This window comes from Salinivibrio sp. HTSP, assembly GCF_003390965.1.
GTDB classification, from domain to species: domain Bacteria; phylum Pseudomonadota; class Gammaproteobacteria; order Enterobacterales; family Vibrionaceae; genus Salinivibrio; species Salinivibrio kushneri.
In genome coordinates this window covers 1-56,192 of sequence record NZ_PXUD01000031.1, presented here as the reverse complement: position 1 = coordinate 56,192, position 56,192 = coordinate 1, and the positions used below count along the sequence as shown (strand labels likewise).

Below are 56,192 nucleotides of genomic sequence, written 5' to 3'. Positions count from 1 at the left end.
CTCTGGCTCTGGCTCTGGCTCTGGCTCTGGCTCTGGCTCTGGCACGGTATTGGCTTCGCTTTCGCTATCAGATGCAAGGGTTTCTTGCGATTGTTGCGGGCTCGCCTCATCAATCGGTGTTTCTACCGATGTGGTTGACTCTGCCGTCTCTTCCGCCCCGTCTGACGCAGTCGTTGGCGACGCTTGTTCTGGTTCAGGCTGTGTCTGGTCTTTTTTCCGACCCAAACCCAACCATGACATAAATCCACGTTTCTTTTTTTCTGCCATTGGCAAATCCTAAAGCATGCTTGATACAATCAGCGACTCAATACCGAATCGACATAGTCTATCACCTTCTTTACGGTCAAAAAATCTATGGTTAAACGCGCCAACCGCAAATCTTCATCGGCTCACGCCTCTCGGGGAGCTGGGTCTGTTCGTATTATTGCTGGCCGCTGGCGTGGCCGTAAGCTTGTGGTGCAAGATGCGCAAGGGTTACGCCCGACGACCGACCGGGTAAAAGAAACCGTGTTTAATTGGCTGGCACCCTATTTACCGGGGGCACGCTGTCTGGATGTGTTTGCTGGCAGTGGCGGATTGGGCTTTGAGTCCCTCTCTCGCGGCGCCGCTTGGACGCAGTTTTGCGAAAAAAACCCCGCGGCAGCCAAGCAACTGCGAGATAACCTCGCGCAGCTTGGCGCAGAGAATGCGCAAGTAGACAGCACCGATGCCCTAGCGCTTCTCGCGACCCCGCCGAAAAACGGCCCATTCGATGTGGTCTTCGTCGATCCCCCGTTTCATCAAGGGTTGCTTAACGACACCTTGGCTGCGCTAGAAAACAACGGATGGCTCGCACCTGGGGCATGTATTTACGTTGAAGCGGAGAGTGAGCTGGATGACTATCACGTCCCAGGAAGCTGGCACTGCCACCGTGAAAAGCGTGCTGGACAAGTCAACTTCCGTCTCTATTTCAACGACAAGGCATAAGAGAAACGCAATGAAAGGATTAATTTTACTCGCCAAAGCCGCCATCGCCTTTGTGTGGCTCGTATTGATTGCCAATATTGTCCATCCGTTTCCGGGTGTGGCCGCCATGGCACTTTATATTATGACGGGTTTTTTGCTGGTCATGCACGGGCTACAAATGCTGATTTTTTTGGGGGCGTTTGGCGATAAAATTGCCATGAGCCGCTGGGAAAAGTGGTCAATCCTAATTTTTGGGATTTTTGCGCTGCTCGATATTCGCCGCAAGCATATGATGTAGCCCTCACTCACGACTATGCTGGCATTGCCAGCATAGTTCAAAACTGCCGGCGTTCTCTTCCCCACAGTGCTCGCATACCCAGTGCGTCTCGCTTTGCGCTTCATACGCCTGCAGTAGTTGCCTTGCTTGAGCGACGTTTTCTGGGGCAACCCATAAGGTCACACCTTGCACATCGGCGGGTAACTCGCCCACTGCTGCACTTAACGCTTCGCCTTTCAATACACAATCAATATGGTGGCTGGCTAACAGGCCTTTTAGGCTATGGGCCTCCAGTGTATTCATCGCTTGATAGACTTTTTCCATCCTCACCCTCCTTGAGCGATCACCACCGAGGCACTGATCAGTGCTTGCGCGAAAAAGTAACTCGACATCACCATCGCTTGTGCAGGGCGAAATTCACCTTTAAATCGGACAAACGCCAGCACCGTATCTGACACCATAAAACAGATAGCGCCAGCCAGTGCGAGCGCCGCCGCGGGCGAGTGGGTATTCAGCCAATATTCACCCGCCGCCCATACCATCTGGGTGATCACGGCAATATACACGGCCACAGGCAGCGCGAGCTGGCCTAAGTTTGGGAGCAGTAAAAGAAAGACGATAATGCCCAGTCCCGATAGCATAGCGGGCAACCACCACACCATATGGCCATCAAACTGTGCCCAAAACGCGAAGATATAGACAAGATGGGCGAGCAAAAAGCTGGTTAACCCCTGCACAAATCTGTCTTTAGGGAGCATTAAAAAGACATCACCCACCACGGAAAACAACAACGCGACGAACACCCATTGCGCATAATGAGAGGCGCTAATGTGAGTGCCCACTATCGCCATTAGCATCACAATAGTCAGCGGTTTAAACAGATAAAACTGCCAACGCGGGCCCCGGTAGGCTGCGGAGATATGCAGCAGTCCAGAACAACAGACAGCGAACCAGCTCCACATGAGTATCATTCCTTTCAAGACAAGGACGCCAAGTCTAGGCAGGCTGGCGGAGATGTCCAGCGTCCCTTGATGAGAACAAGATCCAGTTTAAAAAAATCGTAACGTTAACCGTGAGGTGACAACCGATCATTATGGTTAGCTAACCACTCCACTGCGGCCACACTTGCGCGTAAAAACCAATTGCCCCCGCGGTAAACAGCAGGATAAGCCCCGCGGCAAGCCGCCAAATCAATCGGTTGCTTCGCGGCACTAATTCTGACTCACAATATTTGCTCACCGATATAAATTCACGTATATCGTCCACTTCGTAACCCTCTTCATGAACGACCTTATTACGAATCGTCGCCACAAAGCGCAATTTCTTGATCACCTCATGCGGCAGGCGTTTTTGGCTACTGTCGATAAGCTGATGAAGCCCTTTCCCTTCGGCGTGATAGTGCTCACGCAGCAAGCTTTCTAGGCGCTTACTGTGCTTAATTACCACTGCGACGTCATCCATGGTCTCTCTCCTTACCGGCTCCCACCTTATAAGTATGGTGGTTTTTATACCATTTAGGGGCTTCAGGCTTCATGATTGCGATCTGATCCTGTCATCCTATATTCAATCAGTTATGACCGCCCTTGTCGTCAAAAGTGTCATCATTTATGGCACCAACCACGCGGTGGCGCGATAACGCTGGAGTACAGCAGTGGTCAACGCCGCCCCCGCAAAGGCATACAGCGTCAGTAAGGGGATCCAAACCAGTGCGGGCGATAAGGTGGGCCAATAAGCACGCACGGGCCAGAGAAACACTGGGTGAATCAGGTAGATCCCGAGACTATAACGACTTAAGGTCGCCAACCACGATGGGGTTGCTTTCCCCGCTCGCCATTGCCTCACCGCCAGAAACAAGGCAGCACTGATCAGTACCGTATTAACCGTGGTATACGACAGCCACCCCTCGGTAATATATTGTTGATGCGTAACACTGGTGGTCAACACGTGATACTCGGTCATCCCCAACGCCAACAGGCCCAGCCCCCACCACAGTGACAACGCACGTGGCGCTTGGTGCAGCCAATAGCCGAGCCATAAGTAACCGCCGTACAGGATAAAATCATTCCGCCACCAGCCATGCGCGCCGGTTAAATACCAAGCGGTGACGCCTATCCACGCCATGCCAACCAACGCCACTGACCATGGCGGTAAGCGTGGCACTAACGGACGCAGCAAGGGCACCCAAAGTAGCAGCGGAATGTAATAGTAAAAAAAACCGAGGTGATAATAGGTTTCATGATCAGGCGCCGCCTCGAGTGTTTGAACGACGGTCTGCCACGAAAAACCATCCGGCGTCAGTCCAGACAGGCACGCAAAAGCCAACGACCACACCAAAAAGGGCACCACCACCTTAACCACGCGGCGGCGGATAAAATGGCGCAAACTGAAAGGGCGCGTCGACGAGAGCAACAGTAAGCCCGAGATCATGATAAAAATCGGCACTGCCCAGCGACTCGCACTGTTTAGCCCCACCGCGATGGCCCAATCACTCAGCGCGATATCACCGATTTGAAACCGATACGGACCGAGTACATGAATCGCCACCACGAAAAAAGCGGCGAGGACACGCAATATGTCGAGGTAATCAATATGTGTCTGTGTTTTAGTCTGTTGCATTTGTTAACACTTTTAACCCGTTACCGATTCGAGCACCCATCCATCATACGCCAACTTCCCGTCAAATGATGTCCGTTAAAGTCATTATCCAGTCAAATATGTTATTTTTTAAGTTAATCAGCAGCACACAGATCGCGTTTTAACCTTAATAACCAGCTTTTAATCTTGCTATTTAAGTTAAAAAACAATTAACATTCGGCCTCCTTTTCCCATAGACGGGAAATGCAGTACAACCAAGGAGACCAATCCCATGCACTCAAGTACCACTGAGCAACAAGGTGGGCCGCACAAGCGCACACTGTTTACGCGCTTTCTCGATACCGTCGAGTGGCTCGGTAACCTGCTCCCTCATCCAGTGACTTTATTCGCGCTTTTCTGTGTCGCTATCCTGCTCGCCTCGGGTATTGCTGGCTACTTTGATGTGTCTGTCGCCGACCCCCGCCCAGAGGGTGCCAAAGGGCGCGCGGCCGATGGCATGATTTATGTGCAAAGCCTGCTCAACGCCGAAGGCTTGCAAATGATCGTCACCAATTTGGTGAAAAACTTTACCGGCTTTGCCCCACTCGGCACCGTGCTAGTCGCCATGCTCGGTGTGTCAGTCGCAGAGCACTCCGGGCTGCTTTCCGCTTCGATGCGCGGTCTGGTGATGGGCGCGTCGCGTCGCACCGTGACCTTTACCATCGTGTTCGCCGGTATTATCTCGAATACGGCTTCAGAGCTTGGTTATGTGGTGTTAATCCCGCTTGCGGCGATGATTTTCCACTCATTAGGCCGCCATCCATTAGCCGGGCTTGCCGCCGCGTTTGCGGGTGTATCCGGCGGCTATTCAGCCAATTTATTGTTGGGAACTGTCGACCCTTTGCTCTCAGGGATCACCGAGTCAGCCGCGCAGATGATTGACCCGGATTACAGCGTTGGGCCTGAAATGAACTGGTACTTTATGTTCATTTCTACCTTCTTCATTGCCATTGTGGGCGCGTGGATCACCGATAAGATTGTTGAGCCTAAGCTGGGCCATTATGACCACAGCCAAGCCTCTGAAGATGTCGCCGCCGCCTCCGCGAGCAAGCTGAATGATGACGAGAAACGCGGCTTGCGCAATGCCGGGATTGCGGTGCTGATTGTCAGCGGTATTTTAGCGCTTACCATCGTCCCTGAGTGGGGGCCACTGCGTCACCCCGAGACTAATGAAGTGGCAGGCTCGCCGTTTTTGAAAGGCATTGTGGCCTTTATCATGGTGTTCTTTGCCGTCCCAGGTATCGTGTTTGGCCGCACCGTCGGCACCATCAATAACGATCGCGACGTGATTGATTCGATGTCTAAGTCGATGAGCGCCATGGGCATGTATATCGTGCTGGTGTTCTTCGCCGCGCAATTTGTGGCCTTCTTTAAATGGACTAATTTTGGCCAAGTGATTGCCGTCGGCGGTGCTGACTTCCTGCAAACCATCGGTTTAACAGGGCCAGCGTTGTTCTTTGCATTCATCTTGATGTGTGGCCTGATTAACCTCTCGGTCGGCTCAGCATCCGCGCAGTGGGCCATCACTGCCCCGATCTTTGTGCCGATGTTAATGCTGGTCGGGTATGCCCCAGAGACGATTCAATCGGCCTACCGGATTGGCGATTCAGTGACCAACATCATTACCCCGATGATGAGTTACTTCGGGCTGATTTTGGCGGTGGCGTGTCGCTATGTGAAAAATCTGGGGATTGGTACCTTGATTGCCACCATGTTGCCTTATTCGATGATATTTATGGTCGGATGGAGCATCCTATTCTACGTATGGGTGTTCGTGCTCGGTCTACCCGTTGGCCCTGGCGCAGAAACCTACTACAACTTCAACCAGTAACTTATCGTTATTCGGTGTTAAGGCAAGCGCTCGCGCTTGCCTTTTCTTTTTGCCGCGGCGCTTTTCCCACAAGTGTCATTTTCATCCATCCCTCAAGACGGTTATAGTAAGTCTATCTCAGTGATGGTAAACCAAGATGACAGATCTCGCCGACAGTCAGGATCAGCCGGCTTTTGATGCGCACTCTCTCGCCCGTGAAGCAGTGCTGAGCGATGCATTTAAACACCAGATAACACCTTTTTGGCAACAGCGTGAACAAGGCTACTTCCACGGTGAGGGCGGGTTGCGTTTGCACTGGTGCAGCTTTACCCATCCGCAGAACACGCGGGCAGTCGTGGTGGTCAATGGCCGCATAGAAAGCGTGATGAAGTATCAAGAGATCTTTTATGACCTCTTTCAGATGGGCTATGACGTCTACAGCTTTGATCACCGCGGCCAAGGGTTGTCCGAGCGGCTCGTGATCAAACCGCGCGATCTGGGTCATGTCGAACGCTTTGACGACTATGTCACTGATCTAGCGACTTTTATGCAATTTATTGCCGCGCATCGGCAATACGACCAAACATTGATGCTCGCCCACTCCATGGGCGGGGCCATCGCCACACTCTATGCGCACCAATTTCCCCATGCCATAGACGGGCTTGCGATGACCGCACCGATGTTTGGCGTGCAAGTGAATCCTTGGCTTGGGCGTATCGCGCCTTGGCTATGCCGCTCGTTAGCGCGCTATCAGCATCCACCTCGCTTTGGGCCCGGCCAAGTGGGTTATCGCCATGTGCCGTTTGAGCAAAACCGCTTAACCCATTCTCGAGCACGCTACGCCTGGTTTCGTCAGCTCTACATCAATCAGCCCCAGTTGCAAATCGGCGGGCCAAGTGCGCGCTGGATTGCCGAGGGCATGGGAGCGGCCCAGCACTGCTTAGTCATCGCCCCCCAATTGGCGACCCCGATACTTATTTGCCAAGCCGGCGGCGAACAGATTGTGTCTAATCCCGCCATGGCCGAGTTCCATTTTTTACGCCGGCAAGCCAATCAGCCGAGTCAATGGCAGTTTTTCCAAGGTGCGCGGCACGAAATCTTGTTTGAAACCGATACACATCGCCAAGCAGCATTCACGGCCATCGATGGTTTTTTTCAAACTCAGTGCCAACGTTAAAAGCGGAAATCGAACAGTGAGAAGGTTCCCTTTTTCGCCGTCGTCAGTTGCAGTAGACTCAAACATACTGTGATTGTGATCGCCTAACTAATGAGGACATGATGTACAAACTCGTCGCTTCTGATCTCGATGGTACCCTGCTCACCCCAGAGCACAGTATCGCACCCTATACCAAACAGGTGTTGGAACAACTGCATCAGCAAGGCATCCACTTTGTATTTGCCACCGGGCGTCATCATGTTGACGTGGCTAGCATTCGTGAGACCGTCGGCATTCCTGCATACATGATCACCTCCAATGGCGCACGCGTGCATGACAGCGATGACAATTTGGTATTCCAACACAATGTTGACCCTGAGATTGTTGCCAACCTCATCAATGAGGTGAAACAAGATCCGACCGTCACTATTCATCTGTATCGCGATAATGACTGGCTGCTGAGCAAAATGGATGAAGAGCTCGCCCGCTATCATAAAGACTCTGGCTTTAACGCCCAGGAGTTTGATGTCGACAACCCACCGGTCGATAACATCGCGAAGATTTTCTTTATTCGCCACGATCACGACCACTTACTCAAATACGAACACCAGTTTTTGTCCCAGTATGGCGAGAGCATCAGCGTGGCATTTTCGACGCCATTCTGCTTGGAAGTCATGGGTAATGGCGTGTCCAAAGGCGCGGCGTTAGAGGAAGTGGCACGTCGTCATCAGCTCAACTTGGCCGACTGTATCGCCTTTGGTGATGGCATGAACGATGTGGAAATGTTGCGCGCCGCTGGGCAAGGCTTGGTGATGGCCACCGCCCAAGCACGTGTCAAATCCACCCTCTCAGATAAAGCCATTATTGGTAGTCACGCTGATGAAGCGGTAGCGCGCTATTTGAAAGCGCACCTATTAGACTCCCTTTTATAAGCGACCTGGCTCTCACCGTGAGCCAACAGGCGTCTGATAGCGATGCACTATTCCCCCGCCATCGCCAAGATTGCCTGCCATTGCGCTGTGGTAACCGGCATCACACTCAGTCGGTTACCTTTTTTCACCAACGGCATCTCAGACAGTGCCGGGTTTTGCTTCATTTCAGCCAACTTAATCAGTGGCAGATGACGCTGATATGCCACATCCACCATAAACCAACGCGGTGTCTCAGGCGTGGCTTTCGGATCAAAGTAGCCGCTTTGTGGCTCAAACTGAGTATGATCGGGGTAACACGCGCGCACGACGGTGGCGATCCCCACCACACCAACGTGTTTGCATGAGGAGTGATAAATCAACACTTCATCGCCAACGCTTACCTCATCACGCAACATATTGCGTGCCTGGTAATTGCGCACGCCCTCCCAACATGAAACCTTTTGCTACTTTAGTGTGTCTATCGAAAAGGTATCTGGCTCTGTTTTAAATAACCAATAACTCATGCTAGCTTGCTCTTAACCGGATGATGGCGGCAATCTTGCCCTGCCCGTAATCCAGGCGCAAGCCTCTCTTTTTCGCTCAGTACAAGGAGTTTTTCGTGCCATCTTTTCGCCCTCTTATTATCGCGTCGGTCAGTATGCTGACCCTCGCAGCTTGCAGCAGCAGTCCTTCGGGCCCCGTAGAGCTTGGGCATCGTAGCGATAAAGTTGACACGGGTCTGGTTCATACGCCGCAGCCTTTTATGCAAACCGGCCAAATCGCTGTCAGTCCCGAAACAGCCAGCTTCACGCCGTGCGGCAGTCAAAAGCAATATTGGCTGGATTTAACTGCCGATCAACGCGCAACCTTATCCCAGCAGGCCGGGCCGGTATACAGTGAATTTGAGGGCTACTTTACGCCGGTGTCACGCCGCGGATACAGTGCTGATTACCCCGCTGCGGTGACCATGACACGCTTAAATATGCTCACCAGCGAACTAGAGGGATGCGCGCAACCGCGTAATACCTTGTTGGCGGAAGGACAGACCCCGACCACCTGGTCGGCGGCCGTCGGTCAAGGACACCTCGCTTGGGAAAGCGAGCAAGACTCACAAGAGCGCCCGCTCAGCGGACAAAGCATGAGCCAAGAGCAAGCACAATTCCGAGCCCAACAAGCCGCTTTAACGCTTAGCGCGCAAGGCTGCCAACAAAGCGCTAACACCCTCTATGGCTGGCAAGCACGTTTAAAAACAGCGAAAGGCACTTACCAAGGGTGTGCGATCTTGCCGTCAGTGGATACCAGTCAGCATTGGGCGGGCGAATACCAAGGTACCAGCCAGTCGCCCGGCCAACCGACACTGACCACACAACTGACCTTGCTGCCCGATCATAGCGCCATCACCAGCTACCACCCACAAGGGGAAGCGGTGACCAAAGAAACCGGGATTTGGCAGCCGATCGGGGACAATCAAGTGCAAGTGCTCACTACTCGCAGTGGTGAGCAAATGGTGGTGTCTGAGCGCATATATACACGTAACGGGTTTACCCTCACCGCCTCCGAGGAAACCTTTAATGGCAATACCTACTCATTAGGTCATGACGGCTTAACGCTGAGGCTCAAAGTCGGGGATGCCGTGAACGTATCAAACCAAACCGGCATTAAAGGCAGCGCCGAGAAAAACCCGCGCGTTGAGCAAGCACTCAAAGACTACCTCAGCGATAACGGCCAAACCGGCCCACTCACCTATCGCTGGCTCACCCACGATCTCAATCAAGACGGGCAGCCTGAGCTGTTGGTCTTGACCGACAGCTGTGGCAGTGGCGGCTGCACCTTATTGGTGTTTAAAGGCGACGCGCAAGGCTGGCAGTTTAATAGCCGCATGACACTGGTGCATGTGCCGCTTTTATTAGCACGCAACCAAAGCCAGGGTTGGCATGATCTAATCGTGCCGGTCGGTGGCGGTGGTGCGCCGGCAGGCCACCATGTGATGCGATTTGATGGGCAGCGTTATCCACTTAACCCCAGCACTGCGCCTCGCGCGCCCAAACCGGATGGCTCAGACACCGCCTTATTTGCCGATGGCATCTATGCCACCCAGCAAGGGGCGGTATTGGGAGAAGAATAACGTAGACGCGCGCGACCGTGGCACGTGAGCTCGCATTCCTTGTCGGACTTGCGCACAATAGCAACCTGACACCTTGAGGAGAGTCTGATGGCCCGTTCGCCCTGCCGCCAATGCGGTTTTACCTATCACTGTATCTGTCACTGCTATTGGCCGCTGGAAAGCCAATTGCAATGCGTGCTGGTGATGCACGAAAACGAAGCGGCGCGCCAATCCAACACCGGCAAACTGGTTAAAGCGGCGCTGCCCGACACGAAAATCGAAATTTGGCAACGCAAGCAACCACCGCAAGCCTTGCTCGACAGCTGGGCGCGCGGTGATGTGTCACCTTGGTTGTTGTTTCCCAGTGATGATGCTATCCCGGCAGATAGGCTATTTGCTGACGCGGTTCGGTCTGTCTCTTGCGCGGATGGGTCAGTCTCTTGCGCGGAGGCGTTAGCCGCCACCAAAGCGCCTCGCGCGCCGTTACAGTTTGTGGTGCTGGATGCGACTTGGCAGCAGGCGCAAAAAATGCTCAATAAAAGCCCGTGGCTCCATCGTCTGCCGCGGGTCAGTTTGCCGTCGACTGCGGCCTCACAATATACACTCAGGCGCAACCAACCACCGGGACACTTGTGTACCAGTGAAGCGGTGAGTGCATTACTACGAAGCCAAGGCGACGTGAACGCCGCCACGCAGCTGGACCATTTTCTGGTCCACTTTATGAAGAGCTACGAGGCCGATCGCCACCATCACACCACACCGCTCGCCGCCCCAAAGATGCTGCCCCCAAAAGAATGAACAAAAAACGCCGAGCACAGCGCACTGCCATGCTCGGCGTTTAAGTCGTTTATGGGCTACAGCTTAAAGCGGCTGATCTCTTGCTCAAGGCTATGAGAAAGCTCGGATAACGTCGCGGCTTGACGCGCGGCTTCATCCGCTTCGGTCGATAGCTCATTGGACACATCGCGAATGCCTTCTGAATTACGGGTGATCTCCGCGGTGACGCTCGATTGCTCTTCCGCTGCCGAAGCAATTTGGGTGGCCATGTCGCTAATCTGGCTCACCGCTGCGACAATCTGGCTCAAGCTTTCGTTCGCCGCGCTGGCATCGTCCACACTGGCATGCGCACGTTGCTGGCTATCTTGCATCATGGTCACCGCGCGACCGGTTGCCTGCTGCAAGGTATCAATCATCTGCTGAATTTCGGTGGTTGAAGCATGAGTACGCTGGCTCAATATCCGTACCTCATCAGCCACTACCGCAAAACCACGGCCATGCTCACCGGCGCGTGCTGCTTCAATCGCGGCATTCAACGCCAGCAGGTTAGTTTGTTCGGCCACTTCTTGAATGGTCGACAAGATGCTAGTGATGCTGTGCGCATGCTGATCCAGCTCACCAATCACACCGGTCGCCGCTTCCACTTCACGGGCAAGCTCGGTGATCGAGTCCTTACTTTGCTCCACTTGCTGGCCGCCATCGTTGGCGACGCTTTCGGTCTCTTGGGCGGTGCGCGCGGTGTTATCGGCATTGCCGGCAATATCTTGGGTCGCCGAGGCCATTTCATGGATAGCGGTCGCCACCATATTGATTTCATCTTGCTGATGACCAATCCGAGTGGAGCGCTCTTCGGCTTGTGCCGCGGTCAGCTCGGCTTGTTGCTTGAGCGAGCCAGACAGCTGACGTAAGTGTGACACCATGGTGTGCATGTTACCGACAAAGCGGTTGAAATTGTTGGCAAGTTTGCCAATTTCATCATTGCTGTGTGGCTCAAGGCGCTGGGTTAAGTCCCCTTCACCGGAGGCAATTTCTTCTAACGCGGCGGACACATTGAGCAAATCACGGAACAACACGTGCATCAACCACGTCACGGCACCGGCCACCAGCAAGGTGATAACGAGGGCTGTCAGTATAAGATCGAACAAGGCATCACCCTGGCTAGCGTATTCAGTGCGCTTATCCAGCTCAATCGCCAATACCCAATCGGTGTTAGGAACCGAGGCAAAATAAAACAGCTTATCAACGCCATCGACAGGCAATTCTACTAGCGATTGCTGTGCCAACGCCTGACGCACGCGGTTTTCATTCAGCTCAGGAGACAGGCTGCGATACGGTTTTAGCAGGCGCGCTTTGTCTTTGTGGGCAAGGAAGGTGCCATCGGCGCCTAACAACATCGCGTTCGCATTTTTGCCCACGTTTAATTGAGTCACGTCACGGATCAGCTGGTCAATCAACACATCTGCGCCCACTACACCGATCAATTCGCCATTACGACGCACCGGCTCGGCCAAGGTCACCAGCATCGCACCGGTAATCGCATCACTGTAGGCGGTGGTAATAATCGGGCTACCTGCACTCACCGCTTGCTTGTACCACGGACGGACGCGAGGGTCATAGTCATCGCGGTTACGCTCTGGGCGCGAGCGATACATGGCACCTTTTGGGGTACCAAAGTAGATATCGTCAAACCCACCGGCCTCGCGCGCTTGCTGCAAATAACTCACACGACGGCTACTGCTGGTGTAATCGGTAAAGGCACTGGTGATATCAGCACGGATTTGCACCCAACCGCTGATCGATTCAGTCGCCGCATCGGCGATACCACTGACGCGGCTATAGATGCTCGACTGGGTTTGGGCTTGAATTTGGCTTACCGCAAGCCAGGTGAGAAAGGCGGCCATCAGCAATACAGCAGATAAGCATGCCCCAATTAATTTTTGTTTTAGTGATAACTGCATGGGAACGGCTCTCAAAGCAACGACAGGTTAATTCCAAACTCCCCGATAACCGAGGTAGCAATAGTGAACAGCCGTCACCCCGTCCCTAGGGTACCGCGAGCCCATCCAGTGCATCGCGGGTTCACAGCGCCGGATAGTTTTTATCCGACATGGCAAGCGCGCGCTAATGTAACAGCGCGCAAGAAAGATTGCTATTTTTTAGACAAAAAACAGTCAACTAGAGAATATTTAGAATCAAGATCACACATACTGCCCGGCGACCCAGCCGGAGCTCCAGGCCCATTGGAAGTTATAGCCGCCGAGCCAGCCGGTGACATCAAGCACTTCACCGATAAAATACAGGCCGGGGATATCTCGCGCTTCAAGGGTTTTCGAGGAAATTGCGTGGGTATCTACCCCGCCAAGCGTCACTTCTGCGGTGCGGTAACCTTCGGTGCCGTTTGGCGCAATAGACCACTGGTGAAAGTAGTGATGAAGCCTATCAAGCTGCTTGTCATCGAGCTGCTTGAGCGGTTTATCCGGCAAGCTATCTCGCGCAATCAAGACCTCGACCAAGCGTTTGGGGAATAGGCGAGACAGTGCGGTTTTTAAGGTTTGGTTAGGGTGCTTATCACGCATCGCCACCAGCACCTCTTTTAGCGACTCACTGGGGAGTAAATCGATGGTGACCGCTTCACCCGGCTGCCAAAACGAGGAGGTTTGCAAGACCGCCGGCCCTGATAAGCCGCGATGGGTAAAGAGCAGGTTCTCGCTAAAGCACACCCCAGACTCGGTGGTGATCGAACACGGCACCGACACCCCGGAAATATCGGCAAAGCGGGTTTTGTCTTCTTGGTGCAAGGTATACGGCACCAAGGCAGCGCGGGTGGGCAGTACCTTTAAACCAAATTGTTCGGCAAGCTGGTAACCAAAGGGCGTGGCACCGAGCTTGGGCATCGACAGGCCGCCCGTGGCGACCACCAACGACTGGCAGCGCACCGGCTCGCCATTGAGTTTAAGGCGAAAGCCGGCTTCTTCTTGTTCGATATCATGCACTTCGCAGCGATAGCGTTGACTGATGCTGGCTTGGTCGCATTCAGCCAAGAGCAGGTTAACGATATCTTTAGCGCTGTCATCACAAAATAGCTGGCCGTGGTCACGCTCGTGATAGGCCACGCCATGGGTGGCCACCAGACCAATAAAGTCCCATTGGCTGTATTGCGCCAATGCGGATTTGACGAAGTGCGGATTTTCACACAAGAAGTTATTGGCGGTGACGTCATAGTTGGTGAAATTGCAGCGTCCGCCGCCTGAGATCAGGATCTTGCGGCCCGGCTTTTTGGCATGGTCCACCACCAAAACGCGGCGGCCACGTTGGCCGGCTTGTGCCGCACACATCAATCCTGCCGCACCGGCGCCAATCACAATTACATCATACTCAGTCACACGCTTACCTGTTTATTCTCTGCTCACCCTGTGGGAGCGGCATTGTAGCAGCCCGCACGTGAGCGGCAAGCGCGATTTAACGCGTCTGCGCGTCAGGCGGTGCCATCATGGCACCTGCGTTTTGCTCAATCATACTAGGGTCCATATGCAACGTACGGGTTGGGAAGGCAATATCCGCACCGTGCTGATGAATAATTTCAATCACATTTAATAACACGTCTTGTTTTACCTGATGGTAACGCTGCCAGTTGACCGTTTTGGTGAAGGTGTAAATAAAGAAATCGAGCGAGTGTGGGCCAAAGCTGTTGAAATTCACTATCAGGGTTTGTCGCGTTTCAATGTCTGGGTGAGACTCAAGCATGGCATACACATCATCAATCACCGCGCTCATTTTATCGGCGTCTTGATAACGCAGCCCAATGTTTTCGTAAATCCGACGGTTCAACATCCGCGAGGGGTTTTCCACCACCACGTTGCTAAATACCGAGTTGGGCACGTATAAAGGGCGCAAATCAAAGGTGCGAACCACTGTCATGCGAATACCAATTTTCTCCACCGTGCCCTCAATGTTGCGATCAGGGGAGCGCACCCAGTCACCGACTTTAAATGGGCGATCAAAGTAGATCATCACCCCGCCGAAGAAGTTGGAAAGCAAATCTTTGGCGGCAAGACCGACAATTAAGCCCCCCACACCACCAACCGTGAGTAACCCGGAGACACTGACACCCAGGCTTTGTAGCAGCGTAATCACGCCAATGCAGACGGCGAGTGCGCGTAAGACGTTGCCAATGGCATTAATCGTGGTGTGATCACGGCGCCCTTCGTCAAATAGCAGCTGCTCTCCACTGTTGACCAATCGGAGCAAAAACCAGATCAATAAGAACACGACCAGCAGTTCTTTGATCACACTCACCCAGCTTAAATTCAAGTGACCCGCGGTATTATCAAGAAAAATTTCTAGCGCATGAAACGCAGGCCAGCCCCAGATTAAGAGGGAAAATGGCGTATCAATCGCGGGCCACAGCACATCATCCCAACGTGTTTGCGTGCGCTCTGCCAGTGCCTTTAAGCGCCCCATCAACACACGCCATAGCGCCCAGGCGACGGCTCCAAGCCCCATCAAAATGACAATATCTGAGATCCAGTCCCACGCGGCGGCTTGATAGAGTGATTGCCACCATTGGATTAGGCTTTGCATGCTTCCCTCACGATTACGGTGTCTAGGCGTTTATGCTTGTCAGACTAACAAAAAAAATGCTGACCTCGGTCAGCATTTTGTCGAAATTATTGGCGTCCGCTTACCAGCCCGCAAAAGCGACGAGAAAAAAGGTCGCGAGCAAGGCACCAGACAACGCAGCGTTAAGGATGAACAAGTGGCGTACTTTGTTGCATTTTCCCACGAATACTTCATCGTGATGATGCAGATACTCCTGACTACGAATGTACTGGTACAAGCGTTTTTGCCGAGAGATATCGCCTTGGGGTGAGAGTGAGAAAAAGTTGTTATCGCCACGACAGATTTGCTGATAAAGCAGCGGATTGGCGTCGCGTAACATCACAACCAGTGCACGCAATGAAGATAGGTAGCGCGCGAAATTGACTAACATGACAGTAAATACCGCCATGATCAGGATATCACCGTTCATAGACCTCTCCCTCCGCTACGCCGGATAGCGCTCAGAGGGAGAGGTAAGTCGATTACTGCCCTGCTGAGCCATCCATCACTGACGTAGACTCTTCAACTGCCATCGATGCCAAGTCTTTGTCGATAAAGAACAGCGCCTTGCCATCTTCGCCGACTAACTCGATCTTATCGAGTATGCCTTTAAACAGCTTCTCTTCTTCATGCTGCTCCGCTACATACCACTGCAAGAAGTTAAAAGTTGAATAATCTTGCGTGGTAAACGCAACGTGCGCCAAGCTGTTAATCTTTTCCGTAATCAAGCGCTCGTGCTGATAGGTTTCACGAAACACTTCGCCCAGTGATGCAAATTCGTGACGCGGTGCATCAATCGAACCCAAAATAGGCATTGCCCCTGTCTCACTGACGTAAGTAAACAGGCGCTGCATATGCTGCATCTCTTCTTGTGCGTGCTTATGCAGGAATCGCGCGGCTCCTTCGAAGCCTTGATCCTCACACCAAGCGCTCATTTGTAAGTATAGATTTGATGAGAAAAACTCCAAATTGATCTGCTCATTGAGCCTGTCAACCATGGCAGGTGCTAGCATATAAAACATCCTCTTTATTTGGGGTTAGCTGCCATTCTGACCAGCAGCACGTTGGTTTTCAAGCGGATCACGCCGACTAACGGCATCGATACCGAGTCTTGTATCGAATTTATGACTCGTGTCATCGTCGAATTGTTGATCGGAATGCGATCACAGTGACTGTTTTTTATACGCAAGCTCGCTAAACTGCGATGACAGCCTCGTATAAAAAGGATAACTCTATGTCATACAAGCATATTTTGGTTGCGGTTGATTTATCAGATGATAGTGAACGCCTGCTCAAGAAAGCCGATGTCTTAGCCTGTGCCCTCGACGCTCAGCTCTCTTTGGTACACATCGACGTCAATTACGCCGAGCTTTACACCGGGCTCATCGACATCAACTTGGTCGAATCGCGTAATCGTGTGATTGAAGAGGCGCAGCAAAAACTGAATCAACTGGCCAGTGATGCGCAAAGCTCGGTGACACATACCTTGGTCAGCAGTGGCGATCTTGCCGAAGAAATCACGGAGTCGATTCAAAACATGGGCATTGATCTGGTCGTGGTCGGCCACCACCAAGACTTTTGGAGCTCGCTGCTGTCCTCCACCAAGCAATTACTCAATAAAACACCGGTCGATTTGTTGATGGTGCCTATCCGCGACTAGCTGCACCGCCTCTCTTACTTGTGAAGGCGGTGATGCCGCCTTCTTGCTGTCATCATTGCTTTCTCTCTTATCCCCACCAAGACGAACCGATTGCGTCCCCGCGATGAAACGGTACACTGCCTTTTTATTTACGATATCGAAGGAACCGAAGTCATGGGGTATCTTAGCGGCGTCACACTGCTGTGGGCCTTTTCATTTAGCCTGATTGGCGTGTATCTCGCCGGCCAAGTGGACAGTTATTTTTCTGTGTTGATGCGTATTGTATTGGCTGGATTGGTGTTTTTGCCCTTTTTACGCCCTCGCCAAGTAAAACCAGCGTTTGCCGCCAAGCTGATGCTGGTCGGCGCCTTTCAACTCGGCATTATGTACTGCTTTTTCTATCAGTCCTTTTTATTTTTGTCGGTGCCAGAGGTGCTGCTGTTTACCGTCTTTACCCCGCTTTACGTCACCTTGATTTACGATGCCTTAAAACGCCAGTTTAGCGCTTGGTATCTGCTCACCGCCGCGATGGCGGTGCTCGGTGCCGTGGTGATCCGCTATGCCACCGTCAATCCTGACTTTTTAATCGGCTTTTTGGTGGTACAAGGGGCGAACCTTTGCTTTGCGATTGGCCAAGTCGGTTACAAGTACCTGCTTGAGAAAGAGCAAACTCAGCTGCCTCAACATGCAGTATTCGGTTGGTTCTATCTTGGCGCTTTAGTGGTGGGCGTGCTGGCTTTCGCCTTGCTCGGCAACAGTGACAAGCTACCCACGACACCCACCCAGTGGGGCGTATTAATTTATCTAGGCACCATCGCCTCAGGGCTGGGCTATTTCTTTTGGAATAAAGGCGCGACGCTGGTCAATGCGGGGGCGCTCGCGGTGATGAACAACGCTTTAATTCCAGCCGGGATTGTGGTCAATGTATTGATCTGGAACCGCGATGCGGATCTGCTGCCCTTACTCAGTGGCGGGGTACTGATTTTAGCCGCGCTGTGGTTTAACCAAACCTGGGTCAAGCGCCGTGTCGAGACCCAGCGGAATGCCGCCCAACGGGGTGCCGCCCAGCGGTAGGCCGCCCCGCGGAATGCCGCCCAGCGGGGTGTCGCCAAGCGATAGCCCGCTCCACGGTAGGCCGTCCCACGGTGGGCCGTCCCAAAGCCTTAGTCACCCAAATGCAAAACAGGCAGGGAAGTCCCTGCCTGTTTACTTTCCCGAGAGCGAAGACTCACTCAGATAAAGGCAAACGCGTCTGAGTAAAGGTGATCGCGGCTCACGCCCCGTTCTTTGCAGAACATGTCGCGTGCAACACCGGCCATTTCAAAACGGCCCGCGATGTAGATGTCATAAGCGCCGAGGCTAACAAAATCTTCCATCACCGCTTCTAACACATTGCCTACTTTGCCGCGCCACTCACCTTCGGCCTGCTCTACCACGGGCATGAAGGTAATATTATTGTGTGACTCAGCCAGAGCTTGCAGCTCGTCATGAGCATAGAGCTGACAAGGGGTACGGGCGCCCCAATAAATAAAGATTGGAGACTGTATTCCTTGGCTAATACAGTGATCGACCATGCTGCGCACGTAAGAAAACCCGGTACCGCCGGCAATCAACAATAAGGGGCGATGACTCTCACGCAACCAGGCATCACCGGCCGGTTCAGTGATTTCAAAGCTCGCTTCACCGCTTTCAAGCACGGCTTTGGCTTTTTCTACCACTTCCAAGGCAAACGGATTTTCGTCCGCCGCACCGACATGTAGCTCGAGTTCGGCACCATCTTCACGACATGGGCTACTCGCCAGCGAAAACGGGCGTTTATCTTTTTCGCCCATCACCGCCATCACGTATTGCCCTGGCTGGTAGCTTACCGCCTGCTGTGGCTTCAGGACAATGCGGTAGGTGTGACATGCCAACGGCTCAACGGCTGTCACTTCACATAGTATCGACATTCTGTTCCTCTGTTCGTTTTGCTACAGCCGATGAGGTTATAAGAGGCGGCATCACTACCGCCTTGGCTGTGTTTTATCGTTAACGGTGAATGCTAGCGCATTCCAATAGGATTAGTCTAAGATCCCTAATTCGTCCCAAATCGCGTCGACACGTGCGACGATCTCTGGGTCTTTCGCAATCGGTGTGCCCCACTCGCGGTCGGTTTCTCCTTGCCATTTATTGGTGGCATCGAGGCCCATTTTCGAGCCCAGCCCCACTACAGGCGAGGCAAAGTCGAGTGAGTCGATAGGGGTATTGTCCACCATCACGGTATCGCGCGACGGATCCATACGCGTAGTAATCGCCCAGATCACGTCATTCCAATCACGCGCGTTGACGTCGTCGTCACACACTATCACAAACTTGGTGTACATGAACTGACGCAAGAAGGACCACACTCCCATCATCACCCGCTTGGCGTGACCGGGGTATTGTTTTTTCATGGTCACCACCGCCATGCGGTACGAGCAGCCCTCAGGCGGCAGATAAAAGTCGACAATCTCTGGGAACTGCTTTTGCAAAATCGGCACAAAGACTTCGTTCAGCGCCACGCCCAGTACCGCGGGCTCATCCGGTGGACGCCCCGTGTAAGTGCTATGATAAATCGGCTTTTTGCGCATGGTCAGATGCGTCACAGTGAACACATGGTGACGCTCAACCTCATTATAATAGCCGGTATGGTCGCCATAAGGGCCTTCGTCCGCGTACTCATTGGGGTCGATATAGCCTTCCATCACGATTTCCGCACTGGCCGGTACATCCAAGTCGTTGCTGATACATTTAGCCACTTCGGTTTTACTGCCCCGCAATAAGCCAGCAAACGCGTATTCCGACAAGGTATCCGGCACGGGAGTCACCGCGCCTAGAATGGTGGCAGGATCAGCGCCATAAGCCACGGTCACCGGAAAAGGCTCATTGGGATGCGTTTGCATCCAATCATGCAAATCTAACGCGCCACCGCGATGAGCCAACCAGCGCATAATCACTTTGTTTTTGCCGATTTTTTGCTGACGATAAATGCCGAGGTTTTGCCGCTTTTTATTGGGTCCGCGGGTAATCGTCAGCCCCCAGGTCAGCAAGGGGGCGACATCCCCGGGCCAGCAGCGCATCACTGGAATCTTATCCAGATCGACCTCATCGCCGCTCAGTACCACCTCTTGGCAACGCGGACGACGCACGGTTTTGGCCGGCATATTAAGCACTTGCCGAAACACGGGCAGTTTATCGAGGGCATCACGAAAGCCTTTGGGTGGCTCTGGCTCTTTGAGGTAAGCAAGCAATTTGCCCACGTCACGCAGCTCGAGCACGTCTTCTCGGCCCATGCCTAGGGCAACACGCTTAGGCGTACCAAATAGATTCGCCAGCACCGGAATGTCATAACCCACTGGGTTTTCGAATAACAGCGCCGGCCCGCCCGCTCGTAGGGTGCGGTCGCAAATCTCGGTCATCTCAAGATCGGGGTCAACCGGCTGGGTAATGCGTTTTAGCTCACCTTGCGCTTCAAGGTAGTCAATAAAATCGCGCAGATCGGAAAGTTTCATATCAGGCTCAACGGGTTAATGGTCGCCTCTATGATACCAAGTTAAGCGGTATCCGGATCGGTAAAGGCTCGACATTAGCGCGACGACAACGCAGATGCAATGTGCTGCTGCCCAAGTGGTCCTAACTGGTCTTGCAAGCTACTCAACCAATCACCTTTACCCGCCTCCACCAGCAGCTGCGCCACTTGGTTGCCTTGTCGTAGCGACAGTTGTGTCTGCAGAAAATCGGCAACCGGCGCAGGCAGTGGCGATAAGTTGGCCAGCTGGCGAATCGCAGGTCCACGCAACGAGGGGTTATCGGCCGCCGCCATCATCTGCTGCAGTGCAAAGGGTTCTGTACCGCGCGCGCGCAGCGCGTGCAAGGCCGCGAGGCTATACGAGTCCGTGCCTCGACGCCATAACCTTTCATACAGCGCGGGACGCTCAGTGGCTTGCGCCAATGCGGCTAAAATCGCATTGTCTGGCATCCACATTAAGGTCGGATCATTTAGGTACTGATCGGCTAAGTACGCTAAACCATCACCGTCATAGTCGGCGATCATGGTTACCAAGGCATCACGACGTTGGCGATAATCGGGTTGGTCGGGGTGAACCCAATCAGCAATGACTAGCTGGCGATAGCTTAATAGCATGCCTAGCTCTTGGGTTAATTGCTGCTGACGATAGCGATTAAGCTGCTTGCGCGCCGCGGCGGCGTAGTGGAATGCGGGCGTGGTCACCCAATAGCCGTCTTGTTGGTGACGTAACAGAAAGTGTGGCTGCTGCTGACTTAAGGTCACGAGATACTCGCGCCACTTGTCGTTATCAAGCCGCAATGGTGAGGAGAGCAGCCGATACAAGGTTGCCTCACGCGTCAGAGGAGGAAGCTGGCGAATGTGTGACTCAAGCGCATTGATATCGCCCTTGGCTTGGAGGGTAAAGGCAGTACGCATCGCATCCGCCGTACTCGCTTTATCTAACACTTGCTCAATAAAAGGCTGCGCCACGATTTGCCCATCGGCCGCTGGCGCATTGGATGCCAAAACAGTGGGGGAAGCAAAGCCCACTATCCCCAGGCATATCCCGACTAGCTTGATGCGAAAACGTCTTGCCATCCGTTGCAATCCTATCTTCGGTGCCACGCGTCCTGCGCCACCTTTCCTTGATGACAATGATTGTGCGAGCTCAGTATCAACTGGGCAATAAAAAAGCACTGCGAATGCGCAGTGCTTAACATTATTACGTCATACGTTACGAGTTTTGCCGACGCATCGCATCAAAGAACTCATTATTGGTCTTGGACATCGCCAACTTACCAATCAAGAATTCCATGCCTTCCAGCTCACCCATTGGATGCACTATTTTGCGCAGAATCCACATTTTTTGTAGCTCATCGGGCTTGGTCAGTAACTCTTCACGGCGGGTACCAGAGCGGGTGAAATCAATGGCAGGGAAAACACGTTTTTCAGCAATCTTACGGGATAGGTGCAGTTCCATATTACCCGTGCCTTTAAACTCTTCGTAGATCACTTCATCCATCTTCGAGCCCGTGTCTACCAGCGCCGTGGCAATGATGGTCAGGCTGCCGCCTTCTTCTACATTCCGCGCTGCACCAAAGAAACGCTTGGGTCGGTGCAAGGCGTTGGCATCAACACCACCAGTCAATACTTTGCCTGATGATGGCACAACCGTGTTGTAAGCACGCGCCAGACGCGTGATCGAGTCGAGCAAGATAACCACGTCTTTTTTGTGCTCCACCAAACGCTTGGCTTTTTCAATCACCATTTCGGCGACTTGCACGTGGCGGTTCGCCGGCTCGTCAAAGGTTGAGGCAACCACTTCGCCTTGTACTAGGCGCTGCATTTCGGTCACTTCTTCCGGACGCTCGTCAATCAACAGCACCATCAATTCACAATCTGGCTGGTTAAACGCGATGCTTTGCGCAATGTTTTGCAGCAGCATGGTTTTACCCGCTTTGGGCGGTGCCACAATCAAGCCGCGCTGGCCTTTACCAATCGGCGAAGCTAAATCCAGTACACGGGCAGTGATGTCTTCGGTAGAGCCGTTTCCGCGCTCCATCACCATACGTTCGCTGGCGTGCAAAGGCGTTAAGTTTTCGAAGAGGATTTTACTGCGGGCGTTGTCTGGTTTGTCGCTGTTAACTTGGTTAACTTTCAATAGCGCGAAGTAGCGCTCGCCGTCTTTCGGGGGACGAATTTTACCCGCGATGGTATCGCCTGTGCGCAGGTTAAAGCGGCGAATTTGGCTTGGCGACACATAGATGTCATCTGGGCCGGCCAAATACGAGCTGTCTGCGCTGCGCAAGAAGCCAAACCCGTCTTGAAGAATTTCCAGTACGCCATTGCCGAAAATATCTTCACCGCTTTTTGCGTGCTGTTTGAGGATCGAGAAAATGATGTCCTGCTTACGCAAGCGAGCCAGGTTTTCAAGTCCCATGCTTTCGCCAAGCGCAACCAGCGTCGAGACGGGTTGAGTCTTCAGTTCGGTAAGATTCATAGTGGTGAGTGTCTTGTTTGTCAAAATTGAGGTCTGAAATTAGTTAGCGTGTCGAGACCAGTGGTATGTTCGAGAGATGAACAGAAGTACAAATTCCGTGCAATAAGGTAGCACCTAAATGGGGTATCGTCTAGTTAGCAGAAAAACAACCGCCGCTGAGAGGCAGCGGCGATTACTTTAGCATTACAGGTTGGCGTCAAGAAACTCTTTCAACTGAGTTTTTGACACTGCACCAACCTTCGTTGCTGCTACACTGCCATCTTTAAACAATAGCAGAGTTGGGATACCACGGATGCCGAACTTAGGCGGTGTACCTGCGTTCTGGTCGATGTTCAGTTTTCCGATGGTGACTTTACCTGCGTATTCTTCAGCAATTTCGTCCAGAATTGGCGCGATCATTTTGCAAGGTCCACACCATTCTGCCCAAAAATCTACCAACACAGGCCCTGCAGCTTTAAGAACGTCTGCTTCAAAGCTGTCGTCGGTTAGCTGCATAATTTTGTCGCTCATCTTCTACTCCAATACATGTTTTTGTTACTGGCTAAATTGCGACCAGTAAATTATGGGACTATTTGACTGGATTCGCTTCCGTATTGCAAGCCTAAGCTGATATTCTATCCGGATGAAAATGACGCATATCACAGAGCAGAAATTTGCCGAGCTCGGCTTGCACGCCGATGTTCTTAAAAGCTTGGAGGCCAAAGGGTTTACTCAATGTACCCCTATCCAAGCCTTGGCATTGCCGGTCCTGCTCACCGGCCAAGACATTGCAGGGCAGGCGCAAACGGGGACAGGCAAAACCCTGGCGTTCCTGGCTGCGACATTTCATCATCTCCTTACCACCGATGCCCCTGCATCGCGTAAAAAGAATCAACCGCGCGCCATCATATTAGCCCCTACGCGTGAATTAGCGATTCAGATCTATAACGATGCTGAGCCGCTGCTAGCCAATACGTCGATCAGCGCAGGCCTCGCCTATGGTGGCGAAGGTTATGACAAACAGCAACAGACCCTTGAGCAAGGCGTTGATATTTTAATCGGAACTTGCGGTCGAATCATTGATTTTTACAAAAAGAAAGTGATTGATTTGCATGGCATTCAAGCCGTGGTCCTCGATGAAGCTGATCGTATGTTTGATCTCGGTTTTATCAAAGACATTCGCTTTTTGTTTAACCGCATGCCCGCCCCCGCTCAACGCTTGAACATGCTGTTTTCGGCGACCTTGTCGTATCGTGTTCAAGAGCTGGCCTTCGAGCATATGACCAACCCAGAGCATGTGGTGGTGGAGCCAGAGCAAATTACTGGCCATCGCATCAAAGAAGAGTTGTTCCAGCCATCAAACAAAGAAAAGATGCCGCTGCTGCAAACCTTGATTGAAGAAGACTGGCCTGAACGCGCGATCATTTTTGCCAACACCAAGCATCGCTGCGAGTCAATTTGGGCCCATTTAGCCGCCGATAACCATCGTGTGGGTTTGCTCACCGGGGACGTGCCTCAGAAAAAACGGGTGAAAATCCTCGAGCAATTTACTAATGGCGAGTTGGATCTGCTAGTAGCGACCGATGTCGCGGCGCGCGGGCTGCATATTCCGCAAGTGACCCATGTGTTTAATTATGATCTGCCAGACGACGCGCAAGACTATGTCCATCGTATTGGCCGTACTGGGCGCGCGGGTGCCAGTGGCAGCTCCATTAGCTTTGCCTGTGAAGACTATGCGGTAAACCTGCCCGCGATCGAAGAGTACATCGAACACAGCATCCCGGTTAGCGAGTTCGACCGCAGTGCACTGCTAAAAGATTTGCCACCGCCTAAGAAAATGGCGAAGCGTCCCAATACGCAGCGTCGCAGTAACAACAATAAAGGGGGCGGAAACAACCGTAACCGCCAACGTCGTCGTCCACAAAAGTCGGCATAAGGTTTCACGACAGATAGGTCAGAGCGCATCATGAGTGGTCACGGACATCCCACATCGACCCCGTCGCTGTACGCCGCGATTGATTTAGGCTCCAACAGCTTTCATATGCTGGTGGTGCGCCAAGTGGCGGGTAGCGTGCAAACGCTCGCGAAAATTAAGCGAAAAGTTCGTCTTGCCGCTGGCATGGACAACCAACAACAGCTGAGCGACGAAGCCATGCAGCGTGGCTGGGATTGCTTAGCTTTGTTCGCCGAGCGTTTACAAGACTTCAACGCAGACAACATTCGTGTCGTCGCCACCGCGGCCCTGCGCCGCGCCAGTAACGCCGACGCGTTTTTAGCGAAAGCCAACACCCTGCTTGGCCATCCGATTGAAATCATCTCCGGGGAAGAAGAGGCGCGGACTATTTATCAAGGGGTGGCGCATACCTCTGGCGGAGCAGGCAAGCGCTTGGTGGTCGACATCGGTGGTGCCAGCACCGAGCTTATCATCGGTGAGCAGTTTGAGCCGACCGTGCTACAAAGCCTCAACATGGGCTGTGTCACCTTTTTAGAAGACTATTTTGCCGATCGGGTGCTCAATCAATCCGCCTTCGATACTGCGATTGCTGGCGCCAAAGCCGAATTAGCCCCGCTGATAGAGCAATATGGTGCGCTCGGTTGGGATTGCTGCGTCGGTGCCAGCGGTACCGTGCAAGCACTGCAAGAGATCATGGTCACCCAAGGCATGGATGAAGTGATCACGCTAGAGAAACTTCACCGGCTACGCGATCAAGCCATTGCCTGTGGGCAAATGGACGCGCTGGACATCGAAGGCTTGACCTTAGAGCGTGCACTGGTCTTTCCCAGCGGTTTATCAATACTGATCGCTATTTTCGAGTGTTTAGAGGTGACACGCATGACCTTAGCAGGTGGGGCTCTGCGCGAGGGGTTGGTTTATGAAATGATGACCGCGATGCGCCACAGTGATATTCGCGCCCGTACCATCGCCAGCATTCAATCCCGCTATCAGCTGGATGAAGCCCACGGTATTAATGTCGCCGATACCGCTCTCGAGCTGCTCAGCCAGTGTCCTACATCCTGGGTACCAGAGTCCGAAGCAAAAAGCTTGCTTCATGCTGCCGCCTGCGTGCATGAGATTGGCTTAAGCATTGGCTTTAAGCAAGATGGTGATCATGCCGCGTATTTAATCACCCATCTCGACCTGCCCGGCTTCACCCGAGCACAGAAGCAATTAGTCGCCACCTTGCTCCGCTACTACCGAGAGCAATTGGTGTTGATTGATGGCCAGCACGCGCTATCCACCACTAGCGCCAATCGTCTGTTGCGCCTACTGCGAATTGCGGTGATCTTATGCCATCGCCGTGATAGCCGCGTCCGACCGATGATAGCGCTCACCGCCGAGGAGGATGCCCTGACCCTCCACTTGGATACCACGCTGCTCGAGGCCAGCCCCTTGCTCCGCGCAGAGCTAGAGCAAGAAGCCCTGCGCCAATCAAGCCTTGGATTACCCCTGGTCGTGCTCACTGACGAGCGTCGCGTCTAATCCTATCGGTGAATAAAAAGCCCGCACCAGTGATGATGCGGGCTTTTTTATGGAAGCGCTGACAACACTACGCTGTGGTGATCCCGCTATGACGCAGTAAGGCGTCAGGGCTTGGTTCACGCCCTCTAAAGCGTACAAACAAGTCTTTCGGTGCTTCACTGCCACCACGACTAAGAATATGATTCAGGAAGTCCTCGCCGGTGTCGCGGTTAAAGATCCCTTCTTCTTCAAAGCGCGAGTAAGCATCGCTCGACAACACCTCAGCCCATTTATAGCTGTAGTAGCCTGCGCTGTAGCCACCAGCAAAAATATGCCCAAAGGCGTGTGGGAAACGGTTCCACTCCGGGGTTGGCACGACAGAGACCTTCTCACGCACCGCACTGAGCGTTTCCATAATCCGAGGGCCCACCTCTGGGTCAAACTCGCTGAATAAACGGAAGTCGAATAAACTAAATTCGAGCTGGCGCAACATCCCCATCGCCGAGTTAAAGTTTTTAGCCGCCAGCATTTTTTCCAACATATCTTCCGGTAGGGCTTCCCCGGTTTGATAATGCCCCGAGATAAAGCTCAGTGCGTCTTGCTCCCAGCACCAGTTTTCTAAAAACTGGCTTGGTAGCTCAACCGCATCCCAAGGGACGCCATTGATCCCCGACACATCCGCCACATCGACTTGCGTCAGCATGTGGTGAATGCCATGGCCAAATTCGTGGAACAAAGTGACCACTTCGTCATGGGTAAACAGCGCCGGATCATCGCCCACTGGCGGGTTAAAGTTACAGGTTAGATATGCGACTGGCGTTTGAAGCTCGCCGTTCGCTTTGCGGCGACGGACACGACATTCATCCATCCATGCGCCACCACGTTTGTTTTCACGTGCGTACAGGTCAAGGTAGAAGCTGCCGCGCAGGGTGCCTTGGCTATCATGAATATCATAAAAGCGCACACTGTCATGCCAGGTTTCAACACCTTTGCGCTCGGTGATGGTCATACCAAACACACGATGCATGACTTCGAACAAGCCGGAGAGTACGCGTGCTTCGGGGAAATAAGGACGCAGCACTTCATCAGAGATGGTGTAACGGGCTTGCTTGAGTTTTTCACTGTAGTAAGGGATATCCCAAGGCTCGAGCACATCAACACCAAACTCTTCTTTGGCATAGGCTTTCACTTCCGCAAACTCTCGCTCACCTTGCGGACGCGCTTTATCAACCAGATCGTTTAAAAAGCCCATCACTTGGTCTGGGGTTTCCGCCATTTTGGTGGCCAGTGACAGCTCACTATAGTGATTAAAGCCGAGCAAACGCGCTAACTCATGCTTGAGGCGCAGCGACTCATTCATCAACTCTGTATTGTCCCACTGCCCCGCCTGCGGCCCACGATCAGAGGCGCGTGTGGTAAAGGCTTCATACATTTGTTGACGCAGCGCTCGGTTATCACAGTACATCATGACTGGCAGATACGAGGGGATATCCAACGTAAATAAGTAACCTGATTGCGACTTGCTCTCGGCTTGGGCTTTCGCCGCGTTGCGCGCCGACTCGGGTAACCCCGCTAATTCACTTTCATCGTTAATCAGCTTGCTCCACCCCATGGTGGCATCGAGCACATTGTTGCTAAACGATGATGACAGCTCCGACAGCCGCTTTTGAATGTCACCAAAACGGTGTTGCTGGTCGGCTGGCAGGGCAATCCCGGACAGCTCAAAGTCTTGCAACGCATCGTTAATCGCTTTTTGCTGCGCCACATCGAGAGCGGCAAACTCAGCACTGTCTTTCATCGCTTTGTATGCTTGGTACAAGCCTTTATGCTGACCACGCCAGGTAGAATATTCCGACAGCAACGCCAGGCAGCTCTCATACGCCTCGCGCAGTGGCTGACTATTGACCACCGCGTTCATATGGCTGACCGGTGACCAGATGCGGCCAAGACGATCTTCCGCCTCGGTGACGGGCACACTCACCGTATCCCAGCTTGGTTGTTCGGCGGCCGCCGCGGTATCCACCGCTTGACGACAGTCAGCAATCGCGGCTTCCACTGCCGGCTTAACATGCTCAGGCTTAATCGCCGAAAACGGAGGTAAATCCTCAAATTGAAGTAGCGGGTTGGACATAATGCCTTCCTTTTTGCTACCAGACGCTCACCCTATGAGGCCTGGAATATGAATGACAATCTGTATATGCCGTCTCTCTTTGCGCTTTTCAATCCCTCCCCATTTGCCTGGGTGTATTACGAGCGTTACAAAATGATTCTGAGACTGCTGCCTCAGTGCCGGTTTGGTATGCTATGGCGCAATGGGTCAGAGATGGTGGCTTTACAAGCGACGCCAAACACGACAAGCTGACCTCGATATCAATGCCAGAGGCACCCAGTGCCTATAAGATGGAGAAAGACATGGCAAAGCATTTCGACTACATCTGTATCGGTGGCGGCAGCGGCGGTATTGCCTCAGCCAACCGTGCTGCGATGCACGGTGCTAACGTCGCCCTTATTGAAGCAAAACACCTTGGCGGCACCTGCGTAAACGTAGGTTGTGTGCCTAAAAAAGTCATGTGGCATGGCGCCCAAGTCGCTGAAGCGCTTAACCTCTATGCATCAGACTACGGCTTTGATGTGGATGTAAAAGGCTTTAATTGGTCAACCTTAGTGGATAACCGTGAAGCCTACATCGGCCGTATTCACAACGCCTACGACAACGTACTGGGCAAAAATAATATCGATGTCATCCGTGGCTTTGCCCGCTTTGTCGACAACCACACGGTGGAAGTGGATGGCGAGCACTATACCGCCGATCATTTTTTGATCGCAGTCGGCGGCACGCCCACGATTCCAAATATTCCGGGGGCAGAATTAGGGATCGACTCCGATGGCTTCTTTGCCCTCCCCGAGCAGCCTAAACGCGTGGCCGTAGTCGGTGCCGGTTACATCGCGGTCGAAATCGCCGGTGTACTGCATGCCTTGGGCTCTGATACCCACTTGTTTGTGCGTAAAGATCGCCCACTGCGCACCTTCGACCCCATGGTGACCGACACCTTGGTCGAAGTGATGGAAAAAGAAGGCCCTACCCTTCACACCCAACATGTGCCCGTGTCGGTCACAGAGGAAAGTGATGGTAGCCTGACTCTGGCCTTTGAAAACGGCACCACCCACAATACGGACACCCTGATTTGGGCGATTGGCCGCCATCCGACCACGGATAAAATTAACCTCGGCGCGACCGACGTGCAGACTACGGCCGATGGCTACATCAAGGTTGACCCCTATCAGACCACCAGCGTCCCGCACATTCACTGTGTCGGTGATATTATGGATGGCGGCATTGAGCTGACGCCAGTCGCCGTCAAATCCGGGCGCTTGCTCTCAGAGCGTCTGTTTAACGGCCAAACGCATGCCAAAATGGACTATGATTTGGTTCCCACCGTAGTCTTTAGCCACCCGCCAATCGGCACCATTGGTTTGAGCGAGCCAGAGGCACGCGCCAAGTACGGCGATGATAACGTTAAGGTCTATACCTCCAGCTTTGCGGCCATGTACACCGCGGTTACTCAGCACCGTCAACCTTGTAAGATGAAACTGGTTTGCGCGGGCGATGAAGAAAAAGTGGTCGGTCTGCACGGTATTGGCTTTACCGTTGATGAAATGATTCAAGGTTTTGCGGTAGCGATGAAGATGGGCGCCACCAAAGCAGACTTTGATAGTGTGGTCGCGATTCACCCTACCGGGTCAGAAGAGTTTGTCACCATGCGCTAAACCGCATAAGACAGGCTGGTAATAAAACGCCGTGTCGACACACGGCGTTTTTTATAGGTCACTCGCGAGCATGATAAGACAGGCGACTAGTGAGTGAGTTGCGCGCAAAATCGTGCCAAGCCTTCTTTAACATCCGCTAACGCGGCAGCCGCTTGTTCAGCAGCCTCCTGCTTGGCCGCTTGCTCGAGCGTCAATGCTTGCTGATGCAGCTCGAGCGCGGCAAGGTTGCCCGCACTGCCTTTCATCTTATGTGCTTCGCGCGCCAAGGCGGCATAGTCGGCATTGGCAAGCTGCTTTTCCATGCTTGGCAGTTGTTGCTCACTTTCTTCAACAAAAATACTGCAAGCCTCATCAAGAAGCGCCGGGCTATCCATTAGCCGGCTTAAGGCTTCTTCTTTATCCCAAACCGATACGTCGGCTTTTCCTTGATTGACACTCATGATGGACCCTTTGTACTGATAGACCGATGTGCCACGAGGGCGGATTGATGGCTTTGCCACCACCTTGTTTCTAATCGTTACTAAGCTTAACTGTCTACGTCTAGCACATTGAGAATGTGGCTAAACTCAGGCTCAATCATGCTCGCTTTTCCCCCAATTCATAACAAAGAAGTGAGTGCAGAACATGATGGATATGTTGCCTTGGCTAATCGTTTCTGGCCTGATCATCTCAGTCATTACCGGACTGCTGACCGTACTGATGGTCAAAGGCCTCGACTAAGCCCGCTAAGGCTCCCTAGTTCGCTATGGAGCCTTTATTTTTCCTTCCGTTTTTTCGCTTTCTTTTTTTCTTTGTTCGCTTTTTTGCCCTTTTTATCTTTCTTGTCCGCTTTCTTCTTGGCTTTTTTCGCTTTTTTAGTGCTTTCACTGGTAAGAGGCACAGGGCGACAGAGGTAGCCTTTTTCACTGGCGACTCGCGCACACTTGCTGCAAGCCGCTCGCGGTGGCGTGGTAATCGATGCGAGCGCACTTAAGTTGGCCTCTACCTCACCCCGTCGCCACTTACACAAAGACTTCGCCATTTACGCCTCCGCACTTAACGCTGCGTTGATGTACATGTCAAAGCGGTTTTTCTTGGTAGTAATACTAGAGTGTGGTGGCGTTGCCGCCAAGGGCTCAGCATAATCTGGACGCTTCACCACTACGCGGCTGCGCGCGAGCTGGCACGCAGGCGCTAACAAGGCATCGGCGTCCGTGTCAGCGCCCACCAAAGCCTGGAACACACGCATTTCTTTTTTCACCAACGCGGTTTTTTTCTTGTGCGGATACATGGGGTCTAAGTAGACCACATCAGGTCGTTGCAGCCCGGGAGTCTGTGCCATATCAGTGAGTGCTTGCGCACTACTGGCATGCAGCAGTGTCATCCGTGATTGCATCCAGGTACCAATCTCAGTGTCTTGGTAGGCGCGCTGTAACCCATCATCGAGCAGCGCGGCGACCACTGGATGCCGCTCAATCATCTGCACCTGACAGCCTAAGGATGCTAATACAAACGCATCACGCCCCAAGCCAGCCGTGGCATCCAACACCCGTGGCGTGACCCCTTTGTTGAGCCCCACCGCCTTGGCAATGGCTTGCCCTTTGCCACCGCCGAACTTACGCCGATGGCCGACCGCACCGCCAACAAAGTCCACATACACAGCGCCTAACTTAGGCTCATCCTGTTTGCGCAGCTCAAGGCGTGTCGCGGTCATGATCAACGCCAATGACGAGTCAGGTGTGTGTGTCAGTGACCACTTTCTTTTTAATCCCTCAAATTGCTCGGATTTGTCAGGGGCGTCGCAAATCAAACTGAGTTGCACATTGGCTCTCCGCGGCTGGTTATGCGCCGAGTATATCAGAGATGGATTTTTTCCTTCATCGTCTCTCGACGTGCCGACCAATTTTTTACCTGCTCACCCAAGGGCGTGGGTACGCTAAAGTGATAGCCTTGGGCATAATCCACATCCAATGCGCGCAGTTTATTGAGAATATGTGCATTTTCCACAAACTCCGCCACGGTTTGTTTCCCCATTTGCTTGGCCAGATCATTAATAGCTTTCACCATCGCATAATCGGTGTCATCGGTGGCGATATCGCGAATAAATTGCCCATCGATCTTAATGATATCGACCGGCAAGCGCTTCAAGTATCCAAACGACGAAATCCCCGCGCCAAAGTCATCCAAGGCAATCACGCACCCCAAGGCTTTTAGCTGCGAGAAAAGCTCGATCGCACTGCTCATGTTGGTAATAGCCGCGGTTTCAGTGATCTCCAGACAGATGCACTCGCTAGGCACTTGGGTTTGCTTAATCGCGGCGATTAAGAAGGTGACAAAATCCTTTTGAGTGATCGACCGTCCCGACAGGTTAATCGACACTTTACCCAGCTTAGCAATTTGATCCGGGTGGGCATCAAACCACGCTAGGGTTTTGGTCACCACCACGGTGTCCAGTTGATGCGCCATGTTGTAACGTTCGGCCGCTGGGATAAACATGCTCGGCGGCAACCAACCGCCTTGGGTATCGCGCATCCTTACCAAGGCTTCAATGTAGAGCGTATCTTGCCTACCCGGTCGAATATCGACGATCTGCTGTGCATAGATATCAAAGCGGTCGTGGGCAATGGCATCATGAATGTGGCTGACATACGCCATTTCTTGCTCGCGACGTTGCAGCTCTTCATCATCCGGGTGATAAAGATGTAAGCGGTTACGCCCTTCGTCTTTGGCGGCATAGCAGGCGGTATCCGCTTGCGCATGCACTTGCTGCGGCGAACCGGCGGTGCGATCCAGAAGGCGAATACCCAATGAGCATGCTAAGCGCATACGGCTGCCGTGCCAGAAAAACTCACTGTCCGCCAAGGTTGCCAGGAGTTGGTGCCCCCAAGCCAGCGCGCGTTCGGCCGAGTGATGATAGGCAATCACGCCAAATTCATCGCCCCCGAGTCGCGATAAGACCGCACCTGTTGGCAGATGTTGCTGGATAATCTGCGCCACTTGTTTGAGCGCCTCGTCCCCTGCTTCATGTCCGGCGGTGTCGTTAATCAGCTTAAATTGATCCATATCGATGTAGTACATCGCGTGACACTGATCTTCCTCTCGCGCTTGTAACAGCGCGGCGGCGAGCTTTTGCTCAAAATAGCTACGATTATACAGCCCCGTTAAGTAGTCGTGATGGGCTTGATAGGTCAGCTGGTTTTCCATTTCTCGATGCGCAGTGATGTCTTCGCCCACTACCAGCAACTGCGTCTGATTATGCATCGCGCGCACGGTTTCACGCACCCACAAGGTATGACCATTGCCCGCACGATACGGGATCTCACGCCGCCATACCTGCTCTTGGTTGTTGTGATCGCGTTTAATCATTCGATGAGGAGGCACTTGATGCTCGACATATAAAGTGGTGATCTTGTGCCCTAATAAGGCGGCTTTTTCATAACCAAACAGATCAGCGGCATACTGATTAAGCGATTGAATACGTGCTTGGTAATCAATGGTTAATAGGATCACAGGTTGCTGTTCATACAACATGCGGTATTCAATTTCGCTTCGTTGTAGCCTCTCTTCGGTTTGTTTGCGCTGGGTAATATCACGGGCCTCTAACAGGACGCGCCGTTGGCCATTTTCGCTGGGAAAACCCTTGACGGCTACATCCAAGATCACCTCACGATGCGCTTCACTGAGGCAAAGCTCAAAGCGGCGAGGTTGAGAGAAATCGGTGAGGTTGAGGTACTCCTCCAGGCGAGCGGGGTTACGCCAAATCGGCCAGAACCACAAAGGTCGTCCACGATAAGGGTGACTTACGCTGATTAATTGATTAAAACTGGCATTGCCTGAGAGCAAGATCCCGTTCTCATCCAACAGCGCAATAAACTGGTTACTTTGGTCAAAAATGCCTTTAAGCATCGCTCGGTGACGCTTTAACGCTGACTCATTGCGACGTAACTGGCGAATATTGGCACCGAGCATGGCAATCACGCTTCCCAATACCAACACCGCCAATGCCACGGCTTGAAACGCAACTTGGTGCTTTAGCCACAGCGGCTGAGGCTTATTGATCACCACAGCGTCTTCGATGGCGCTCACATCCACGCCCCAATCTTTCAGTACGGGGTAATCGAATAACGTCAGGTTAGTACTGTCTCGCTCAGGAGGAAGCTTGCCCGCCAGTACATCCAACAGTAGCTGACCTTGGTGCTGACCTTGAGTTTTACCATCGATGACAATGCCCCCGATCACGCCCTGACCCAGCATAAAGCTCATCGCACCATAAATTGGCACGGGCGCGTTTTGGATCAGTGAGTTGATGCCACTGAGCCTATCGAGAAAGGTGCCATTTTTATCGCGAAAGTAGGATAAATAATATACCGCCTCGCCCGGCTGCATCGCTTGAATGCGGTCATGCAACGCTTGGAAAGAGAGGCTAGATAGCCTGACAACCTCAACACCCGCGTTACCATCGTTTCTCAGCTGAGCTTTCACCACATTCCAATACTGACGACTGGAAAAGGTCTCATCGAGCAGTACGTACACCCGCTTTAAATCTGGGTGTAAGCGCTTCATTAACGACAAGTTGCGCGGTAAGTCTATTTCTTCTTTCACCCCAGTGACCTTGGGCAACAAGGAGTAGTGTTGACGACCAAAGTTATTGAGCCCCGCATACACCACCGGTGTATCGCCCACGTACTCGTGCAGCTCATGGATGAGCCAGAGTGCGGCATTATCCGTGGTGAGAATGGCATCAAAATCATGGTTGGTCAGTTTATGGATATAAACATCTTTAAGCTGTTCGCGATAGGCATCCGATTGGTAGCGTTTACTTTCTAGGTAGGAATGCTGGAAGGCGATCTCTTCGCCTTGTGTCGCCGTTTCCAACCCTTCAACCAACGCCTGATTCCAAAAAAAGCCAGGATGATAGGAATGCACCACCAGCACATCTTTTTGTGCGGCATTGACGCTACTGGCGATAAGCAGTAATAAACCACCGAAAACGTATTTGATCCCCACATCCCCTTCCTGTTGGTTTGTTGGTATCTTGCTAAACAACGCGATACCCTACATTAGGCGTTAACGAAGTAGCTAAGCAACCGCGTTAACGAAAAGTCTGGCCATGCTATAACAAAAAGATTAAAACAATGAACGAGTTGCCAAAATTAGATGACCTAGATCGCCGTATTCTCTCTACCCTGTTGGATGACGCTCGCGTCCCTTACGCAGAAATGGCCAAGCGCTTTAATGTCAGTCCCGCCACGGTTCACGTGCGGGTTGAGAAAATGAAAGCCGCGGGCATCATCGAAGGCACGGAAATATTGGTCAATACCAAAAAACTCGGCTACGACGTGTGCTGCTTTATCGGTATCAACCTTAAAGCGGCGCGGGATTACCACTCGGCGCTAGACAAACTCAATCAGCTCGACGAGGTAGTAGAAGCCTACTACACCACGGGGGCCTATAATATTTTCGTTAAGCTCATGTGTCGCTCTATCGAAGAGTTACAGTTTGTGTTGATTGACAAGCTACAAGCCATCGACGAAGTGCAATCCACCGAAACACTGATCTCACTACAGAACCCCATTAACCGCAATGTGATCCCTTAAATTTTGTGGGGTTATACTGGGCAGGCTAAAAAAACGCCCTTGCTCGGGGCAAGGGCGCTGTCATAAAAGGAGAGTTAACCGACCGTCTCTTCCGGTCTGGGAGGTAAAGTAGCGCCAGCGTCTTCCGCTAACCACTCGGCCACTTGCTTAGCAAAGTAGGTGAGGATCCCGTCTGCACCCGCTCGCTTAAAGCACAATAGTGATTCCATCACCGTCTCGCGCTCTTTTAGCCAACCATTATCGATTGCCGCTTTGTGCATCGCATATTCACCCGATACTTGATAGGCAAACGTCGGCACCTTAAGCTCATTCTTTACCCGGCGTACCACATCCAAATACGGCATCCCGGGTTTAACCATCACGGTATCCGCCCCTTCAGCAATATCCATCGCCACTTCGTGCAAGGCTTCATCACTGTTGGCCGGATCCATTTGATAGTTGGCTTTGTTACCGCCTTTCAGGTTCGCCGCCGAGCCTAATGCATCGCGAAACGGGCCATAGTAATTGGACGCATACTTGGCAGAGTACGCCATGATCTGGGTATTGATATGACCATTGGCTTCCAACGACTCACGAATACGACCAATTCGTCCATCCATCATGTCGGAAGGCGCGACAATATCGACGCTCGCTTCGGCATGAGATAGGGCTTGCTTGATCAGTACCTCGGTGGTGGGCTCGTTCATCACATAGCCGTCTTCATCAATGATCCCGTCTTGGCCGTGCACAGTGTAAGGGTCTAGCGCCACATCAGTGATCACGCCCATTTGCGGGACATGCTCTTTGAGTAAGCGCACCGCACGGGGCACTAACCCTTCGGGGTTAAATGCCTCCGAGGCACAGCTGGTTTTAAACTCTTTCGGGATCACAGGAAACAGAGCGATGGCAGGGACACCTAGCTTGGCCAGGTAATCCGCTTCATGGAGCAATAAATCAATCGAGAGTCGCTCGATGCCGGGCATGGATGCCACTGGCTCACGACGATTCTTACCCATCAGCACAAAGACCGGGTAGATTAAATCGCTTGCGGACAATGAATGTTCCGCCACCATACGGCGGCTAAAGTCAGTTTTGCGTGTACGACGCAGGCGTCGAGCAGGAAAGGCGCCTTGAATGGATACGGTCACTGTATCCTCCTTTAAGTTGCAGACCTGGGCTTTGGGGCAGCGAACTGCCTCGTGTAGTGTTCACCCAGTCACTGAATCGAAAAGCAGCGCTGAGTGTTTTTTATTGTACAATCAATAATATGTTCGACAGGCTGTTGGCGCAATCGTGCCACTGTTTGGGCAATGTGTGGCAAATATTTCGGCTCATTGCGACTGCGCTTAGGTCGCGGCCGTATATCGCGAGGCTGTAAATACGGTGAATCGGTTTCTATCATCAGCCTATCATCGGGCAACCAGCTTACCTGTTGCTGCAGCTGCTGTCCGCGGCGCTCGTCGCATAGCCACCCCGTCACCCCTATATATAAGCCGGCATCGAGGCAATCGCGCAGTGCACGGTCATCGCCGGTAAAACAATGCAGTACCGCTGCGGGCAGTTTGTCGAGCCATGGCCGCAAAATGGCGAACCAGCGATCGTGGGCATCACGACAGTGCATAAACACTGGCATCGACAACTCAGCCGCTAGCGCAAGCTGCGCCTCAAACACCGCTTCTTGTTGCGGCCGCGGCGAAAAATCGCGATTGAAATCGAGCCCACACTCACCGATCGCCACCACCTCGGGACGCTGCGCGAATTGCTCAATAGCGCTTAAATCTGTCGCCTCGACCGATTTGGCATCATGCGGATGAACCCCCGCTGTGGCATAGGCAAAACCAGGATAAGACCTCGCTAGCGCGGCGGCCGCTTGGCTTTCTTCAACACTGGTGCCGGTCAGAATCATGCCAGTGACGCCCGCCTGTTTGGCATCAGCCACCACGGTGTCTCTGTCTTGATCAAACCGTGCGCTGGTCAGGTTGACACCAATATCGATCATTCGCTGGCCTCCTCGGATTCTGATTTTTCACGTGGGACGTAAAAACGCGACAGCACCACGCCCAGCTCGAACAGCAAGCACATAGGAATAGCCAGCAGGGTTTGTGAAATCATATCCGGTGGTGTCAGCATCATCCCCACCACAAACGCAGCTACAATCACATAGGGCCGCTTGCGGGTTAAGCTTTGTGCCGTGGTCGCCCCTGTCCAAACCAGCAGTATAATCGCGATAGGGATCTCAAAGGCAATGCCAAAGGCGAGAAACAGCGCCAAGATAAAGTCGAGATAACTGGCAATATCGGTTGCCACTTGCACTCCTTCTGGCGCGATAGAGGTGAAAAAGCCAAAGACCAATGGCAGCACAACCCAATACGCAAACGCCACGCCCGCGTAAAACAGCAATGAACTGGAAACCAAAAGCGGCATCACCAACCGCTTTTCGTGCTTATAGAGGCCGGGGGCCACGAACGCCCAGATTTGGTAAAGCACCACAGGGATGGCCACGAATACCGATATCACTAGCGTAAGCTTAATGGGGGTAAAAAAGGGTGAGGCCACATCGGTGGCGATCATGCTCGCCCCTTCGGGCAGTTTGTCGATCAGCGGTTGGGCTATCAGACTGTAAATATCATTGGCGAAATACACCAAGCAGGCAAACACCACCAAGATGGCGATAATTGCGCGCAGCAGGCGGTTGCGAAGCTCCATCAAGTGGCTGATAAGAGGCTGAGTATCGTTTACAGACATAGTGGTTTGTTCACCGAAAACATAAAGCGTCGGGCTCGTTATCGCTTATCCGTTGATGGCGCATCGTCGCCTTCATCTGGGTGATGAGAAGCAGGTGATGCTGCATAAGGGCGTTGTACATCCGCCGCGCGTTGACGTAGGGTGTCGACCGACTCTTGTAACTCAGGTGACAAATCTTTCATCCCCGCTTGTTCGGCCTTATGTAAGTTGTCCTGGAGCTCTTTGAGTTTGAGCTCTTGCTCAAGCTCATCACGGACGGAGCCTGCCATCCGTTTCGCCGCCCCCACCCAGCGCGACACATTGCGTATCGCGACCGGTAATCGCTCCGGGCCAAGCACCACGAGGCCAATAATGGCAATCAGCACTAGCTCCCAGAAACCAATATCAAACACGGCTTACACCTGCTCTTTATCTTTGCGTGCTTGCTCTTTTTTCGACGCGTCGCTATCACTGCAATCCAACGACTGCTGCTGAAAATCCGCATCTTTGTCAGTGGTCTTTGCGTCGTCATCGTTCATCGCTTTTTTAAAGCCTTTGACCGCCGAGCCAAGATCGCCGCCCATGTTGCGCAGCTTCTTAGTGCCAAATAACAACACCACAATCACCGCAATGATCAGCAACTGCCAAATACTAATTCCACCCATACCGGTTCCCTTTCTTCCGTTTGGTTAACTTGATGTGCGCAGCAGTGTAACTGCTATTTATTACAAGTTTTATTACAAAGTCGCCAGCCCCACAACCAAAAGATCACCGCACCTGTGGCAGCGACGCCCGGCAAGGTCTCGACATGATTGGCGAACAAAATGGTCGCCGTCAGCAGCAAGGTGGCACCAATGCCGAGCATGTAGGTGGCGCGTGAATGACGTTGCCGGGTTTGCAAATAACCATGATAGTAAGCATCGAGCCGTTGGTTAATTTGTCGCCCTTGGCGCAATCCGTCATACACCAGCTCTGGGATCTCAGGTAACTTCTCGGCCCAAAATGGCGCTTTCTCTTTGACCGCTGCCCAAACCGCTTGGGGCCCCACTTGCTGTTTCATCCACGACTCTAAAAACGGCTTGGCCGTGGTCCACAAATCTAACTGCGGATAGAGCTGACGCCCAAGCCCTTCAATGTAGAGTAAGGTTTTTTGCAACAACACCAGCTGCGGCTGCACTTCCATATTAAACCGACGCGCGGTGTTGAAGAGGTTTAATAACACATTACCGAACGAGATTTCGCACAGTGGCTTTTCGAAAATGGGCTCACACACGGTGCGAATGGCAAATTCAAAATCATCCACGTTGGTGTCGTGCGGGACCCAGCCAGAGTCGACGTGCAATTCGGCCACTTTGCGGTAATCGCGGTTAAAAAAGGCGATAAAGTTTTCCGCCAAATAGCGTTTATCGTCGCGATTTAAGGTGCCGACAATCCCGCAATCCAGCCCAATCCACTGCGGGTCATCCGGGTGCTCGTAGGAGACAAACACGTTGCCCGGGTGCATATCCGCATGGAAAAAGCTGTCACGAAACACCTGGGTAAAGAAGACCTCCACCCCGCGCTCAGCCAGCAGCTTCATATCCGTGCCATTGGCTTGTAGCGCCTCGATATCCGACACTTGAATGCCATAGATTCGCTCAGACACCATCACGTCTTTGCGGCAGTAATCGCTGAACACTTCGGGCACATACAGCGCTGGGTCGTTTTCAAAGTTGCGGCGCAGCTGAATGGTATTGGCCGCTTCGCGCATTAAGTCCAGCTCATCGAGCAAGGTTTTTTCATACTCACGGATGACTTCGACCGGTTTTAACCGACGCGCATCGGGCAGAAAGCGCGCCACCAACCGTGCCACACGATACATCAGTCGCAAGTCGGCTTGGATCACCGGCAAAATATCGGGACGGATCACCTTCAGCACCACTTCGCGGCCGTTCGATTTGAGGGTAGCGGTATGCACTTGCGCGATTGAGGCGGAGGCGAGCGGATTGGGGTCAAAATCGCTGAACCAGGTTTCCAGTGGGCCGCCTAACGAGGCTTCGATTTGCGCTTTGGCTTTGTGGCCATCAAACGGTGCCACCTTATCTTGCAGTTGCGCCAGCTCGTTGGCGATATCACCCGGAAAGAGATCGCGGCGCGTCGACATCATTTGCCCAAGCTTTACCCATACCGGGCCCAAGCTTTGTAAGGCCAACCGTAAACGTTCTCCTACCGGCTTATCTGGGTGCTGATTTTTCAGCCAAAACAGTGATTGACGACCAAGATGCGCCAGCCGAGTTAACGGCTGTTTGGGCAACAAGGCATCGACACCGTACAGCAGTAAGGTGCGGATGATAAAATACAAGCGACGAATTTCATTGAGCGTCATGCAGACTCCACCCGTTCTACCAACTGCTTAACCCTGGCTTCCAATCGCGCGACATCGCTGCGCAATTCGTCCACTTGGTCACTGTAAGCGGCCACTTCAAGCGCCCCTGGCGCTAAACGCCACTCTTCAGTAATCACATCCCCCGCATAGCGCTGTTGTCGCTGAGCCAATTGTTGCAGTTGTTGCCAGCGCTGCTGGGCGTGACTCACCACTGTGTGGGCAATCACATCGCCAGTATACGGTGCCAACCACTCTGCCACATCCAGCTCGATACCGCTGAGCAACTGAGAAAACTGCTGCGCCACGTCAATATCGCCATCAAGCGTGAGTTTATCCGCTTTGATTAGCGCGGTTAAATTGGCCTTTTGCTGTAACTGCGGCAATGCCGATAGCGATAACGACAAATTAGCATCACGCTCACCCTCATAATGGCTGAGTACATCAATGCGTTGGTCGAAGATAAAAATTAGTTGGCGATCAATCTCTTGGAGTGTAACACCGATACAACGCCCTTTTAGACGCGCAAGGCGACGCTGGCTATCGGCATCTTTGGCAATCACCGCATTAAGCGCTGTTTCCAGGGCCGCGCATAAAAGTGAATCAAGCGCCATGTGGGCTCCTTAGAATTTATATCCACGGTGCAGCGCTACAATGCCACCCGTAAGATTGTAGTAGCTGGCTTGTTCAAAACCGGCTTGCTCCATCATTCCTTTTAAAGTTTCTTGATCAGGATGCATGCGAATCGATTCGGCCAAATAACGGTAGCTGTCTGGATCGTTAACAATCAATTGCCCCATTTTCGGTAACACATGGAAAGAGTAGGCGTCGTAGACTTTTGATAACGGATCGGCAACCGGTTTGGAAAACTCCAGCACCAGCAAACGCCCACCAGGCTTGAGGACACGAAACATTGAGCGTAAAGCAGCATCTTTATCGGTGACGTTGCGCAGACCAAACGCGATAGTGATGCAATCGAAATGGTCATCAGGGAAAGGCAGTGCCTCGGCGTTGGCTTGCACGTAACTAACATTACCAACAATGCCTTTGTCGCGCAGTTTGTCGCGGCCCACCTTAAGCATTGAGTTATTAATGTCGGCGAGCACCACTTCACCGCGTTCACCAACAAGGCGAGAAAATTTTGCCGTAAGGTCACCAGTACCACCGGCTAAGTCGAGCACTTTTTGCCCAGGACGAACACCACTGCAATCAATGGTAAAGCGTTTCCAGATCCGGTGAATGCCCATCGACATCACATCATTCATCAGATCGTACTTCGCCGCCACCGAGTGAAACACATTGGCCACGAGGCTTTCTTTTTCTTGGCGTTTGACTTGCTGGTAGCCAAAGTCGATGGTCTCTTGATCCTGGTGCGCGTTTTTATCTGTCATTGTATTCCCCTAACATATTGGCTCCAGTTTACTTTATCGCCCATCCCGACTCCAAGCGTGCGGCCAAGTTTATTATGATTATTGCTGGTTGGCGTCCCGTTCGGCCTGAGTCAGGTTGAGAGGTTCATCGGCCGCCGGCTCGGTAGCGACACTGGCGAGCGACGGGCTGATATCCCGTTTCACCTCCACCCCCAGCGCTTTAAACCCTTCCGCTTGGCGAATAATATTACCGCGGCCATGGCTGAGTTTGTTCATCGCCCCTTGATAGCTGTCACTGGCTTTACCCAGCGCATTGCCGAGCGCTTCCATATCACCAACAAATAAGCGCACCTTGTCATAGAGCTTGCTCGCTTTCTCTGCGATTTGTTTGGCATTTTGGTTTTGGTATTCATAACGCCATAAATTATTGATGGTACGCAGTGCCACCAGCAAAGTGGTAGGACTGACCAGCATAATATTATTGTCCATCGCCTCACGGATCAGGCGGGCATCAGCCTCAACCGCGACTTGGAAAGCCGGCTCCACTGGAATAAACATCAGTACGTAATCCAGCGAACGCACGCCATGAAGCTGATGATAATCTTTGCGCCCCAGCCCGCGGATATGCTGGCGAATGGCCTGGACATGCTCTTTTAGCGCCGCATCTTGCTCAGCCAAGGTCTCTGCGTTGTAGTAACGCTCATAGGCGACGAGGGCCATTTTGGCATCTATTACCACGTCTTTTTCTTGGGGTAATTTCACCACCACATCGGGCTGATAACGCTTACCTTGCTCGTTCTCAAAGCTCACTTGGGTTTGGTACTCGCGCCCCTCTCGCAAGCCAGACTCTTCTAAAATGCGCGCGAGGACCACTTCGCCCCAATTACCTTGTTGCTTATTATCGCCTTTTAGCGCCTGAGTCAGGTTATGGGCCTCACGGGTCATGTCCGCGTTTAATTGTTGTAGATTTTTGATTTCATGAATCAGGGTATGCCGCTCTTTGGCTTGCTCGCCAAAGCTATCGGTCACCTGCTTCTTAAATCCTTCCAACTGCGATTTAAGCGGTCCAAGCAGGCTTTCTAAGCTCATTTTATTTTGCTCATCGACCGAGTGGACTTTTTGCTCAAATACTTGATTGGCAAGTTGCTCAAACTGGGTGCGTAATCGCTCCTCCGCGTTTTCTAGCAGTGCGTGTTTTTCCTTCGCCGCGTTTAACTGCTGCTCGGCGCTGGCTTTAACTTCTCGCAACTCTGCCAACAGTTCTGATTTATCCTCACGTACCGCATCCAGTTTGTCTGACAGCGCTTGATTGTCTTGGCGTAATTGCTCCAGTTGACGTAGCTTCTCACTGGCAGAAGTTAATTTGCCGTAATACTGGCGTAGCTCTTGCGTCAGACGATCGCGCTCAACATCCAAGCTATCCAACTCTTGTTGTTGTTGTTCCAGTTGCTGACGAAGCTGTTGTTGCTGCATGTCAGCGGTCGCCTGCTGTTGGGCATATTGCGTGTCAAACCACTGTTGATATTGGGTGACTACGCGTCGATGCAGCCAATAGCTCAGCCCTGAGGCACTGATAACGCCGAAACAAAACGTCAGGATAGACAAGGTGGATAATGACAGACCATCAAGCATAATGGGTTCTCTATTGTACGGTCACTGATGTCAGCAAGGCTAATGGGATACTGGATAGATGTCCAGTCTATCTCGGTGCGTACGAATACCGTAGACTGCCTGGAATCGAAGGCATCTTTGCAGGGAGGCAGTATGCACAATGAACGTAAAGCACTGATATTTGGATTATCTGCCGTGCTGTTGTGGTCAACAGTCGCGACCGCGTTCAAAATCACCTTAAGCTACATGACCCCGATTCAAATGCTGGCCGCCGCCAGCGTGGTATCGGTCGTCGTACTCGCCGCTATTGCCGCCGTGCAAGGCAAGCTATCGGCACTGTGGCCGACGTTTCGTCGTCGACCTGGCTATTATTGCCTGCTAGGGATGATTAATCCCTTAATTTATTATTTGGTCCTTTTCAAAGCCTATGATCTTCTTCCCGCCTCTTTGGCCCAACCATTAAATTACAGCTGGGCCATTACTTTGACCTTAATGGCAGCGGTGTTTCTCGGCCATACTATTCGTCGTCAAGATTGGATTGCGGCGGCGTTGGGCTATTTTGGTGTGGTGGTCATAGCAACCAAAGGCCAATTGCTCTCGTTACAATTCGACAGCCCGCTAGGCATTGGGCTTGCGTTGCTCTCCACCCTATTGTGGGCAGGTTTTTGGGTACTGAATACTAAAAATCCTGCCGACCCGGTGCTCGGCATTCTGTTAAGTTTTATGCTGTCGCTACCGGTGTCCTTATTGTTAGCCGGAATGACAGCATCATGGACAGGGATCCCCTGGCAAGGCTGGCTCGCGGTGAGCTATGTGGGGCTTTTTGAAATGGGGGTAACCTTTATGCTGTGGTTGAGCGCAATGAAATATACTCAGAATGCCTCACGGATCAGCAATCTGATTTTTATCTCGCCTTTTATCTCCTTGGTGTTACTGGCCACCATTATCGGCGAGACGATTCATATCAGCACCCTGATCGGTCTTAGCTTTATTGTCGTGGGCCTACTGATTCAGCAACGCAAACCCAAAAATAGCAAACAACCCGCGGCGAGTACCTAACGATCCTAGCGCCACACGCCGCTCAGTCTTGTTTATTCCTTTGAGGATGGGCGGCGATCAGCCCATCTTGCGTTGGATTACATACTCATAAAGCTCGTCAGCAGATAAACCATCTTGCGCCAAGCCTTGGGTGATTTCTTCAATACGCTCAGATCGACGCTCATCTATCACCTGATTAAATTGATAAACCAGTTCGCGTAAATATTTCAGTGGCACCTGATGGGCGGCGCTACGTACACGCTCTTCACTTTGACTGCCTAATTCTGCCAGCAATTTGCCAAACATGATTTTCTCGGGCGATTCCTCAAGTTGCTCAAGGACGCGCGCCATTTCGATTGTCGATAATGACATAGTGTATAACTGACCTTTGGATATAAAACGATAAGGAATGAGCATTAATTTGGTTTGCTTAGTAAATATACTCTCAATTTGGGGTTATTAGCAAAATAAAAAAACGCTGGCCGAAGCCAGCGAAAAGGGATGATGGGTTGTCGAGACCCCAGCGTTTTGCACGTCTTATTATATTTTGCCAACTGAACGCTTTTTTTTACTGATTATTTAATCTCTTACTGCTTTCGCATGCCATTGCTTACCTTTCGGTGACCACAAAATAATTAAGCCAGGTAGCAGCAACCACATATGCACGGTCATTAAATCACTGGCGGATAAACCTAAACGCTGAGTCAGGCTAACCAGCAGACCTGCGCCACTCATTTGGAACAATCCCAACAAGGCTGCCGCTGTGCCGGCACGATCAGAAAACGGGGCTAATGCCGCGCCCGCTGACGCGCCCAACACCCAAGCAAAGCCGAATGACGAGGTAAAAATGGGTAACATAAAGGCCCAGGGGGCAGCGATGGGGCTTAATGCCAGCATCAGCCCGCCTGAGCCGACCAGCATCATCAAGCCAATATTGAGCGCGCGGCGGCTGCCAAATTTTTGCATATAGCGCGGCGCTAACATCGCGGCGGCAATGTTTAATGCCGCGTTGGCACCGAACCAAAAAGTAAAGCTGTTCATGGAAATACCATACCTATCCATCAGCAATACGGGCGCGGAGGTGACATAGGCTAAGATCACCGCCATCGCCAGCATGCAAAGAATGATGTGATAGGTAAATGTCGGCACGCGTAGCACCTGCCAATACCGACGTAAGCTGAATAGGCGGCCCGAGGTGTCCGTGTGCGCAGGGCGTGTCTCGGGCAAAAATACGCTGACCAAGACCAAGCCCAATGCCGCATAACCGAGCATAAAGGTGAAGTTAGCGCGCCAATCAAACATTTGAGTCAGCCAGCTACCCAGTAGCGGCGCCAAGGCGGGCACAAAGCAAATCGCACCATTGAGATAGCTAATCATATGGCCGCTGCGCTCAGCACCAAAGCGGTCACGCACTGCCGCAAACGCACACACGGTAGTCGCACACGCGCCAAACCCTTGCAGCAAACGCGCCACCAGCATCATATCCATCGAGGTCGCGAGCCACGCCATCAGCGAGCTAAGACCGTATAGTGAAATACCAATGATCGCGACAGGCTTACGGCCAAAGCGGTCAGCCAATGGCCCCGCAAACAGCTGGCCCAAACCCAAACTAAACATAAACCAAGTGACGGTATCTTGCGCCAAGGTTGGGCTCACATTAAAGTCACCTGCCATATACGGTAATGCAGGCAGGTAAATATCAATCGCCATCGGGCTAAACAGCACCAGTAACACCATTAAGGCGACCAGTAAGCGATTTGATGTCGGTGAGTCAGTGTGTGACATGGGTTACTCCTCTATACAAGCACGTAGTATAGTGGCTTCAGGGTATGAACCATAATGGTTTATAGTAAAAGCAGTTATTCCCAAGGAGAATACCAGCAATGGATTTGGACCAGCTGCAGCGCACCGACCTCAATTTATTGGTGTGTTTGCATGTACTTTTAGAAGAGTGCAATGTCACGGGCACGGCAAAACGCCTGCATCTCAGCCAATCGGCAGTGAGTAAAAACTTAGCCCGACTCAGAGCGCAATTTAACGATCCACTTTTTACTCGAGCAGCCCACGGGCTCAAACCCACGGTTCGTGCACAAACCTTACAACCTAAATTACGCGCTTTGCTCAATGATATCGCGGCGATGACCGAACCTGACCATTTTCAGCCACACTTAAGTGATCGCTGTTTTCGCTTTGCCCTCGTCGAGAGCGCCTACCCATTACTGCTGCCCCAATTTATTGGCGATATGTTAGAGGCCGCCCCATCGATCACCCTCAATACCGCCGCTTGGGATCAAACTACCTTTGATGGCCTCGCCCGCGGCAATATCGATTTTGGTATTACCGGTAAAGATTTAAATCCCGCCGATGCCATGTTGACCATGATGCCGCCCAAGGGTGTGCGCTACCAAGAGCTTTGCCAAGATCACCAGTGTGTGTTGATGCGCGCTGATCACCCAGCGCTCAAGGGCCCATGGGATGAAGCGCGTTACCTTGGACTGCGACATGTACAGGTGAAGTGTGACGGGAATGACCGCTGGCTGTTGGACTATAAACTGGCAGAGCGTAATATTGAGCGTGACATTGCCATGTACGTGCCAGATTTCAACAGTGCGGCGAGCCTGTGTACCTATACCGACCTGGTGTTTACCTCACCAAGCCAGTTTGCGCATTATATTGCCGCGTCGCTCAATTTGGTGGTGCGGCCGTTACCGACGCCAATCCCGCCAATGGCGTACACCTTGTTTTGGCATCAAAATCAAGAAAATGACCCGGGGCACCAATGGCTGAAAGCCTTGATTATTTCGCGCTGTCAGCAGTTTAGCCCGGCAAAATTGCAACCTATCGCCCATCGCGCTAGGGTCTAATCCACGGGTTTTTACGCGAGGCCGAACATGGCAAGTTCACCCAATTTAAAGAAGGAAGAATAATGGACGCGACCCTTACCAAGCGTATTGAGCAGCTAAGACACTGGCTGGCTCAACACGACTATGACGCCTTACTCATCCCCCACGAAGACGAATACCTCGGCGAATACGTGCCTGAGCACAATGAGCGCCTGCATTGGGCAACCGGCTTTACCGGCTCCGCAGGGGCCGCGGTGATCACCCGCGACAAGGCGGCGATTTTTGTTGATGGCCGCTATGTGGTTCAAGTCCGTAAGCAAGTCCCCGCCGGCCTGTTTGACTACTGCCATCTGATTGATGAGCCACCGGTGCAATGGGCACAGCAACAATTACCCAAGGGTGCCAAGCTGGCTATCGACGCTCGCATGCATAGCGCTGCTTGGTACAAACGCACCCAACGTGCGCTGGATGGGGCTTTGACACTGGTGAGCGTTGAGCAAAACCCGATTGAAAGCTTGTGGGACGATCGCCCCGCCCCGCTTAATAGCCCTGCCATTTTACTGGGTGAAGAGAAAACCGGCCGCGCCAGCTTGGATAAGCGGCAAACCATTGGCCAGCAGCTGGCTGATCAGAATCTTGATGCCGCGGTACTCACTCAACCCGATGCCGTCTGTTGGCTGCTCAATATCCGTGGTCGCGATATCCCACGTTTACCCGTGGTGCTGACCCAAGCGATTATCAAGCAATCCGGTGACGTCACCGTATTTATCGACCCCGCGCGTCTGCCCGAAGGCTTTGATGCACACGTGGGCCAAGGCGTGAACGTTGCGCACCCAGACAGCCTGGTTGATGCCCTGCAAGCGCTGACGGGTCAACGTGTATTGGTCGACCCAAACGGTGCCAATGCCTGGACACTGGACACCCTCCAACAAGCGCAAGTCACCGTGGTGGAAGCGCAAGACCCATGTGCGCTTGAAAAAGCGGCCAAGAACCCGCAAGAAATCGCCGGTATGCGTGCCTGTCACGTGCGCGATGGTGTTGCCGTGACCCGCTTCTTGGCGTGGTTTGACCGTCAAGTCGACGCCGGTGAACGCCCTGACGAAGCGGTGCTCGCAGACACCTTGTATCAATTCCGCCAACAAGACGATCAACTGGTCGACTTAAGCTTTGATACCATTTCCGCCGCCGGTGGCAACGCCGCTATGTGCCACTACAACCACAACAATCAGCCCAAACCGAGCGTGATTGAGAGCAACAACGTCTACTTGGTCGACTCTGGCGGCCAATACTATGACGGCACCACGGACATTACCCGTACCGTGCCGGTGGGCGAATGCAGCGCTGAGATCAAAAAGGCCTTCACGCTGGTGCTGAAAGGACATATTGCGCTGGCCACCGCGCGGTTCCCGAAAGGTACCTCAGGCAGCCAGCTTGATGCCTTAGCACGCCAGTATTTGTGGCAACACGGCTATGATTTTGACCATGGCACCGGTCACGGTGTCGGGCATTTCTTGGACGTACACGAGGGTCCGCAGCGCATTTCCAAAGCGCCCAATAGCGTCGCGCTATTGCCGGGCATGGTGGTGTCAAACGAGCCGGGCTACTATCGCGCCGAGGCGTTTGGGATCCGGATTGAAAACCTCGAGTTGATTGAAGAAAAGCCCACCGAGGGCGACATGACGATGCTCGGATTTGCCTCACTCACGCGTGCACCGATCGATCGTCGTTTGGTCGATGTGAGCTTACTTAGCGAGGCGGAAATCCAGTGGTGGAATCGCTATCATCAAACCGTGTGGGATGAAATCAGCCCCCACCTCGATGATCAAGACCAAGCTTGGTTAAAACAAGCGACCGCGCCGTTAAGTGGTTAAGTCGCCTCTTCACTAAGTATAAAAAAACAAAAAGCGTCCGATTGGACGCTTTTTTTATTCCCCTTTCAGGGCTTTCTCGACCGCTTTGGGCGAAAAGCCGCGCAAGGTGGTATCGCCAATGCAAATCACCGGGACACCCCGCGAGCCAGTTGCCGCCAGCAGCTTCTTGCCTTTGGGCGTGGCCGTATCGACAACACGATAACGCAGCCCTTTTTTATCCAAGTAAGCTTTGGCCGCCTCACAGTGAGGACAGCGCGGACCTACATATACAGTAATACGTTTCATGCCCGCATTGTCGCTAACCCACTGCCGTTTGTGAAGCCATTTGCGCCTGACGCGCCACATCGTAGATGTTATCCCAATCTTTCCATACCACCTCAAAACCGAGGGCACGGACGCTGGCGGCCACCTCTGCCGCGCTACGTTCATCACTGATGGCAAACTGCTCTAATTGTGGCTCAGGGTTCGCATAGCCGCCCGGTTGGGTTTTTGACGCCGCGGAAAGGCTCGTGACCCCAAGGGGCAACACATTGTCGCGAAAGTGGGGTGACTCTCGTGTCGACAGCGACAGCTCCACCTGCGGATTCCACAACCGATAGGCACAAATCAGCTGAACCAGCTGCTTGTCCGTCATCACCGATTTCGGCTGTAACGCCCCCGCGCAAGGACGTAAGCGCGGAAAAGATAGCGAATAGCGGCTTTGCCAGTATTGCTTTTCCAGATAATCGAGATGCTGGGCGGTAAAAAAGCTGTCGGTGCGCCAGTCCTCAAGGCCAATCAAGGCGCCGAGACCAATCTTATCGACCCCTGCTTGTGCCAACCTATCTGGGGTTTGCAGTCGGTAGTGAAAGTCGGTTTTATTGCCACGCTTGTGGTGTTCCCCATAGGTTGGCGCGTGGTAGGTTTCTTGATACACCATCACCGCATCCACCCCCTTTGCCACCAAGGCGCGATATGCGTCGGTATCTAGCGGCTGCACCTCCATCGCCACATGATGAAAGTATTGCTTCACCACCGGTAAGGCGCGGAGAAAATACTCGAGCCCTACCTTGGTTTCATGCTCTCCGGTCACCAAGAGCACACTGTCAAAGCCCATTTTTTTGATCGCTTCACACTCGGCGGCGATCTCAGCTTCATCCAACGTGCGCCGTTTGATCCGGTTCTCCATCGAAAAACCGCAATAGGTACACACGTTGGCGCACAAATTGGAGAGATACAGCGGAATATAGAACCCCATGGTATAGCCAAACCGCTGCCGCGTCAGCGCCGCAGATTGCTGAGCCATGGCCTCAAGGTAGGCTTCAGCGGCAGGACTGATCAGGGCAGCGAAGTCGTCCACATTGCGCGAGGATTTAGCCAGCGCCCGCTCGACATCTTGGCGCGTTTTGCTGTAAATCGAAAGGCGATGATGATCCCAATCGAGTGCTGCCCACCGCTCAGAAAAACTCATCACGCCTCCTTAGCGTCAAGAAACGCGGTTAAGGGGCTAGACGCGTGGGCGTGATTGTGTGTGCCCGCCAGTCCAGCGCGATACGCGCAGCGTCCTGCTTCAACCGCTTGTTTAAACGCTGCGCCCATAGCAATCGGATCGCCAGCCGTGGCAATAGCGGTATTGACCAATACTGCATCGGCACCGCGCTCCATCGCTAACGCCGCATCTGACGGTGCACCAATGCCGGCATCAATGATCACCGGCACGCGAGCTTGCTCGATAATGATGTCGAGAAACGCCATTGAGGCCAGCCCTTGGTTGGAGCCAATCGGTGAGCCAAGGGGCATCACCGCCGCACATCCCACCTCTTCCAAACGCTTACACAGCACAGGATCGGCATGACAATATGGCAGCACCACAAACCCCTCATCCACAAGCGTTTTCGCCGCTTGAAGGGTTTCAATCGGATCAGGCATCAGATACTTAGGGTCGGGGTGAATTTCCAGCTTTACCCAATGTGTTCCTAATGCTTCTCGAGCAAGACGCGCGGCAAACATCGCTTCTTGCGCATTTTTCGCCCCCGAGGTATTGGGCAGCAGGCGCACACCGAGCTCACGCAGCGGGGTTAAAATATCGTCTTGTGTGGCATGCACATCGACTCGCCTTAGCGCCATGGTGACCAGCTCAGTACCACTGGCCGCCAGTGATTCGGCCATGATCTTGCGACTGGCAAACTTGCCCGTGCCGGTTAACAGCCGAGATGAAAACGTCGTATCCGCAATGGTTAACATAATTATCCTCCGGCAATCGCTTGAAAGACCGCCAAGCTATCGCCAGCGGCAAGTGACGTGGATGACCAAGCATCGCGCGCAATAATGGTCTGATTTAGCGCGACCGCGACTGATTCAGCCGGCACCTTCATCTCCTCAATCAATTGCGCGACGGTCGTGGCATTGACCTCTGTAGGCGTGTCATTAATGGTTAACTGCATCACTTACCTCCCGCGTTGGCTGACAAACCGCACAGAGCGGATGAACAGGCAGCGAAAAGTGCTGCCATGTCATGGTTTGACCATCCAGTTGTGACAAGCGATTGGTACCGACCGCCTGCCCTAATAATAATTTTATCCCTTCCAGCGCTTGCGCGGTGGCCATCATGCCGACCACAGGTCCCATTACCCCAGCCTCAGCACAGCGCGTGGGTTCAGAGGGCGTCACGTCCGCAAAGGCGCACGCATAACATGCGCTATGCGGTTGATAAACCAATAACTGGCCTTGCCAGCCAATCGCGGCCGCGCTCACCAACGGCGTGCCAGCCTCTACACAGGCTTGGTTAACCGCATGGCGAGTGGCGAGATTATCACTGCAATCGAGAACCACATCCGCCATCGCCACTTCAAGCGCCAGACGTTCACCCTCGAGATAGGCATTGATGGCTCGGCACTGGCAATGTGGATTCAGCGCGACCAAGTTAGCGGCTAGCGCTGCGGCTTTATCGGTGCCGATTTGCGCCTCCCGATACGCCACCTGACGCGCCAAGTTAGATAGCTCAATGTGGTCCGAGTCAGCAATCGCTAACTGACCCACGCCAGCGCCTGCAAGATAGAGGCCCGCGGTGGTTCCAAGCCCACCGGCACCGACGATCAACACGCGCGCCTTGCTCAGTGCCTGCTGCCCGCACTCTCCAACTTCTGGCAGCATGATTTGCCGGCTATAACGCAGGTATTCACTGTCCGATAGCATCACGCCCTCCTTGTTGTCTTGATGGATTAAGACAGCGGTCAAATGCGTCAATGCGCGCCGCTAAATCAGGCGCTTGCGTCACGGCGCGGACCACCGCAATGGCGTCCACGCCAGTGCGCCAAACGTCAGGGGCTCGGTTGAGATCAATACCGCCAATCGCCACCGTCGGGAAGCGGCAATCCACAGTCGCCACCTGCTGCGCTAACGCAGAAATGCCTTGCGGCGGCTCGGCGAGCTGTTTGGTGGTAGTGGGAAAAATATGGCCGATGGCAAGATAACTGGGCGAGAGCGCAATCGCTGCAGCGAGCTGCTCTGGACTGCGCGTCGATACGCCAAGGCGCACGCCTTGTCGTGCGAGCCGGTCAAGATCCGCCTCTTGTAAGTCTTGCTGTCCCAGATGAACGCCATAGGCGCCAGCCTCAAGCGCGAGCTGCCAGTGATCGTTGATAAACACCTGCGCATGGTGCGCGCGGCCCAATGCCACCGCGCGCTGTACCCAATCTAACAATTGTGGATGCGCTGGCTGCTTCACACGCAGTTGCACGGTTTTCACCCCCAAACAAAGCAAGCGTTCGAGCAAATCCACATCGTCCACCACAGGATATAATGGGCCTATACCTTCAGGCATAGGCGCAAATGGGGTTAGGCTCATGATTCCACCTTATCGCTGTCGCTTACCTCAGCGCCTTGTGGTGAAGAATGATGAGATTTTTGCAGGTAGAGCTCACTGCCCTTTTCTCGGAATTCTTGCGATTTTTGCTGCATGCCTGCTAACGGGTCTTCCAGCATAGTGACATCAATCGCTTCGCCCGCGGCGGCATAGCCATTTTCTTTGGCATAATCTCGGACTTCTTGGCTGATTTTCATGGAGCAGAATTTTGGCCCACACATAGAGCAAAAGTGTGCGACCTTGCCCGACTCTTGAGGGAGCGTTTCGTCGTGATAGGCACGTGCCGTCACCGGATCTAAAGCAAGGTTGAACTGATCTTCCCAGCGGAATTCAAAGCGCGCTTTGGAAATGGCGTTATCCCGCACTTGCGCACCCGGGTGTCCTTTGGCTAAGTCGGCAGCGTGTGCGCAAAGCTTGTAGGTGATCATGCCCGTTTTAACATCCTCTTTATTGGGCAGGCCCAGATGCTCTTTGGGCGTGACATAGCAAAGCATCGCACACCCAAACCAGCCAATCATCGCCGCACCAATCCCGGAGGTAATGTGGTCATAGCCAGGCGCAATATCGGTGGTCAGCGGGCCTAAGGTATAAAAAGGCGCTTCGTGGCAATGGGTGAGCTGCTCGTCCATATTCTCTTTGATCATGTGCATGGGCACATGGCCGGGGCCTTCAATCATCACCTGTACATCGTATTCCCATGCCACCTTGGTTAGCTCGCCCAGGGTACGTAGCTCACTGAACTGGGCTTCGTCGTTCGCGTCAGCCACTGAGCCTGGGCGCAATCCATCGCCTAACGACAGCGATACATCATAGGCAGCACAAATCTCGCAGATTTCGCGAAAATGGGTATAGAGGAAGCTTTCTTGATGATGCGCCAAGCACCATTTGGCGATAATCGAACCGCCACGCGAGACAATCCCAGTCACGCGATTGGCAGTCATGGGCACATAGTGCAAACGCACCCCGGCGTGAATGGTAAAGTAGTCGACCCCTTGCTCGGCTTGCTCTATCAAGGTATCGCGCATCACTTCCCAGGTCAGGTCTTCGGCAACGCCATTCACTTTCTCAAGCGCCTGATACATAGGTACGGTGCCAATCGGGACTGGGCTATTACGTAAAATCCACTCGCGAGTTTCGTGGATATTGCGTCCGGTCGATAAATCCATCACCGTATCCGCTCCCCAACGGGTCGCCCACACCAACTTTTCGGTTTCTTCTTCAATGGAGGAGCTCACCGCCGAGTTACCAATATTGGCATTCACTTTCACTAGAAAGTTACGCCCAATGATCATCGGCTCCGCTTCTGGGTGGTTAATGTTGGCAGGAATAATCGCACGCCCTTCAGCAACTTCTTGGCGCACAAATTCGGGGGTGATGTTTGAGGGTAAATGCGCGCCAAAGCTTTCCCCTGGGTGCTGGCGGTTTAGTTGCTCTTCACGATACTGCTGGCGACCCATATTTTCCCGGATGGCGATAAATTCCATCTCTGGGGTGATAATGCCTTGGCGTGCGTAGTGAAGCTGGGTCACACATTGATGAGGTTTCGCCCGACGGATAGGCGGTAAGGCGCCAAAGCGAAGATCATCCAAGGTTTCATCACTGAGGCGGGTCTGCGCATAGTCTGAGCTCACTGCATCAAGAAACTCTGTATCGGCACGCTCATCAATCCAGGCTTTGCGCACTGGCGCTAAGCCTTGGTAAATATCGATAGCACTCTGTGGGTCGGTATAAGGCCCTGATGTGTCATAAACCCGAATGGATTCATTGTCCTCGTACTGCGGATTGTCTTTACTCCCGCCCACAAAGGTCGGAGACAGATGGATCTCGCGCATCCCTACACGAATATCAGGTCGCGAGCCCTCGACATAAACTTTCTCCGAGTTGGGGTAGGTTTGCGCAGAGAGGGAATCGATAAAAGATTTGGCCTCAAGACGGGCCTGTTTACGGGTCGACATAGCATTACTCCGGTGTTCATTATGGGAATTAATGCTTGCCGGAAAACGCTGAATTGAGATGTGAGCAAACTGGCAGACGCGTACGGTCTGTGATCTGATGCATCTCTTGTTCCCTTCGCTGGTCCTAACCAGATCAGGTTCAACGGATCCCACTTAACGTGGTCTCAGCCAATTGGCACTCCGACAAGTTCAACGCCAGTATAAGAAATCACCGCCGCAACAACAAGCGACGTAATAGCATGTTTTTACCTACCCAGTAATACGTCCTAGCAGCCAAGCGCCCATCGCAGCCGCTCCCAAGCATAACGCTAGGTTGAGACCCACGTTTAACAAGGCTTTCACCGTCTCACCATGTTGAAAAAGAAGCAAGGTATCCACTGAAAAGGTCGAGAAGGTGGTAAACGCGCCCAAAAAGCCAATCGCAATCAGTTGACGCCAAGGCACTGGGGCAATCAGCTCTTGGCTCATCGCCGCTAAAAAGACGCCCATTGCTAATGAGCCCAGCACATTAACCATTAGGGTGCCGTACGGGAATCCTCGACCAAACACCGCGACGCTCCACTCTGAAACTAAAAAACGCGAGGACGCCCCTAATGCGCCGCCAAGCCCTACCCACAATATGCTTACCACTGGGTGCTCCTTTCGATTGGTAAAAACTCATCATACCGCGACATGTGAACAAGAAACAGGAGGGAGAAAAAGGGAAGAGGGGCAGAGTTGCTAGAAGCTTAATGATTCACATACAAAAAAAGCACCGGCAATGTCGATGCTTTGGTGTTTGGCAGGGGTAGAGGGATTCGACCGGGCTGGCGTCCCAGCCCCCAACACGCCTTTTTTGTCGTTTGCATGTTCTCATCTTATCGGATTACGAGAAGCTTGATGATTCACATACATCGAGTAGGGTGAGGCGTTGCCGCCTCATCCCTCTCACAGA

General features: G+C 52.8%; 54 protein-coding genes, 2 pseudogenes and 1 riboswitch. Of the genes and pseudogenes, 16 read left to right on the top strand and 40 right to left on the bottom strand.

Going from position 1 to position 56,192, the window contains the following annotated elements; genetic code table 11:
• Window positions 1-267 (bottom strand): annotated as a pseudogene (locus C7A19_RS06805) (hypothetical protein); the annotation flags it as partial.
• Window positions 268-354: 87 nt separating this feature from the next.
• Between C7A19_RS06805 and rsmD the strand changes: the two are divergent.
• Window positions 355-966 carry a 16S rRNA (guanine(966)-N(2))-methyltransferase RsmD gene (gene rsmD, locus C7A19_RS06800; RefSeq protein WP_077485960.1) on the top strand — a complete coding sequence of 204 codons (612 nt, stop codon included), beginning with the start codon at window positions 355-357 and terminating at the stop codon, window positions 964-966.
• Between the two features lie 10 nt (window positions 967-976).
• Window positions 977-1,243 carry a DUF1145 domain-containing protein gene (locus C7A19_RS06795; protein ID WP_069361778.1) on the top strand — a complete coding sequence of 89 codons (267 nt, stop codon included), beginning with the start codon at window positions 977-979 and terminating at the stop codon, window positions 1,241-1,243.
• A 3-nt stretch (window positions 1,244-1,246) separates the two neighbouring features.
• On the opposite strand, the gene C7A19_RS06790 is transcribed toward C7A19_RS06795, so the two are convergent.
• The 4 genes from C7A19_RS06790 to C7A19_RS06775 all read right to left on the bottom strand — a co-directional run bounded on the left by C7A19_RS06790 (window position 1,247) and on the right by C7A19_RS06775 (window position 3,838).
• Complete coding sequence (locus tag C7A19_RS06790) at window positions 1,247-1,546, bottom strand: DUF2007 domain-containing protein (protein ID WP_069361779.1); 300 nt, start codon at window positions 1,544-1,546, stop codon at window positions 1,247-1,249.
• A gap of 2 nt (window positions 1,547-1,548) precedes the next feature.
• Entirely contained in the window at window positions 1,549-2,184 is a 636-nt protein-coding gene (locus C7A19_RS06785) for a lysoplasmalogenase (RefSeq protein WP_069361780.1), read from the bottom strand.
• A gap of 139 nt (window positions 2,185-2,323) precedes the next feature.
• A complete protein-coding gene (locus C7A19_RS06780) occupies window positions 2,324-2,683 on the bottom strand; it encodes a DUF4145 domain-containing protein (protein WP_069361781.1) in 360 nt (119 codons plus the stop codon).
• A gap of 144 nt (window positions 2,684-2,827) precedes the next feature.
• Window positions 2,828-3,838, bottom strand: coding sequence for an acyltransferase (locus tag C7A19_RS06775; RefSeq protein WP_116644514.1), 1,011 nt, complete (start codon window positions 3,836-3,838; stop codon window positions 2,828-2,830).
• A gap of 250 nt (window positions 3,839-4,088) precedes the next feature.
• Between C7A19_RS06775 and C7A19_RS06770 the strand changes: the two genes are divergently transcribed.
• The 3 genes from C7A19_RS06770 to C7A19_RS06760 all read left to right on the top strand — a co-directional run bounded on the left by C7A19_RS06770 (window position 4,089) and on the right by C7A19_RS06760 (window position 7,754).
• Entirely contained in the window at window positions 4,089-5,687 is a 1,599-nt protein-coding gene (locus tag C7A19_RS06770) for an AbgT family transporter (RefSeq protein WP_116644513.1), read from the top strand.
• A gap of 136 nt (window positions 5,688-5,823) precedes the next feature.
• Window positions 5,824-6,843 (top strand): alpha/beta fold hydrolase, encoded by a 1,020-nt coding sequence (locus C7A19_RS06765; protein WP_116644512.1) that lies wholly within the window; start codon window positions 5,824-5,826, stop codon window positions 6,841-6,843.
• Window positions 6,844-6,944: 101 nt separating this feature from the next.
• Window positions 6,945-7,754 (top strand): Cof-type HAD-IIB family hydrolase, encoded by an 810-nt coding sequence (locus tag C7A19_RS06760; RefSeq protein WP_069361785.1) that lies wholly within the window; start codon window positions 6,945-6,947, stop codon window positions 7,752-7,754.
• Window positions 7,755-7,801: 47 nt separating this feature from the next.
• Here the strand turns inward: C7A19_RS06760 and C7A19_RS06755 are convergent.
• Window positions 7,802-8,257, bottom strand: a pseudogene (locus tag C7A19_RS06755) (EVE domain-containing protein).
• Between the two features lie 95 nt (window positions 8,258-8,352).
• Here C7A19_RS06755 and C7A19_RS06750 point away from each other — a divergent pair.
• Complete coding sequence (locus C7A19_RS06750; RefSeq protein WP_116644511.1) at window positions 8,353-9,858, top strand: hypothetical protein; 1,506 nt, start codon at window positions 8,353-8,355, stop codon at window positions 9,856-9,858.
• Between the two features lie 87 nt (window positions 9,859-9,945).
• Complete coding sequence (locus C7A19_RS06745; RefSeq protein WP_077608798.1) at window positions 9,946-10,635, top strand: DTW domain-containing protein; 690 nt, start codon at window positions 9,946-9,948, stop codon at window positions 10,633-10,635.
• A 56-nt stretch (window positions 10,636-10,691) separates the two neighbouring features.
• Here C7A19_RS06745 and C7A19_RS06740 read toward each other — a convergent pair whose 3' ends face one another.
• The 5 genes from C7A19_RS06740 to ftnA all read right to left on the bottom strand — a co-directional run bounded on the left by C7A19_RS06740 (window position 10,692) and on the right by ftnA (window position 16,226).
• Window positions 10,692-12,572, bottom strand: coding sequence for a methyl-accepting chemotaxis protein (locus tag C7A19_RS06740; protein ID WP_116644510.1), 1,881 nt, complete (start codon window positions 12,570-12,572; stop codon window positions 10,692-10,694).
• Between the two features lie 240 nt (window positions 12,573-12,812).
• Window positions 12,813-13,997, bottom strand: a complete 1,185-nt coding sequence (locus C7A19_RS06735; protein ID WP_116644509.1) for an NAD(P)/FAD-dependent oxidoreductase — start codon at window positions 13,995-13,997, stop codon at window positions 12,813-12,815.
• Between the two features lie 76 nt (window positions 13,998-14,073).
• Window positions 14,074-15,195 (bottom strand): mechanosensitive ion channel family protein, encoded by a 1,122-nt coding sequence (locus tag C7A19_RS06730; RefSeq protein WP_116644508.1) that lies wholly within the window; start codon window positions 15,193-15,195, stop codon window positions 14,074-14,076.
• Window positions 15,196-15,295: 100 nt separating this feature from the next.
• Window positions 15,296-15,643, bottom strand: a complete 348-nt coding sequence (locus C7A19_RS06725) for a universal stress protein UspB (protein WP_069361791.1) — start codon at window positions 15,641-15,643, stop codon at window positions 15,296-15,298.
• 52 nt (window positions 15,644-15,695) lie between these two features.
• Window positions 15,696-16,226 (bottom strand): non-heme ferritin, encoded by a 531-nt coding sequence (gene ftnA, locus C7A19_RS06720; protein ID WP_046074610.1) that lies wholly within the window; start codon window positions 16,224-16,226, stop codon window positions 15,696-15,698.
• Between the two features lie 221 nt (window positions 16,227-16,447).
• Here ftnA and C7A19_RS06715 point away from each other — a divergent pair, with 221 nt between their 5' ends.
• Window positions 16,448-16,873: a universal stress protein gene (locus tag C7A19_RS06715; protein WP_069361792.1), complete on the top strand. Its 426-nt coding sequence runs from the start codon at window positions 16,448-16,450 to the stop codon at window positions 16,871-16,873.
• A 153-nt stretch (window positions 16,874-17,026) separates the two neighbouring features.
• Window positions 17,027-17,926, top strand: coding sequence for a carboxylate/amino acid/amine transporter (locus tag C7A19_RS06710; RefSeq protein ID WP_116644507.1), 900 nt, complete (start codon window positions 17,027-17,029; stop codon window positions 17,924-17,926).
• A 158-nt stretch (window positions 17,927-18,084) separates the two neighbouring features.
• Here C7A19_RS06710 and fre read toward each other — a convergent pair whose 3' ends face one another.
• The 5 genes from fre to trxA all read right to left on the bottom strand — a co-directional run bounded on the left by fre (window position 18,085) and on the right by trxA (window position 23,388).
• Window positions 18,085-18,801, bottom strand: coding sequence for an NAD(P)H-flavin reductase (fre, locus tag C7A19_RS06705; protein WP_069361794.1), 717 nt, complete (start codon window positions 18,799-18,801; stop codon window positions 18,085-18,087).
• A gap of 111 nt (window positions 18,802-18,912) precedes the next feature.
• Window positions 18,913-20,382, bottom strand: coding sequence for a 4-hydroxy-3-polyprenylbenzoate decarboxylase (gene ubiD, locus C7A19_RS06700; RefSeq protein ID WP_077652855.1), 1,470 nt, complete (start codon window positions 20,380-20,382; stop codon window positions 18,913-18,915).
• 74 nt (window positions 20,383-20,456) lie between these two features.
• Window positions 20,457-21,476: a hypothetical protein gene (locus C7A19_RS06695; protein WP_116644506.1), complete on the bottom strand. Its 1,020-nt coding sequence runs from the start codon at window positions 21,474-21,476 to the stop codon at window positions 20,457-20,459.
• Between the two features lie 136 nt (window positions 21,477-21,612).
• The gene (rho, locus tag C7A19_RS06690; RefSeq protein ID WP_069361797.1) at window positions 21,613-22,878 is read right to left on the bottom strand and encodes a transcription termination factor Rho; all 1,266 of its coding nucleotides are present in this window, start codon (window positions 22,876-22,878) and stop codon (window positions 21,613-21,615) included.
• A gap of 183 nt (window positions 22,879-23,061) precedes the next feature.
• The gene (gene trxA, locus C7A19_RS06685) at window positions 23,062-23,388 is read right to left on the bottom strand and encodes a thioredoxin TrxA (RefSeq protein ID WP_021022211.1); all 327 of its coding nucleotides are present in this window, start codon (window positions 23,386-23,388) and stop codon (window positions 23,062-23,064) included.
• 112 nt (window positions 23,389-23,500) lie between these two features.
• Between trxA and rhlB the strand changes: the two genes are divergently transcribed.
• Both rhlB and gppA read left to right on the top strand, forming a co-directional pair.
• A complete protein-coding gene (rhlB, locus tag C7A19_RS06680) occupies window positions 23,501-24,793 on the top strand; it encodes an ATP-dependent RNA helicase RhlB (RefSeq protein ID WP_069361798.1) in 1,293 nt (430 codons plus the stop codon).
• A gap of 30 nt (window positions 24,794-24,823) precedes the next feature.
• Window positions 24,824-26,338: a guanosine-5'-triphosphate,3'-diphosphate diphosphatase gene (gppA, locus tag C7A19_RS06675; RefSeq protein ID WP_077659758.1), complete on the top strand. Its 1,515-nt coding sequence runs from the start codon at window positions 24,824-24,826 to the stop codon at window positions 26,336-26,338.
• Window positions 26,339-26,405: 67 nt separating this feature from the next.
• Here the strand turns inward: gppA and prlC are convergent, their stop codons facing one another.
• Window positions 26,406-28,448 carry an oligopeptidase A gene (gene prlC / locus C7A19_RS06670; protein ID WP_116644505.1) on the bottom strand — a complete coding sequence of 681 codons (2,043 nt, stop codon included), beginning with the start codon at window positions 28,446-28,448 and terminating at the stop codon, window positions 26,406-26,408.
• Between the two features lie 281 nt (window positions 28,449-28,729).
• Here prlC and gorA point away from each other — a divergent pair, with 281 nt between their 5' ends.
• The gene (gorA, locus tag C7A19_RS06660; RefSeq protein ID WP_069361801.1) at window positions 28,730-30,085 is read left to right on the top strand and encodes a glutathione-disulfide reductase; all 1,356 of its coding nucleotides are present in this window, start codon (window positions 28,730-28,732) and stop codon (window positions 30,083-30,085) included.
• 86 nt (window positions 30,086-30,171) lie between these two features.
• Here gorA and C7A19_RS06655 read toward each other — a convergent pair whose 3' ends face one another.
• The 4 genes from C7A19_RS06655 to C7A19_RS06640 all read right to left on the bottom strand — a co-directional run bounded on the left by C7A19_RS06655 (window position 30,172) and on the right by C7A19_RS06640 (window position 35,110).
• Window positions 30,172-30,525: an Hpt domain-containing protein gene (locus tag C7A19_RS06655; RefSeq protein WP_077456850.1), complete on the bottom strand. Its 354-nt coding sequence runs from the start codon at window positions 30,523-30,525 to the stop codon at window positions 30,172-30,174.
• Window positions 30,526-30,839: 314 nt separating this feature from the next.
• Window positions 30,840-31,106 (bottom strand): hypothetical protein, encoded by a 267-nt coding sequence (locus C7A19_RS06650; protein ID WP_116644504.1) that lies wholly within the window; start codon window positions 31,104-31,106, stop codon window positions 30,840-30,842.
• Entirely contained in the window at window positions 31,107-31,886 is a 780-nt protein-coding gene (locus C7A19_RS06645) for a class I SAM-dependent methyltransferase (protein ID WP_116644503.1), read from the bottom strand. It abuts the gene before it with no gap.
• Between the two features lie 35 nt (window positions 31,887-31,921).
• Window positions 31,922-35,110, bottom strand: coding sequence for an ABC transporter substrate binding protein (locus C7A19_RS06640; protein ID WP_235614272.1), 3,189 nt, complete (start codon window positions 35,108-35,110; stop codon window positions 31,922-31,924).
• A gap of 89 nt (window positions 35,111-35,199) precedes the next feature.
• Between C7A19_RS06640 and asnC the strand changes: the two genes are divergently transcribed.
• On the top strand, window positions 35,200-35,661 hold the full coding sequence (gene asnC / locus C7A19_RS06635; protein WP_074213846.1) for a transcriptional regulator AsnC: 462 nt from the start codon (window positions 35,200-35,202) through the stop codon (window positions 35,659-35,661).
• 74 nt (window positions 35,662-35,735) lie between these two features.
• Here asnC and hemB read toward each other — a convergent pair whose 3' ends face one another.
• From hemB to rmuC, 9 genes are all read right to left on the bottom strand, one after another.
• Window positions 35,736-36,788, bottom strand: coding sequence for a porphobilinogen synthase (hemB, locus tag C7A19_RS06630; protein ID WP_116644502.1), 1,053 nt, complete (start codon window positions 36,786-36,788; stop codon window positions 35,736-35,738).
• A gap of 68 nt (window positions 36,789-36,856) precedes the next feature.
• Window positions 36,857-37,639 carry a TatD family hydrolase gene (locus tag C7A19_RS06625; RefSeq protein ID WP_116644501.1) on the bottom strand — a complete coding sequence of 261 codons (783 nt, stop codon included), beginning with the start codon at window positions 37,637-37,639 and terminating at the stop codon, window positions 36,857-36,859.
• Complete coding sequence (tatC, locus tag C7A19_RS06620; protein WP_116644500.1) at window positions 37,636-38,385, bottom strand: twin-arginine translocase subunit TatC; 750 nt, start codon at window positions 38,383-38,385, stop codon at window positions 37,636-37,638. The genes C7A19_RS06625 and tatC overlap by 4 nt, the downstream gene beginning before the upstream one ends.
• Before the next feature lie 38 nt (window positions 38,386-38,423).
• Window positions 38,424-38,777: a Sec-independent protein translocase protein TatB gene (gene tatB / locus C7A19_RS06615; RefSeq protein ID WP_069361809.1), complete on the bottom strand. Its 354-nt coding sequence runs from the start codon at window positions 38,775-38,777 to the stop codon at window positions 38,424-38,426.
• A gap of 3 nt (window positions 38,778-38,780) precedes the next feature.
• On the bottom strand, window positions 38,781-39,029 hold the full coding sequence (gene tatA / locus C7A19_RS06610; protein ID WP_116644499.1) for a Sec-independent protein translocase subunit TatA: 249 nt from the start codon (window positions 39,027-39,029) through the stop codon (window positions 38,781-38,783).
• Window positions 39,030-39,082: 53 nt separating this feature from the next.
• A complete protein-coding gene (ubiB, locus tag C7A19_RS06605; protein WP_077659754.1) occupies window positions 39,083-40,729 on the bottom strand; it encodes a ubiquinone biosynthesis regulatory protein kinase UbiB in 1,647 nt (548 codons plus the stop codon).
• Window positions 40,726-41,340 carry an SCP2 sterol-binding domain-containing protein gene (locus C7A19_RS06600; protein ID WP_116644498.1) on the bottom strand — a complete coding sequence of 205 codons (615 nt, stop codon included), beginning with the start codon at window positions 41,338-41,340 and terminating at the stop codon, window positions 40,726-40,728. The genes ubiB and C7A19_RS06600 overlap by 4 nt, the downstream gene beginning before the upstream one ends.
• A 9-nt stretch (window positions 41,341-41,349) precedes the next feature.
• Window positions 41,350-42,117, bottom strand: coding sequence for a bifunctional demethylmenaquinone methyltransferase/2-methoxy-6-polyprenyl-1,4-benzoquinol methylase UbiE (ubiE, locus tag C7A19_RS06595; protein ID WP_116644497.1), 768 nt, complete (start codon window positions 42,115-42,117; stop codon window positions 41,350-41,352).
• 78 nt (window positions 42,118-42,195) lie between these two features.
• Window positions 42,196-43,728 carry a DNA recombination protein RmuC gene (gene rmuC, locus C7A19_RS06590; protein WP_116644496.1) on the bottom strand — a complete coding sequence of 511 codons (1,533 nt, stop codon included), beginning with the start codon at window positions 43,726-43,728 and terminating at the stop codon, window positions 42,196-42,198.
• 132 nt (window positions 43,729-43,860) lie between these two features.
• Between rmuC and C7A19_RS06585 the strand changes: the two genes are divergently transcribed.
• Window positions 43,861-44,766 carry a DMT family transporter gene (locus tag C7A19_RS06585; protein ID WP_116644495.1) on the top strand — a complete coding sequence of 302 codons (906 nt, stop codon included), beginning with the start codon at window positions 43,861-43,863 and terminating at the stop codon, window positions 44,764-44,766.
• 57 nt (window positions 44,767-44,823) lie between these two features.
• Here C7A19_RS06585 and C7A19_RS06580 read toward each other — a convergent pair whose 3' ends face one another.
• Both C7A19_RS06580 and C7A19_RS06575 read right to left on the bottom strand, forming a co-directional pair.
• Window positions 44,824-45,117 (bottom strand): hypothetical protein, encoded by a 294-nt coding sequence (locus C7A19_RS06580; RefSeq protein WP_069361829.1) that lies wholly within the window; start codon window positions 45,115-45,117, stop codon window positions 44,824-44,826.
• A 207-nt stretch (window positions 45,118-45,324) separates the two neighbouring features.
• Window positions 45,325-46,530, bottom strand: coding sequence for a multidrug effflux MFS transporter (locus C7A19_RS06575; RefSeq protein ID WP_116644494.1), 1,206 nt, complete (start codon window positions 46,528-46,530; stop codon window positions 45,325-45,327).
• 98 nt (window positions 46,531-46,628) lie between these two features.
• On the opposite strand from C7A19_RS06575, the gene C7A19_RS06570 reads away from it, so the two are divergent.
• Window positions 46,629-47,609, top strand: coding sequence for a LysR family transcriptional regulator (locus tag C7A19_RS06570; protein ID WP_116644493.1), 981 nt, complete (start codon window positions 46,629-46,631; stop codon window positions 47,607-47,609).
• Between the two features lie 62 nt (window positions 47,610-47,671).
• Entirely contained in the window at window positions 47,672-49,459 is a 1,788-nt protein-coding gene (locus C7A19_RS06565; protein WP_116644492.1) for an aminopeptidase P family protein, read from the top strand.
• 54 nt (window positions 49,460-49,513) lie between these two features.
• Here the strand turns inward: C7A19_RS06565 and C7A19_RS06560 are convergent, their stop codons facing one another.
• The 8 genes from C7A19_RS06560 to crcB all read right to left on the bottom strand — a co-directional run bounded on the left by C7A19_RS06560 (window position 49,514) and on the right by crcB (window position 55,888).
• A complete protein-coding gene (locus C7A19_RS06560) occupies window positions 49,514-49,744 on the bottom strand; it encodes a glutaredoxin family protein (RefSeq protein ID WP_069361819.1) in 231 nt (76 codons plus the stop codon).
• 13 nt (window positions 49,745-49,757) lie between these two features.
• Complete coding sequence (gene thiH, locus C7A19_RS06555) at window positions 49,758-50,909, bottom strand: 2-iminoacetate synthase ThiH (RefSeq protein WP_116644491.1); 1,152 nt, start codon at window positions 50,907-50,909, stop codon at window positions 49,758-49,760.
• Window positions 50,909-51,682: a thiazole synthase gene (locus C7A19_RS06550; protein ID WP_077669675.1), complete on the bottom strand. Its 774-nt coding sequence runs from the start codon at window positions 51,680-51,682 to the stop codon at window positions 50,909-50,911. The genes thiH and C7A19_RS06550 overlap by 1 nt, the downstream gene beginning before the upstream one ends.
• Before the next feature lie 2 nt (window positions 51,683-51,684).
• Window positions 51,685-51,882, bottom strand: coding sequence for a sulfur carrier protein ThiS (gene thiS / locus C7A19_RS06545; protein ID WP_077461846.1), 198 nt, complete (start codon window positions 51,880-51,882; stop codon window positions 51,685-51,687).
• Window positions 51,866-52,633, bottom strand: a complete 768-nt coding sequence (locus C7A19_RS06540) for a HesA/MoeB/ThiF family protein (RefSeq protein WP_116644490.1) — start codon at window positions 52,631-52,633, stop codon at window positions 51,866-51,868. The genes thiS and C7A19_RS06540 overlap by 17 nt, the downstream gene beginning before the upstream one ends.
• Complete coding sequence (gene thiE, locus C7A19_RS06535; RefSeq protein WP_116644489.1) at window positions 52,617-53,285, bottom strand: thiamine phosphate synthase; 669 nt, start codon at window positions 53,283-53,285, stop codon at window positions 52,617-52,619. The genes C7A19_RS06540 and thiE overlap by 17 nt, the downstream gene beginning before the upstream one ends.
• Window positions 53,282-55,258, bottom strand: a complete 1,977-nt coding sequence (gene thiC, locus C7A19_RS06530; protein ID WP_116644488.1) for a phosphomethylpyrimidine synthase ThiC — start codon at window positions 55,256-55,258, stop codon at window positions 53,282-53,284. The genes thiE and thiC overlap by 4 nt, the downstream gene beginning before the upstream one ends.
• Before the next feature lie 93 nt (window positions 55,259-55,351).
• Window positions 55,352-55,451, bottom strand: a riboswitch (TPP riboswitch).
• A 56-nt stretch (window positions 55,452-55,507) separates the two neighbouring features.
• Window positions 55,508-55,888: a fluoride efflux transporter CrcB gene (gene crcB / locus C7A19_RS06525; protein WP_069586806.1), complete on the bottom strand. Its 381-nt coding sequence runs from the start codon at window positions 55,886-55,888 to the stop codon at window positions 55,508-55,510.
• Window positions 55,889-56,192 lie beyond the last annotated feature (304 nt).

What these genes read in the sequence shown, in the direction of transcription:
- rsmD (WP_077485960.1), top strand. Translation starts at nt 355, where the DNA reads ATGGTTAAACGCGCCAACCGCAAATCTTCATCGGCTCACGCCTCTCGG.
- C7A19_RS06795 (WP_069361778.1), top strand. Translation starts at nt 977, where the DNA reads ATGAAAGGATTAATTTTACTCGCCAAAGCCGCCATCGCCTTTGTGTGG.
- C7A19_RS06790 (WP_069361779.1), bottom strand. Translation starts at nt 1,546, where the DNA reads ATGGAAAAAGTCTATCAAGCGATGAATACACTGGAGGCCCATAGCCTA.
- C7A19_RS06785 (WP_069361780.1), bottom strand. Translation starts at nt 2,184, where the DNA reads ATGTGGAGCTGGTTCGCTGTCTGTTGTTCTGGACTGCTGCATATCTCC.
- C7A19_RS06780 (WP_069361781.1), bottom strand. Translation starts at nt 2,683, where the DNA reads ATGGATGACGTCGCAGTGGTAATTAAGCACAGTAAGCGCCTAGAAAGC.
- C7A19_RS06775 (WP_116644514.1), bottom strand. Translation starts at nt 3,838, where the DNA reads ATGCAACAGACTAAAACACAGACACATATTGATTACCTCGACATATTG.
- C7A19_RS06770 (WP_116644513.1), top strand. Translation starts at nt 4,089, where the DNA reads ATGCACTCAAGTACCACTGAGCAACAAGGTGGGCCGCACAAGCGCACA.
- C7A19_RS06765 (WP_116644512.1), top strand. Translation starts at nt 5,824, where the DNA reads ATGACAGATCTCGCCGACAGTCAGGATCAGCCGGCTTTTGATGCGCAC.
- C7A19_RS06760 (WP_069361785.1), top strand. Translation starts at nt 6,945, where the DNA reads ATGTACAAACTCGTCGCTTCTGATCTCGATGGTACCCTGCTCACCCCA.
- C7A19_RS06745 (WP_077608798.1), top strand. Translation starts at nt 9,946, where the DNA reads ATGGCCCGTTCGCCCTGCCGCCAATGCGGTTTTACCTATCACTGTATC.
- C7A19_RS06740 (WP_116644510.1), bottom strand. Translation starts at nt 12,572, where the DNA reads ATGCAGTTATCACTAAAACAAAAATTAATTGGGGCATGCTTATCTGCT.
- C7A19_RS06730 (WP_116644508.1), bottom strand. Translation starts at nt 15,195, where the DNA reads ATGCAAAGCCTAATCCAATGGTGGCAATCACTCTATCAAGCCGCCGCG.
- C7A19_RS06725 (WP_069361791.1), bottom strand. Translation starts at nt 15,643, where the DNA reads ATGAACGGTGATATCCTGATCATGGCGGTATTTACTGTCATGTTAGTC.
- ftnA (WP_046074610.1), bottom strand. Translation starts at nt 16,226, where the DNA reads ATGCTAGCACCTGCCATGGTTGACAGGCTCAATGAGCAGATCAATTTG.
- C7A19_RS06715 (WP_069361792.1), top strand. Translation starts at nt 16,448, where the DNA reads ATGTCATACAAGCATATTTTGGTTGCGGTTGATTTATCAGATGATAGT.
- C7A19_RS06710 (WP_116644507.1), top strand. Translation starts at nt 17,027, where the DNA reads ATGGGGTATCTTAGCGGCGTCACACTGCTGTGGGCCTTTTCATTTAGC.
- fre (WP_069361794.1), bottom strand. Translation starts at nt 18,801, where the DNA reads ATGTCGATACTATGTGAAGTGACAGCCGTTGAGCCGTTGGCATGTCAC.
- ubiD (WP_077652855.1), bottom strand. Translation starts at nt 20,382, where the DNA reads ATGAAACTTTCCGATCTGCGCGATTTTATTGACTACCTTGAAGCGCAA.
- C7A19_RS06695 (WP_116644506.1), bottom strand. Translation starts at nt 21,476, where the DNA reads ATGGCAAGACGTTTTCGCATCAAGCTAGTCGGGATATGCCTGGGGATA.
- rho (WP_069361797.1), bottom strand. Translation starts at nt 22,878, where the DNA reads ATGAATCTTACCGAACTGAAGACTCAACCCGTCTCGACGCTGGTTGCG.
- trxA (WP_021022211.1), bottom strand. Translation starts at nt 23,388, where the DNA reads ATGAGCGACAAAATTATGCAGCTAACCGACGACAGCTTTGAAGCAGAC.
- rhlB (WP_069361798.1), top strand. Translation starts at nt 23,501, where the DNA reads ATGAAAATGACGCATATCACAGAGCAGAAATTTGCCGAGCTCGGCTTG.
- gppA (WP_077659758.1), top strand. Translation starts at nt 24,824, where the DNA reads ATGAGTGGTCACGGACATCCCACATCGACCCCGTCGCTGTACGCCGCG.
- prlC (WP_116644505.1), bottom strand. Translation starts at nt 28,448, where the DNA reads ATGTCCAACCCGCTACTTCAATTTGAGGATTTACCTCCGTTTTCGGCG.
- gorA (WP_069361801.1), top strand. Translation starts at nt 28,730, where the DNA reads ATGGCAAAGCATTTCGACTACATCTGTATCGGTGGCGGCAGCGGCGGT.
- C7A19_RS06655 (WP_077456850.1), bottom strand. Translation starts at nt 30,525, where the DNA reads ATGAGTGTCAATCAAGGAAAAGCCGACGTATCGGTTTGGGATAAAGAA.
- C7A19_RS06650 (WP_116644504.1), bottom strand. Translation starts at nt 31,106, where the DNA reads ATGGCGAAGTCTTTGTGTAAGTGGCGACGGGGTGAGGTAGAGGCCAAC.
- asnC (WP_074213846.1), top strand. Translation starts at nt 35,200, where the DNA reads ATGAACGAGTTGCCAAAATTAGATGACCTAGATCGCCGTATTCTCTCT.
- C7A19_RS06625 (WP_116644501.1), bottom strand. Translation starts at nt 37,639, where the DNA reads ATGATCGATATTGGTGTCAACCTGACCAGCGCACGGTTTGATCAAGAC.
- tatC (WP_116644500.1), bottom strand. Translation starts at nt 38,385, where the DNA reads ATGTCTGTAAACGATACTCAGCCTCTTATCAGCCACTTGATGGAGCTT.
- tatA (WP_116644499.1), bottom strand. Translation starts at nt 39,029, where the DNA reads ATGGGTGGAATTAGTATTTGGCAGTTGCTGATCATTGCGGTGATTGTG.
- ubiB (WP_077659754.1), bottom strand. Translation starts at nt 40,729, where the DNA reads ATGACGCTCAATGAAATTCGTCGCTTGTATTTTATCATCCGCACCTTA.
- C7A19_RS06600 (WP_116644498.1), bottom strand. Translation starts at nt 41,340, where the DNA reads ATGGCGCTTGATTCACTTTTATGCGCGGCCCTGGAAACAGCGCTTAAT.
- ubiE (WP_116644497.1), bottom strand. Translation starts at nt 42,117, where the DNA reads ATGACAGATAAAAACGCGCACCAGGATCAAGAGACCATCGACTTTGGC.
- rmuC (WP_116644496.1), bottom strand. Translation starts at nt 43,728, where the DNA reads ATGCTTGATGGTCTGTCATTATCCACCTTGTCTATCCTGACGTTTTGT.
- C7A19_RS06585 (WP_116644495.1), top strand. Translation starts at nt 43,861, where the DNA reads ATGCACAATGAACGTAAAGCACTGATATTTGGATTATCTGCCGTGCTG.
- C7A19_RS06580 (WP_069361829.1), bottom strand. Translation starts at nt 45,117, where the DNA reads ATGTCATTATCGACAATCGAAATGGCGCGCGTCCTTGAGCAACTTGAG.
- C7A19_RS06575 (WP_116644494.1), bottom strand. Translation starts at nt 46,530, where the DNA reads ATGTCACACACTGACTCACCGACATCAAATCGCTTACTGGTCGCCTTA.
- C7A19_RS06570 (WP_116644493.1), top strand. Translation starts at nt 46,629, where the DNA reads ATGGATTTGGACCAGCTGCAGCGCACCGACCTCAATTTATTGGTGTGT.
- C7A19_RS06565 (WP_116644492.1), top strand. Translation starts at nt 47,672, where the DNA reads ATGGACGCGACCCTTACCAAGCGTATTGAGCAGCTAAGACACTGGCTG.
- C7A19_RS06560 (WP_069361819.1), bottom strand. Translation starts at nt 49,744, where the DNA reads ATGAAACGTATTACTGTATATGTAGGTCCGCGCTGTCCTCACTGTGAG.
- thiH (WP_116644491.1), bottom strand. Translation starts at nt 50,909, where the DNA reads ATGAGTTTTTCTGAGCGGTGGGCAGCACTCGATTGGGATCATCATCGC.
- C7A19_RS06550 (WP_077669675.1), bottom strand. Translation starts at nt 51,682, where the DNA reads ATGTTAACCATTGCGGATACGACGTTTTCATCTCGGCTGTTAACCGGC.
- thiS (WP_077461846.1), bottom strand. Translation starts at nt 51,882, where the DNA reads ATGCAGTTAACCATTAATGACACGCCTACAGAGGTCAATGCCACGACC.
- C7A19_RS06540 (WP_116644490.1), bottom strand. Translation starts at nt 52,633, where the DNA reads ATGCTATCGGACAGTGAATACCTGCGTTATAGCCGGCAAATCATGCTG.
- thiE (WP_116644489.1), bottom strand. Translation starts at nt 53,285, where the DNA reads ATGAGCCTAACCCCATTTGCGCCTATGCCTGAAGGTATAGGCCCATTA.
- thiC (WP_116644488.1), bottom strand. Translation starts at nt 55,258, where the DNA reads ATGTCGACCCGTAAACAGGCCCGTCTTGAGGCCAAATCTTTTATCGAT.